43 protein-coding genes (2 of these 43 cut by a window edge) are annotated in these 57,671 nt (G+C 73.5%); 22 read left to right on the plus strand and 21 right to left on the minus strand.

What is annotated here, in order from left to right; all coding sequences use genetic code 11:
* The 3 genes from ACGFZF_RS33345 to ACGFZF_RS33355 form a co-directional block, all read right to left on the minus strand.
* Positions 1 to 2,882, minus strand: the start of a protein-coding gene (locus ACGFZF_RS33345) for an amino acid adenylation domain-containing protein (RefSeq protein ID WP_393560382.1). The gene continues 11,479 nt to the left of window position 1, outside the view; only the first 2,882 of its 14,361 coding nucleotides appear in the window; the start codon lies at positions 2,880 to 2,882; its stop codon lies off the left edge, out of view.
* A gap of 213 nt (positions 2,883 to 3,095) precedes the next feature.
* A complete protein-coding gene (locus tag ACGFZF_RS33350; RefSeq protein WP_393560384.1) occupies positions 3,096 to 4,139 on the minus strand; it encodes an iron-siderophore ABC transporter substrate-binding protein in 1,044 nt (347 codons plus the stop codon).
* Positions 4,140 to 4,397: 258 nt separating this feature from the next.
* A complete protein-coding gene (locus tag ACGFZF_RS33355) occupies positions 4,398 to 5,750 on the minus strand; it encodes a lysine N(6)-hydroxylase/L-ornithine N(5)-oxygenase family protein (protein WP_393560386.1) in 1,353 nt (450 codons plus the stop codon).
* Between the two features lie 250 nt (positions 5,751 to 6,000).
* On the opposite strand from ACGFZF_RS33355, the gene ACGFZF_RS33360 reads away from it, so the two are divergent.
* The 7 genes from ACGFZF_RS33360 to ACGFZF_RS33390 all read left to right on the plus strand — a co-directional run bounded on the left by ACGFZF_RS33360 (position 6,001) and on the right by ACGFZF_RS33390 (position 14,402).
* Positions 6,001 to 6,948 carry a methionyl-tRNA formyltransferase gene (locus ACGFZF_RS33360; RefSeq protein WP_393560388.1) on the plus strand — a complete coding sequence of 316 codons (948 nt, stop codon included), beginning with the start codon at positions 6,001 to 6,003 and terminating at the stop codon, positions 6,946 to 6,948.
* A 223-nt stretch (positions 6,949 to 7,171) separates the two neighbouring features.
* The gene (locus ACGFZF_RS33365) at positions 7,172 to 7,423 is read left to right on the plus strand and encodes a ferredoxin (protein WP_393560390.1); all 252 of its coding nucleotides are present in this window, start codon (positions 7,172 to 7,174) and stop codon (positions 7,421 to 7,423) included.
* A complete protein-coding gene (locus ACGFZF_RS33370) occupies positions 7,410 to 8,804 on the plus strand; it encodes an NAD(P)/FAD-dependent oxidoreductase (protein ID WP_393560392.1) in 1,395 nt (464 codons plus the stop codon). Before ACGFZF_RS33365 ends, ACGFZF_RS33370 begins: the two co-directional genes overlap by 14 nt.
* A 132-nt stretch (positions 8,805 to 8,936) precedes the next feature.
* Positions 8,937 to 10,172 (plus strand): cytochrome P450, encoded by a 1,236-nt coding sequence (locus tag ACGFZF_RS33375; RefSeq protein ID WP_393560394.1) that lies wholly within the window; start codon positions 8,937 to 8,939, stop codon positions 10,170 to 10,172.
* A gap of 174 nt (positions 10,173 to 10,346) precedes the next feature.
* On the plus strand, positions 10,347 to 12,419 hold the full coding sequence (locus ACGFZF_RS33380) for a DUF4139 domain-containing protein (protein ID WP_393560396.1): 2,073 nt from the start codon (positions 10,347 to 10,349) through the stop codon (positions 12,417 to 12,419).
* Positions 12,420 to 12,427: 8 nt separating this feature from the next.
* Complete coding sequence (locus ACGFZF_RS33385; protein ID WP_393560398.1) at positions 12,428 to 13,990, plus strand: DUF4139 domain-containing protein; 1,563 nt, start codon at positions 12,428 to 12,430, stop codon at positions 13,988 to 13,990.
* A 115-nt stretch (positions 13,991 to 14,105) separates the two neighbouring features.
* Positions 14,106 to 14,402 (plus strand): hypothetical protein, encoded by a 297-nt coding sequence (locus ACGFZF_RS33390; RefSeq protein ID WP_393560400.1) that lies wholly within the window; start codon positions 14,106 to 14,108, stop codon positions 14,400 to 14,402.
* A gap of 31 nt (positions 14,403 to 14,433) precedes the next feature.
* Here ACGFZF_RS33390 and ACGFZF_RS33395 read toward each other — a convergent pair whose 3' ends face one another.
* The 3 genes from ACGFZF_RS33395 to ACGFZF_RS33405 all read right to left on the minus strand — a co-directional run bounded on the left by ACGFZF_RS33395 (position 14,434) and on the right by ACGFZF_RS33405 (position 17,008).
* Positions 14,434 to 14,892, minus strand: coding sequence for a hypothetical protein (locus ACGFZF_RS33395; RefSeq protein WP_393560402.1), 459 nt, complete (start codon positions 14,890 to 14,892; stop codon positions 14,434 to 14,436).
* A 128-nt stretch (positions 14,893 to 15,020) separates the two neighbouring features.
* A complete protein-coding gene (locus ACGFZF_RS33400) occupies positions 15,021 to 15,722 on the minus strand; it encodes a response regulator (protein WP_393560404.1) in 702 nt (233 codons plus the stop codon).
* Entirely contained in the window at positions 15,719 to 17,008 is a 1,290-nt protein-coding gene (locus ACGFZF_RS33405) for a sensor histidine kinase (RefSeq protein WP_393560528.1), read from the minus strand. The genes ACGFZF_RS33400 and ACGFZF_RS33405 overlap by 4 nt, the downstream gene beginning before the upstream one ends.
* A gap of 229 nt (positions 17,009 to 17,237) precedes the next feature.
* Between ACGFZF_RS33405 and ACGFZF_RS33410 the strand changes: the two genes are divergently transcribed.
* The 7 genes from ACGFZF_RS33410 to ACGFZF_RS33440 all read left to right on the plus strand — a co-directional run bounded on the left by ACGFZF_RS33410 (position 17,238) and on the right by ACGFZF_RS33440 (position 28,685).
* Positions 17,238 to 17,945, plus strand: a complete 708-nt coding sequence (locus ACGFZF_RS33410) for an ABC transporter ATP-binding protein (protein ID WP_393560406.1) — start codon at positions 17,238 to 17,240, stop codon at positions 17,943 to 17,945.
* On the plus strand, positions 17,942 to 20,308 hold the full coding sequence (locus ACGFZF_RS33415; protein ID WP_393560409.1) for an ABC transporter permease: 2,367 nt from the start codon (positions 17,942 to 17,944) through the stop codon (positions 20,306 to 20,308). The genes ACGFZF_RS33410 and ACGFZF_RS33415 overlap by 4 nt, the downstream gene beginning before the upstream one ends.
* Before the next feature lie 243 nt (positions 20,309 to 20,551).
* Positions 20,552 to 21,565 carry a YihY/virulence factor BrkB family protein gene (locus ACGFZF_RS33420; protein WP_393560411.1) on the plus strand — a complete coding sequence of 338 codons (1,014 nt, stop codon included), beginning with the start codon at positions 20,552 to 20,554 and terminating at the stop codon, positions 21,563 to 21,565.
* 327 nt (positions 21,566 to 21,892) lie between these two features.
* The gene (locus ACGFZF_RS33425) at positions 21,893 to 24,253 is read left to right on the plus strand and encodes an AbfB domain-containing protein (RefSeq protein WP_393560413.1); all 2,361 of its coding nucleotides are present in this window, start codon (positions 21,893 to 21,895) and stop codon (positions 24,251 to 24,253) included.
* Positions 24,254 to 24,488: 235 nt separating this feature from the next.
* Entirely contained in the window at positions 24,489 to 24,782 is a 294-nt protein-coding gene (locus ACGFZF_RS33430; RefSeq protein ID WP_356602000.1) for a WhiB family transcriptional regulator, read from the plus strand.
* 83 nt (positions 24,783 to 24,865) lie between these two features.
* On the plus strand, positions 24,866 to 25,738 hold the full coding sequence (locus tag ACGFZF_RS33435; RefSeq protein WP_393560416.1) for a leishmanolysin-related zinc metalloendopeptidase: 873 nt from the start codon (positions 24,866 to 24,868) through the stop codon (positions 25,736 to 25,738).
* Positions 25,739 to 26,144: 406 nt separating this feature from the next.
* Positions 26,145 to 28,685, plus strand: a complete 2,541-nt coding sequence (locus tag ACGFZF_RS33440; protein WP_393560418.1) for a discoidin domain-containing protein — start codon at positions 26,145 to 26,147, stop codon at positions 28,683 to 28,685.
* A gap of 63 nt (positions 28,686 to 28,748) precedes the next feature.
* Here ACGFZF_RS33440 and ACGFZF_RS33445 read toward each other — a convergent pair whose 3' ends face one another.
* Both ACGFZF_RS33445 and ACGFZF_RS33450 read right to left on the minus strand, forming a co-directional pair.
* Positions 28,749 to 29,438, minus strand: a complete 690-nt coding sequence (locus ACGFZF_RS33445) for a DUF4230 domain-containing protein (protein WP_393560420.1) — start codon at positions 29,436 to 29,438, stop codon at positions 28,749 to 28,751.
* 137 nt (positions 29,439 to 29,575) lie between these two features.
* On the minus strand, positions 29,576 to 29,929 hold the full coding sequence (locus ACGFZF_RS33450) for a PRC-barrel domain containing protein (RefSeq protein ID WP_147975893.1): 354 nt from the start codon (positions 29,927 to 29,929) through the stop codon (positions 29,576 to 29,578).
* A 224-nt stretch (positions 29,930 to 30,153) separates the two neighbouring features.
* On the opposite strand from ACGFZF_RS33450, the gene ACGFZF_RS33455 reads away from it, so the two are divergent.
* The 4 genes from ACGFZF_RS33455 to ACGFZF_RS33470 all read left to right on the plus strand — a co-directional run bounded on the left by ACGFZF_RS33455 (position 30,154) and on the right by ACGFZF_RS33470 (position 35,333).
* The gene (locus ACGFZF_RS33455) at positions 30,154 to 30,843 is read left to right on the plus strand and encodes a response regulator transcription factor (protein WP_393560423.1); all 690 of its coding nucleotides are present in this window, start codon (positions 30,154 to 30,156) and stop codon (positions 30,841 to 30,843) included.
* Positions 30,840 to 32,225, plus strand: coding sequence for an ATP-binding protein (locus ACGFZF_RS33460; RefSeq protein ID WP_393560425.1), 1,386 nt, complete (start codon positions 30,840 to 30,842; stop codon positions 32,223 to 32,225). The genes ACGFZF_RS33455 and ACGFZF_RS33460 overlap by 4 nt, the downstream gene beginning before the upstream one ends.
* A gap of 145 nt (positions 32,226 to 32,370) precedes the next feature.
* Positions 32,371 to 34,602 (plus strand): MMPL family transporter, encoded by a 2,232-nt coding sequence (locus ACGFZF_RS33465; RefSeq protein WP_393560427.1) that lies wholly within the window; start codon positions 32,371 to 32,373, stop codon positions 34,600 to 34,602.
* The gene (locus ACGFZF_RS33470; RefSeq protein WP_393560429.1) at positions 34,599 to 35,333 is read left to right on the plus strand and encodes an LmeA family phospholipid-binding protein; all 735 of its coding nucleotides are present in this window, start codon (positions 34,599 to 34,601) and stop codon (positions 35,331 to 35,333) included. Before ACGFZF_RS33465 ends, ACGFZF_RS33470 begins: the two co-directional genes overlap by 4 nt.
* A gap of 53 nt (positions 35,334 to 35,386) precedes the next feature.
* Here ACGFZF_RS33470 and ACGFZF_RS33475 read toward each other — a convergent pair whose 3' ends face one another.
* Positions 35,387 to 36,241 (minus strand): RNA polymerase sigma factor SigF, encoded by an 855-nt coding sequence (locus tag ACGFZF_RS33475; protein WP_386545534.1) that lies wholly within the window; start codon positions 36,239 to 36,241, stop codon positions 35,387 to 35,389.
* A gap of 166 nt (positions 36,242 to 36,407) precedes the next feature.
* Positions 36,408 to 36,839, minus strand: coding sequence for an ATP-binding protein (locus tag ACGFZF_RS33480; RefSeq protein ID WP_393560432.1), 432 nt, complete (start codon positions 36,837 to 36,839; stop codon positions 36,408 to 36,410).
* Between the two features lie 207 nt (positions 36,840 to 37,046).
* Between ACGFZF_RS33480 and ACGFZF_RS33485 the strand changes: the two genes are divergently transcribed.
* The gene (locus tag ACGFZF_RS33485) at positions 37,047 to 37,553 is read left to right on the plus strand and encodes a MarR family transcriptional regulator (protein WP_356601980.1); all 507 of its coding nucleotides are present in this window, start codon (positions 37,047 to 37,049) and stop codon (positions 37,551 to 37,553) included.
* Here the strand turns inward: ACGFZF_RS33485 and ACGFZF_RS33490 are convergent.
* The 4 genes from ACGFZF_RS33490 to ACGFZF_RS33505 all read right to left on the minus strand — a co-directional run bounded on the left by ACGFZF_RS33490 (position 37,531) and on the right by ACGFZF_RS33505 (position 45,857).
* On the minus strand, positions 37,531 to 38,718 hold the full coding sequence (locus tag ACGFZF_RS33490) for a PP2C family protein-serine/threonine phosphatase (RefSeq protein ID WP_393560434.1): 1,188 nt from the start codon (positions 38,716 to 38,718) through the stop codon (positions 37,531 to 37,533). The two genes, ACGFZF_RS33485 and ACGFZF_RS33490, sit on opposite strands and share 23 nt — an antisense overlap.
* Before the next feature lie 78 nt (positions 38,719 to 38,796).
* Positions 38,797 to 39,165, minus strand: coding sequence for an STAS domain-containing protein (locus tag ACGFZF_RS33495; RefSeq protein WP_393560436.1), 369 nt, complete (start codon positions 39,163 to 39,165; stop codon positions 38,797 to 38,799).
* A gap of 46 nt (positions 39,166 to 39,211) precedes the next feature.
* Complete coding sequence (locus tag ACGFZF_RS33500) at positions 39,212 to 41,761, minus strand: SpoIIE family protein phosphatase (RefSeq protein ID WP_393560438.1); 2,550 nt, start codon at positions 41,759 to 41,761, stop codon at positions 39,212 to 39,214.
* Between the two features lie 79 nt (positions 41,762 to 41,840).
* Positions 41,841 to 45,857 carry a HAMP domain-containing protein gene (locus tag ACGFZF_RS33505; RefSeq protein ID WP_393560440.1) on the minus strand — a complete coding sequence of 1,339 codons (4,017 nt, stop codon included), beginning with the start codon at positions 45,855 to 45,857 and terminating at the stop codon, positions 41,841 to 41,843.
* A 330-nt stretch (positions 45,858 to 46,187) separates the two neighbouring features.
* Here ACGFZF_RS33505 and ACGFZF_RS33510 point away from each other — a divergent pair, with 330 nt between their 5' ends.
* The gene (locus ACGFZF_RS33510) at positions 46,188 to 46,415 is read left to right on the plus strand and encodes a DUF5133 domain-containing protein (protein ID WP_393560442.1); all 228 of its coding nucleotides are present in this window, start codon (positions 46,188 to 46,190) and stop codon (positions 46,413 to 46,415) included.
* Between the two features lie 102 nt (positions 46,416 to 46,517).
* Here the strand turns inward: ACGFZF_RS33510 and ACGFZF_RS33515 are convergent, their stop codons facing one another.
* The 5 genes from ACGFZF_RS33515 to ACGFZF_RS33535 form a co-directional block, all read right to left on the minus strand.
* Positions 46,518 to 47,951, minus strand: coding sequence for a cellulose binding domain-containing protein (locus ACGFZF_RS33515; RefSeq protein WP_393560444.1), 1,434 nt, complete (start codon positions 47,949 to 47,951; stop codon positions 46,518 to 46,520).
* A gap of 122 nt (positions 47,952 to 48,073) precedes the next feature.
* Positions 48,074 to 49,636: a beta-N-acetylhexosaminidase gene (locus ACGFZF_RS33520; RefSeq protein ID WP_393560446.1), complete on the minus strand. Its 1,563-nt coding sequence runs from the start codon at positions 49,634 to 49,636 to the stop codon at positions 48,074 to 48,076.
* Between the two features lie 52 nt (positions 49,637 to 49,688).
* Positions 49,689 to 50,573: a carbohydrate ABC transporter permease gene (locus ACGFZF_RS33525; RefSeq protein WP_393560530.1), complete on the minus strand. Its 885-nt coding sequence runs from the start codon at positions 50,571 to 50,573 to the stop codon at positions 49,689 to 49,691.
* A gap of 26 nt (positions 50,574 to 50,599) precedes the next feature.
* Positions 50,600 to 51,580, minus strand: coding sequence for a carbohydrate ABC transporter permease (locus ACGFZF_RS33530; RefSeq protein ID WP_393560448.1), 981 nt, complete (start codon positions 51,578 to 51,580; stop codon positions 50,600 to 50,602).
* 44 nt (positions 51,581 to 51,624) lie between these two features.
* The gene (locus ACGFZF_RS33535; RefSeq protein ID WP_393560450.1) at positions 51,625 to 52,893 is read right to left on the minus strand and encodes an extracellular solute-binding protein; all 1,269 of its coding nucleotides are present in this window, start codon (positions 52,891 to 52,893) and stop codon (positions 51,625 to 51,627) included.
* A gap of 276 nt (positions 52,894 to 53,169) precedes the next feature.
* Here ACGFZF_RS33535 and ACGFZF_RS33540 point away from each other — a divergent pair, with 276 nt between their 5' ends.
* Complete coding sequence (locus ACGFZF_RS33540; protein ID WP_393560453.1) at positions 53,170 to 54,015, plus strand: GntR family transcriptional regulator; 846 nt, start codon at positions 53,170 to 53,172, stop codon at positions 54,013 to 54,015.
* Positions 54,016 to 54,158: 143 nt separating this feature from the next.
* On the opposite strand, the gene ACGFZF_RS33545 is transcribed toward ACGFZF_RS33540, so the two are convergent.
* Together ACGFZF_RS33545 and ACGFZF_RS33550 are read right to left on the minus strand one after the other, a co-directional pair.
* Positions 54,159 to 55,877 (minus strand): acyl-CoA dehydrogenase family protein, encoded by a 1,719-nt coding sequence (locus ACGFZF_RS33545; protein ID WP_393560455.1) that lies wholly within the window; start codon positions 55,875 to 55,877, stop codon positions 54,159 to 54,161.
* 63 nt (positions 55,878 to 55,940) lie between these two features.
* Complete coding sequence (locus ACGFZF_RS33550) at positions 55,941 to 56,555, minus strand: PadR family transcriptional regulator (RefSeq protein WP_393560457.1); 615 nt, start codon at positions 56,553 to 56,555, stop codon at positions 55,941 to 55,943.
* Positions 56,556 to 56,950: 395 nt separating this feature from the next.
* On the opposite strand from ACGFZF_RS33550, the gene ACGFZF_RS33555 reads away from it, so the two are divergent.
* Positions 56,951 to 57,671, plus strand: the 5' end (the start) of a protein-coding gene (locus tag ACGFZF_RS33555) for a polysaccharide lyase family 1 protein (protein WP_393560460.1). 851 nt of this gene lie beyond the right edge of the window; only the first 721 of its 1,572 coding nucleotides appear in the window; its start codon is at positions 56,951 to 56,953; its stop codon lies beyond the right edge, outside the window.

The following is a 57,671-nucleotide window of genomic DNA, read 5'->3' on the forward strand; positions in this document are numbered from 1 at the left end:
AGGACGACGACGGCGGAGGGCGCCATGTGGTCCGGCAGCGTGGCGGCCACTCGGGCGCGTGCGGCCGCCACCGCCGCGTCGGCGGGCGGGGCGCTTCCGGCGTCGGCGCTCGCCTCGGCGGCCGGGGCACTTCCGGGATCGGCGACGGCGACGGCGGTCGTCACGAGGTAGGCGACGAGCCGCCTGACGCCCCGGTGGTCCTCCCGCACGCGTACGGCGGCCTGGGCGATACCGGGGCAGGCCATGAAGGCGCTCTCGACCTCGCCCGGTTCGATGCGGTGGCCGCGGATCTTGATCTGTCCGTCGGAGCGGCCCAGGAACTCCAGGTTCCCGTCGGCACCCCAGCGCACCCGGTCGCCGGTGCGGTACATACGGGTTCCGGGTTCGCCGAACGGGTCGGCGACGAAGCGCTCCGCCGACAGGCCCGGGCGGCCCAGGTAGCCGCGGGCCAGGCCGCGGCCCGCGACGTACAGTTCGCCCTCGGCGCCGACGGGCACCGGGCGGAGCGCCGCGTCGAGGACGTAGGCCCGGGTGTTGGGGTCGGGCCTGCCGATGGGGGCGGGTCCGGGCCGGTCGGGATCGGCCGTCCACAGCGTGGAGTTGACGCTCGCCTCGGTGAGGCCGTACGCGACGACGACCCGGACGCGTCCGGCCCAGCGGGCGATCAGCTCGGCGGGCACGGCCTCGGTGCCGACGACGAGGACGGCGCCGTCGGGCAGTTCGCACTCCCGGGGCAGCGCGGAGACGAGCGACGGCGGCAAGATCATGTGCGTGGCCCGGTGCCGCGCGATGTACTCGGTCAGGGCGGGACCCGCGACGCGGCGCTCGGCGGGGACGAGGATGATCCGGCCGCCCACGCACAGGGACATGATCAGGTCCCAGACCGCCACGTCGAACCCCACCGAGGCGAACTGGACGACCCGGCTCGCGGCGGTGACGCCGATGCGGTCGACGGCGGTGGCGACCAGACTGCCGACGCCGTCGTGCGGGACGACGACGCCCTTGGGGCGCCCGGTGGAGCCGGAGGTGTAGATGACGTAGGCGGCCTGGTCCAGGGCGACCGGCACTCCGGGGGCGCGGGCGTCGAGCGCGGCGACGGCGTCGGAGGTGGCCGGGTCGTCGAGCAGGACCGGGGTGACGCCCGGGGCCGGCGGCAGCGCCTCCGCGAGCTCCCGCACGGTGATCACGGTCCGGGCCCCCGCGTCGGCCAGCATGTACGCGATCCGGTCCGCCGGGTGGTCGGCGTCCAGGGGCAGGTAGGCGGCACCGGCCTTCATCACCGCGAGCAACGCGACGACCAGGTCCGGGGAGCGCGGCAGGGCCACCGCGACGACGTCCTCGGTACGCACGCCCCGCGTGCCGAGATGGCGCGCGAGCCGGTTGGCGGCGGCGTCGAGTTCCGCGTACGTCAGCGCGTCGTCCTCGTACACGAGCGCCACGGCGTCGGGCGAGCGCAGGACCGTGGCCTCGAAGGCGGCGGGCCAGGAGAGTTCCGCGACCTCGCGGGGTGCCACGCCGAACTCGCCGAGCAGGCGATCGCGTTCGGCGTCCGAGGTGAGGTCGATCCGGCCGACGGGCCGGCCGGGGTGCTCGGTGAGGGCCCGCAGGAGAGCGAGGAACCGGGCCTCGTGGGCGCGGAGTCGCTCCTCGTCGCACACCTCGGCGTCCACGTCGAGGTGCAGCACGAGGCCGCTGCCGCCCGCGGTCCCGGTCCCGGTCCCGGTCTCGGTCTCGGCGAAGGTGAAGGCCAGGTCGCCGACCGGGCCCAGCCAGAAGGGGACGAGGTCGGCGCGGAGGTCGGCGAAGCGCAGGTCGGGCCGGGGCAGCACGTTGACGGTGGGGCCGACCAGTTCCTGGACGCCGTCGACGAGCCCGAGGTCCCGGGCCAGGTCCTCGGCGCGGTGGCGTCCGTGCGCGACCGCGCCGTCGACCGCGCCGCGCACCTCGGTCACGAGGTCGGCGCCGGTCGTGCCGGGGCCGACGGTCAGGCGCAGCGGGACGATGTTGGAGACCATGCCGGGCACGTCCGCCGCGGCGCCTCGCCGGGCGGTGACCGGGAGGCCGAGGACGACGTCCTGCTCTCCGGAGGTGCGGTGCAGGTAGGCCGCGACCGCGGCGACGAGGACCCGGGACGGCCGGACCCCCGCCTCCCGGGACATCGCGTCCAGCCGTGCGACGTCCGGTGCGGGGAGTTCGACGGAGCGCCGCAGGCGCCGCGTCGTCAGGGACGGTGCGCGCTCGGCCAGGCGCGGGGGTTCGGACCGGCCCGCCAGGTTCCGCCGCCACCAGGCGCGGTCGGCCGCGTGTTCCGTGGAGGCGCGGTAGGCCGCGTCGTCGGCGACGAGCCGGTCGAGGGCCCAGTCGGGGGGCGCGGGTGCGTCGTCACGGTGGGTGTAGAGGTCGCCGGCCCGCCGGGTGAGGAGGACGACGCCCATGCCGTCGAGGACGAGGTGGTGGTAGCGCTGGTACCACCGGACACGGTCGTCGGCGAGCCGCAGGAGCGCCTGGCCGAAGTGTGGTCCGCGGGCGAGGTCGAAGGGCCGTTCACGGTCCGCGGCCGCCCAGTCGGCGGCCTCCCGCTCGGGGTCCGCGGCGCCGCGGAGATCGACGACGGGCACGTCGACGGTGGCCGGCCGGGGCGTCTGGAACGGTCCGCCGGGACCGGAGCCGAAGCCCACGTGCAGGCACGCGGCCTCCTCGACGGCCTGCCGGACGGCGCGGGCCAGTCGGTCGACGTCGACGGCACCGCGCAGGTCGAGGACGTAGACGATGTTGTAGGCGGTGCTGTCCGGCTCGATCTGCTGGGCACGCCAGATGCCGGACTGCCCGCCGGTCAGGGGTGCTCCGGACGGGGATGCCGGGTCCGACTCGACGTCAAACATCGTACGCAGTGACCTTTCCCTGGCTGATGCGTCGGTGAGGTGCGGTGCTGGGGGCGCGAGGCCTGGCGCGGCGCGCGGAGGGGTTCCGCCGCGCGTGCGCGGGCGGCCCGGGGCGTGATCGCGAGGACGCGGGCGCCTCCGCCGCGCACGTCGACGGCACACCTGCCCGGCATGCCGTCGCACGCGTCCCCCGGGGCGCCCCGGGCGTGGCGGCTACTTGAGGGCCGCCACCAGCGGCTCGATCTCGTCGATCGCGTAGGGGATCGACAGCACCGTGTTGAAGGAGAACGCGGCGCCGATGTCCGGGTCCTGGTAGGGCACGAACAGGTCCCGCTTCTCCTGGTGGACCTTCAGCTTCTTGTAGAGCGGCTCCGCCTTGATGCGCTTGTCGGACTCGGTGCTCGACGTCACCCAGACCAGGCGGTCCACGTCCAGCACGTTCAGCTTCTCGGCGCTGAGCTCGGCCACGTTCCAGCCCGGCTTGGCCAGTGTGTCGATCTCGGGCTTCAGCGTGAAGCCGAGCTCGGAGAAGAAGATCGCCTTGGGGTCCGTCTTGGTGAACGCCGAGTACTTGCCCGCCTCGAAGCTGTCGGCGACGGCGAGGGTCTTCCCGGCGAACTCGGGGTGCTTCTCGCGGACGGCCTTGAACCGCGCGTCGATGCCGGAGATCAGCTTCTCGGTCTCCGTGTCTTTGCCGAGGGACCTGCCGATCTGACGGGTCATCACCTGCCACGAGGCGCCGTAGTCGGGCAGGCCCTTGGGCTGGGCGACCACCTTGGTGAACTTGGAGAGCGTGTCGTACTGCTCCTTCTTCATCCCCGAGTACTGGGCGATGACCAGGTCCGGCTTCAGCGCCGCGATCTTCTCGATGTTGTACTCGTCGCGCTCACCGACGATCTGCGGGGCGGTGCCGCCCCACTTGTCCTTGGCCCAGGGCCACTTGCCGTAGGGCTGCTCCTTGAACCAGTCCACCGCCCCCACGGGCTTGACGCCGAGCGCGAGGACCGCGTCCTGGTCGGACAGGCCGAGCGTCACCACCCGCTTCGGCTCCGCCTCGATCGTGGTGCTGCCGTACTTGTGCTCGACCGTCACCGGGAAGGCGGCCGAGGTGCCGCCCGCCGGGGCGGACGGCTTCGACTCGGTCTTCTCCGTACCGCCCCCACAGGCGGTCAGCGCGAGCGCGGCGACGGCGGCGACCGCCACGCGGGGGACGTGTCTGACGATCCTCGTCAGCACGGGACGTGTACCTGTGGACACGGGTGTTCCTTTCACGGGGTTTCACGGTGCGTACCGGGCGCTCCGCACGCGGCGGCGGGCCCGGCGGGGTGGTGCGTGCGGGGGGGGTGGCTCGCGTGGGGGGATCGGGGTGCCGGGCGGGCACGGACAGGGTGTCCGGCGGGCCGGGAGGGTACGCCGGGAGGGGTCCGCGGGGCCGGGCGGCCGCGGCCCGCGGCGGCGCGCGGCCGGTGCGGTCCGCGCGGCCGGCCGGGGCGGGCGCCGGCACCGGGGCGGGTGCTACCGGACCGAGCCGATCCCGTCGGCGACCGGCGCGGGCTCGCCCCGGGCGGCTTCCGGCCTGCGGTCGAGGACCGAGTCCAGGATCTCGCCGACCCGGATCGCGGTGTTGGAGAGCAGCGACGAGGTGATGCCGTGCGTGTGCTCGGTGCCGCCCTGGAGGTAGATGCCGCAGCGCAGTTCGGGGTCGGCCGTGACGCGGTAGTCGCGCTCGACCCGCACGCGGCCCTGGTCGTCACGGTGGCAGAGGTCGGCGACCCTGCCGAGGAGGCCGAGCGAGTCGGCCTGGCTGTAGCCGGTGGCGAGGACGACGACGTCCGCGTCCAGTACGGTCTCGTCGCCGGTGACCAGGGACGTCACGGTGGCGCGCACCCGGTCGTCGGCCTCGGCGACGGCGGTCAGCCGGGAGACGTTGAGGAAGCGCAGCCGCTCGGCGCCGAGCACCTTCTCCTGGTACGCCTGCCGGTACAGGTCGTCGATCAGGTCGATGTCGACCACGGAGTAGTTGGTGTTCCCGTGGTAGTCCATCAGTTTGCGCTTGACGCCGTCGGGGGCCGTGAAGTACTCGTCGACCGCGGCGGGGTCGAAGATGCGGTTGGCGAAGCTGCTGTCGTCCGCCGGGCTGTAGCCGTAGCGGGAGAAGACGGCGCAGACCTCCGCCCGCGGGAAGCGGCGGTGCAGGTAGGCGACGTTCTCCGCGGCGCTCTGGCCGGCGCCGACGACGACGAAGCGGGAGGGGTCGGCGCCCTCCAGCGCGTCCACCTTGGCGAGCAGGTCGGAGTTGTGCCACACGCGGTCGGTCCGTTCGACACCCTCCGGCATCAGGGGGCGCAGACCCGTGCCGACGACGAGGTTGCGGGCCCGGTGCACCACGGTGTCGGTCCCCGAACGGGCCGTCACGTCCAGGAACTCCACGATCCCGTCGCGCACCACCGGCTCCACGGCCACGACCTCGTGGCCGTACGAGACCATGTCGTCGACCTTGGCCGCCGCCCACTCGAAGTAGTCGTGGAACTCCACCCGCAGCGGGAAGAGGTTCTTGTGGTTCACGAAGTCGATCAGGCGGCCCCTGCTCTGGAGATAGCAGAGGAAGCTGTAGTCGCTGCTCGGGTTCCGTAACGTCACCAGGTCCTTGAGGAAGGACACCTGCATCGTCGCGTCGTCGATCAGCATGCCGCGGTGCCAGCCGAAACCGGCCTGTCGCTCGAAGAAGTGGGCGGTGACCGTCTCCTGCCTGCCGACCCGCGCGTTGTGCTCGCTCAGCGCGATCGCCATGGCCACGTTGGACGGCCCGAAACCGATGCCGATGAGGTCGTGGACCAGAGGTGTGTCGCCAGGAAGAACCCGTGACATGTCGCTCCCCTCGTGCGGGACAGCAGCCCGTCGGACATGGATGAACAGGGCAGGACGCCGGGCCCACCGGCGATTCCGCCCAGCCGAACTTAGGTAAAGCTAACCTGAGTTAAAGCGGGCTGTCGACAGGACAAAACGGGCATGCCGCGCGAGCAGAATCCGAACTCCCTTCAAAACAGGGCCCGTTGCACGCTTAGGTAAGCCTTGCTTTACTTGACGCCGTTCACTCGCTCTCCCGAGGAGGAAACCCATGCGGGTCGTCATGTTCGGTTACCAGACCTGGGGCCATCGCACGCTGCAAGCGCTCCTGGACTCCGAGCACGACGTGGTGCTGGTCGTGACGCACCCCAAGAGCGAACACGCCTACGAGAAGATCTGGAGCGACTCGGTCGCCGAACTGGCCGAGGACCACGGCGTCCCCGTCGTCATCCGGAACCGGCCGGACGACGACGAGCTGTTCCGGCTGCTCAAGGAGGCGGATCCGGACATCATCGTGGCGAACAACTGGCGCACCTGGATCCCGCCGCGCATCTACGGGCTGCCGCGCCACGGCACCCTGAACGTCCACGACTCGCTCCTGCCGAAGTACGCCGGCTTCTCCCCGCTGATCTGGGCGCTCGTCAACGGGGAGTCGGAGGTCGGCGTCACCGCGCACATGATGGACGAGGTGCTGGACGCCGGGGACATCGTCGACCAGCGCGCGGTGCCGGTGGGCCCCACCGACACGGCCACGGACCTGTTCCACAAGACCGTCGACCTCATCGCCCCGGTGACCGTCGGCGCGCTCGCGCGGATCGCCTCCGGGCAGACGGAGTTCACCCCGCAGGACCGCTCCCGGGCCAGCTTCTTCCACAAGCGGGCCGAGGAGGACATCCGCATCGACTGGGGCTGGCCGGCGGAGGTCCTGGAGCGCCTGGTCCGCGCCCAGTCCGCCCCCTACCCCAGCGCCTTCACCTTCCACCGGGGCAGGCGTCTGGAGATCCTGGCCGCGGTCGTGTCCGAGGGACGCTACGGCGGGACGCCGGGCCGCATCTTCTACCGCGAGGGCGAGGGCGTCGTGATCGTCGCCGGCGCCGACGCCCGCACCGGCCGGAACCACGGGCTGGCCGTCACCCGGGTACGGACCGAGGACGGCCGCGAGCTGGCGGCGACCGACTACTTCACCTCCATGGGCGGGTACCTCACCGGCCGCCCCTGACGGCCGGCGGGCTGAGCGGGCGCTGCGCCCCGCGCGGCGGCGCGAGCGCGCGTCCCCCGGCTCCCGGCTCCTGGCCCCGGGCGCACACGTCACCCCTTCGGCGGCCCCCGGGGAGCGGCGCCCCCGCCACTGCTTCGATGCTGGTCCGGGGGACGACCGCCGTCCCGGGACCGCCGCCGGGCGGAGCCACCCCGGGACCTCGCCGCCGAGGACCGGAGCACGGATGAGGCTTGTCGTCGATCTCAACAGGTGCCAGGGATACGCGCAGTGCGCCTTCCTCGCGCCCGCGGTGTTCTTCCTGCACGGCGAGGAGGCGCTGGTCTACGACCCGCACGCCGACGAGGAGCAGCGCGAGAAGGTCGCGCGCGCCGTGGCGGCCTGCCCGGTCCGGGCGATCACCGTCGACGGGCCGGACCTCGCCGGCCGGTCCGCCACGACCGCCCCTGCGCCGGGGAGTCCCCATGCCGGCCGATGAGTACCACGCGTGGCTCAGGCGCGAGGGCCGGATCGTCATCGTGGGAGCGTCGCTGGCCGGACTGCGGGCGGCGGAGACCCTGCGCGCCGAGGGCTTCACAGGCTCGCTCACCCTCGTCGGGGACGAGCCGTACGAGCCGTACGACCGGCCGCCGTTCTCCAAGGCGGTGCTGCTCGGCAAGGCGTCCCCGGACCGCACGGAGCTGCCGCGACGCCGGGAGCTCGACGCCACCTGGCGGCTCGGCGTCGCGGCCACGGGTCTGGACATGACCGCCAGACGGGTGCGGCTGGCCGACGGGGACACCGTCCCGTACGACCGGCTGCTCATCGCGACCGGCGTACGCGCCCGGCCCTGGCCGAACGAGGCGGAGGCGGCGCTGGACGGGGTCTTCGCGCTCCGGACGCGCGACGACGCCGTGGGGCTGCACCGGCGGCTGGCGGCGTCCCCGCGCCGGGTGCTGGTCATCGGCGCCGGGTTCACCGGATCGGAGATCGCCTCCGCCTGCCGGGAGCGGGGCATCGAGGTCACCGTCGCCGAGCGCGCCGGCGCTCCCCTGGTGGGCGCGCTCGGCGGGGTGATCGGCGCGGTCGCGGCGGACCTCCAGCGCGAGAACGGCGTGGACCTGCGCACCGGCGTCACGGTCACCGCACTGGAGGGCGACGCGGCGGGCCGGGTGCGGGCCGCCCGGCTCTCCGACGGCGACGTCGTCGAGGCGGACGTCGTGGTCGTCTCCCTCGGCGCGATCCGCAACACCGACTGGCTGGCCGGTTCCGGGCTCGGCGCGGGCCCGCGCGGCATCGCCTGCGACGCGGGCTGCCGGGCCTTCGACTTCCGCGGCATCGTCACCGACGACGTCTACGCGGCCGGTGACGTCGCGCGCTCCCCGAACGCGCTGTTCAACTACCAGTTCCTGGCCCTGGAGCACTGGGGCAACGCCGTGGCGCAGGCCGAGACGGCCGCGCACAACATGATCAGCGCGAGCGCGGACCGCCGCCCCCACATGGACGTTCCCGCCTTCTGGTCCTCCCAGTTCGGCGTGAACGTCAAGTCGGTCGGAGTGCCCTCCCTCGGCGACCAGGTCATGATCACCCAGGGTTCGCTCGCCGAACGGCGCTTCACCGCGGTGTACGGCCACGAGGGCCGCGTCATCGCGGCCGTCAGCTTCGACCACGCCCGGTGGCTGGAGTTCTACCAGCGGCTCATCGAGACGGGCGCGCCGTTCCCGGTGGACTTCCCGACGGTGGACCGCCGGCCGGAAGGAGCCACCCCCGTCCCGGCCGACTTCCCCGACCCGTCGCTGCCCACGCACGGCCCGACCGTCACCCTCAGCGGCTACTCGCCGTCCGACCGGCAGCTGGTCTTCACCCCCGCCCACTCCTGACCCGTCCGGGACCGCAAACGGCCGGTCGCCACCGCGCCCGGCCGGCGGCCCATCCCCCACCCAGCCCACGCGCGACCGGCCCGACCACGCTCCGGGCCGCCGCCCACGGACTTCCGCCCCGAGGACACCCCCATGTCGCGAGCCTCGCTCCTGAGCCGGATCACCGACTACGCCCACCGCGCCGACCCCTACCCGCTCTACGAGGAGCTGCGCAGGACCCCCGTCCTGCACGAGGAGGAGGGCGGCCCCTACGTCATCGGTTCGTACTGGGACATCCTCCACCTGCTCCACGACCCCCGGCTCAGCTCGGACGCCGCCAACCTCACCGCCGGCGCCGCCGCGGGCGAGCCGGGTGGCGCGGAGGAGTCGAACCTGCCGCCGAGCTTCATCCGGCTCGACCCGCCGGAGCACGACCGCCTGCGGCGGCTGGCCAACCGCTCCTTCGGCCCCCCGCACAGCCCGCATCGGATCGACTCGCTGCGCGGCGAACTGGCCGACATCGTCTCCGGGCTGCTCGACGGCCTCGGGAACGCCGAGCGGATCGACCTGGTGGACCAGTTCGCGTACCCGTTCCCCGTGACCGTGATCTGCCGGCTGCTCGGGGTGCCCCGCGAGGACGAGCCGCGCTTCCGGTCCTGGGTCGACCCCATCGTGGCCGCCCTCGACCCCGACCCGGACGGCGACGAGACGGAGCGGCGCCGGGTCGCCGCGGACGCACGGATCCAGCTCGGCACGTACCTGGCGGGGCTGGTCGAGGAGCGCGGCCGCGAGCCCCGGGACGACATGCTGTCCCAGCTGGTGGCGGGTGACGGCGACGACCGCATGACGACGATGGAGGTGCTCACGACGAGCGTCCTGCTGCTCATCGCGGGCCACGAGACGACCGTCAACCTCATCACCAACGGCATGCTCACCCTGCTGCGGCACCCGGAGGTCCTCGACCGGCTGCGGCACGATCCCGGACTGGCCGTCAACATCGTCGAGGAGCTGCTGCGTTACGAGCCGCCCGTGCATCTGGTGCCGCAGCGCACCTGCGTCGCGGACATCGAGGTGCGCGGGGTCACGATCCCCAAGGGGTCGCGGATCTGGCTCGTGCTGGCCTCGGGCAACAGGGACCCGGAGCGCTTCCCGGACCCCGACCGCTTCGACCCCGACCGCGAGGACGTGGAGCACCTCGGCCTCGGCAGCGGCATCCACAGTTGCTTCGGGGCGCCGTTGGCCCGGCTGGAGGCCCAGATCGCACTGTCCGAGCTGGCCCGCCGCCTGGAGAACCCCCGCCTGCTGGAGGACCCGCCGCCGTACCGGCACAACGCGGTGCTGCGCGGCCCGCGCCACCTGCACATCGCGGTCGACGGCGTGCGCCCCTGAACCGGGCTCCCGGAACGGGTGAGTGCCGCGCGTCCGCCCACGGCCCCGCCCCCGGACGCGGGCCCCGTGGCCCGCCGCGGGGAGGTCCCGCCGACTTCGGGACTCCCCACCGGTACGCGGGCCTCCCCCAAGTAGGCTTCGCCCAGCACGGACACGGCACGGGGGGCGGAGCACATGACGGCCGAGACGGAACACAGGTGGGGGTCGACCCTCGACTCCGTCGTGGTGTACGCGCGGGGCGCGGTCTGCCGCCGCCTGGCACGAGGCGGAGTGGGGCCTGACGGCCGGGTACGGGTGACGGGCCTGCCCCGTTCGCTCGACCCGGGATCGCTGCGGGCCCGCGTGCTCGGCGCCGCCGGGGTACGCGTCACCGAGGCCCGGGTGGAGGTCGAGGCCGAACCGCTCGGCACCGAGGCACCCGACGCGTTGCGGCGCGAGGTCGAGCGGCTGCGCGCCGCGTACGAGGCGGCCGCGGGACGCCGGGACCGCCTGCTGCGCCGGATCGAGGAGGTCGCCGCACTGCGCCCGGCCCCTCCGGCCCGCAAGCGGGAGGATCCGCACCGCCGGACGCCGGTGGAGGCGTGGCTCGGACTCGCCGAGTTCGTCGACGGGCGGCTGACGGGTCTTCACGAGCGCCTCGCCGAGGGGGAGGAGGCGCTGCGCCGCGCGGAGCACGCGTTCGAGGTGGCCGCGGACCGTCTCGCCCGCGCCTCCACGGCGGCCCCGGCCGCCCACGTCGAGACCACGGTCTCGGCTCTCCTGACCCTCGTCGGCGCCGGCGACGCGGAGGTGGCGCTGGAGCTGGAGTACGGGGTTCCGGGCGCTGTCTGGGTGCCGGGCTACCGGCTCACCCACCGTCAGGGCGACGACAGCGGGCGGCTGGTGCTGCGTGCCTCGGTCGCCCAGCGCACCGGCGAGGACTGGACCGGCGTGCGCATCGCCCTGGCCACCGCCGACCTGGGGCGGGGCACCGGCCTGCCGAAGCTCCGCTCGGTCCGGGTCGGACGCCGCCAGTCCGCCCCGGCCCCGTCCGGCTGGCGCGAGCCGCCCGCCGGCCTCGCCGACCTGTTCACGGCGTACGACGCCGCCGGGCCCCGCCCCGCCCCGGTCACGGTGGGCGCCCCCGCCGCAGTGGGCGCGGCAGGCGGGTCGGCCCCGCTGCCCAGGGCCGCGGCGCCCGTGCCCGTCGCACCACCGCCTCCCCCGCCGGCGACGCTGGGCTACGGCGCCCCTCCCCCGGCCCCGGGCAGTGCCCCCGAGGCCTTCGGCGGGCCCGTGTCCGCCCTCCCGCAGCCGTCCGGAGCGCGGCCGGGCGGCCGGCCGCGTGCCGGCGGCGCCGCGCCCATGGCTCCCGCGGCCCCGGCGCCTCCCGGCGGCATGCCGGCACCGCCCCCCGCCCCGCCGGCCGGTCCCCCGCGGCCCAAGGACACCGAACTGGACTACGCGGGCCTCGTCCTGTCCGGCCCCGAGGAGCAGGGCGGTCGCCGCGGCCGGCTGTTCCCGGGCGCTCCCCTCGACCTGGTGGCCGAGGAGTACCGCCGCCGCGCGGAGTCGGTGGCCACGCTGCCGCTGCCCGGCCACTGCGTGCGGCCCCGCGAGTCCGCGGGGTCCTTCGACCACCGCTTCGACGCCGCCGCCCGTGCCGACATCCCGTCGGACGGCGTCTGGCACACCGTCACCGTCGGCGAGATCCCGGTCGGTCTGCGCACCGAGTACCTCTGCGTGCCGTCCGTGGAGGAGACCGTGTACGCGACCCTGGTCCTCTCCAACGCCACCGACCAGGCGCTGCTGGCCGGTCCGGTGGAGGTCACCGTCGACGGCGACTTCCTGCTGACGGCCGCCCTGCCCACACTGGCACCCGGCTCGGTCCGCCGGGTCGGGCTCGGTCCGGCCGAGGGCGTCCGGGTCACCCGCCGCACCGACCTGCGGGAGTCGACCTCGGGCCTGCGCAACAACACCACCGTGCTCGACCACGGCATCCGGGTGGAGCTCGCCAACCGGCTCGCCTCGCCGGTCACCGTCGAGGTCCGCGAACGGGTGCCCGTCACCTCGGAACCGGAGGTCCGCATCGAGGAGCGGGCCGACTGGACGACACCCGAGGACGGCGCGGGACCCGACCGCCACGCCCCGGGCACCCGCCTCTGGCGCGTGGACCTGCCGGCCGGCGGCACCACCGCCCTCGACGGCGGCTACGAGATCCGCATCCCGGCCGCCAAGGCCCTGGTCGACGGCAACCGCAGGAGCTGACACACCCGATGTCCACCACCACGAAGCCGATCGCGCTCCCCGTCACCGCCGTCACCTGCCTGGAGGACCGCGCCCACGTCGAGCGCGCCACCGTCCTCGACCTGGAGGCCGGGGTGCAGCGGCTGCGCCTCGGGCCGGTCAGCGCGCTGGCCGTCGACCGCACCCTGCACGCCGAGCTGACCGCCGATCACCCGGCGACCGTGCTCGACGTGCGGATCGTCCGCGACTGGACACCGCGCGCACCACTGCCGTCCGGCGAGGACGACTCGGCCCTGCGCGGGCGCGTGCGCGCCCTCGAACAGGAGGCGCTCACCCTGGAGCGGGAGGCCGACCGGCTGCGCACCCGGCTCGACCTCCTCGGCCGGCTCGCCGCCGACCTGCTGCGGGAGATCGCCGAAGGCGCCGGCTCCGGGGAGACCGACGGTCCGCGCTGGACCGGCGAACTGGACCGGGTGGACGAGGAACGCGACACGTACGGGGAGCGCCTGCGGACCGTGGAGGCCCGGCGGGCGGCCGTCGCCGCCGAACTCCGCGAGGCCGAACGGGTCCTGGACTTCTCGGAGGAGGAGCCGGCCGACCTGGTGGGCCACGTCGAGCTGACGGTGGAGTCCGCCGTCGCCGGTCCCGTCGGCCTGCGCCTCGGCCACCTCACCTCGTGCGCGCTGTGGCGTCCCGCCTACCGGGCCGTGCTGGACGGGGACTCCGTGACGCTGGAGACGGACGCGATGGTCTGGCAGCGCACCGGCGAGGACTGGTCCGGCGTGCCGCTGACGCTGTCGACGGCCCGCTCGGCGCTCGCCTCCGAGCCGCCGCGGCTGGGTGAGGACCGGCTGACGCTCAAGGACCGCTCGGCCGCGGAACGCCGCACGGTCGACGTCGAGGTGCGCGAGGAGGAGATCGGGACGCTGGGACCGGCTCCGGTGCTCGGCCTGCCGGGCGTCGACGACGGCGGTGAGGCCCGGGTGCTGCGGTCCCCCGCGCCGGTCTCGGTGCGGAGCGACGGCCGCGCCCACCGCGTGCCGCTGTCGTCGTTCACGACGAGCGCGCGCCGCGAGTACGGCTGCTCGCCGGAGCTGTCCCCGCTGGTGACCCAGGTGGCCCGGTTCGACAACCGTGCCGGCCACGCGCTGCTCGCCGGGCCCGTGGACCTCGTGCGCGGCAGCGGGTCCGTCGGCCGCGGCACCCTGGAGTTCACCGCGCCCGGCGCCGCCGTCGAACTGGCCTTCGGCAGCTGCGACGACCACCGGGTGGTGCGGCACACCGAGGAGTCCCGTGACTCCACCGGATTCACCCAGCGGACCGTGGTCACGCGCACCGTCAGGCTGCATCTGTCGCGGTTCTCCGCCCCCGGGGAGCAGGGCGACCGGGTGGTGGCCCTGCGGGAGCGGATCCCGGTCTCCGAGGTCTCCGCGGTGGAGGTCCGGCTGCGGCAGGAGGCGTGTTCCCCGGTGCCCGACACGGTCGACGCCGAGGGCATCGTCCGCTGGGACGTCGCCCTGCCGCCCGGCGGCCGGCGGACGGTCACGCTGGTGTACGAGCTGTCGGCGAGCGCGAAGGTCACCGGCCTGTAGGCGGCGTCCTGTCGGCCGGGCGGTCGTCGCAGGTCAGCGGCGTTGTCAGACCCCCGTCGTAGCGTCGTGGACAAGGGTCGGGCGACTGCCGGCCACCGACGCACGGGAGCGGGCCATGGGTGAGATCAGTGTGGACCAGCGGCATCTCGACCACCTCCTCGCGGACAGCGCGAGCGCGTACGGCGCGCCGTACCAGAAGGCGTTCGCCGAGCTGGCCGTCTCGCACCGGGGCCGTCCGGTCGCCGAGATCCTGCCCTTGCTGCGCCGGGCCGCCGACGCCGCGCTGCTCGGCTTCACCGGCGCGGACCTGCGCGAGCAGGCCGAGGCGATCAGCAGCGGCCGGCCGTACGTCCTGCGGGTCCGGGTCACCGGCGACCGCCCGCCTGCCCACGGCGGGCCGCGGCGGGCGTGAGGCCGACAGGCGTGCGGCGGCCGCCGCACGTTCAGGCGGCGGACGCGTCGCCGCCGTCGGTGCCGCGGGGGCCGGAGCGCAGCGCCAGGGCGCACCAGACGGCGGCCGCCGCCAGCGCGGCCGCGCCGAGGGCGGCCAGCACGGGGGCCTCCGGCCGCCAGCCGAGGGAGAGGCGGGTGCCCAGAAGCGTGAGGACACACCCGATCCGCCCCGGGGCGTAGACCGGCACGCGCGCGGCGGTGGCCCGCAGGACGGCCGCCGTCAGGAAGCCGATCACGGTCCAGGCTGCCAGGTACGGCCAGAGCGGCCCCGGAGCGGCGGACGGCAGTCCGTAGTCCTCGGGGCCGACGCGGAACAGGCCGGTGACCCGGCCCAGGCCCACCCCGAGGACGGCGATGCCCGCCGCCCACAGCGCGTGGCGCCACAACGGGCCCGGGCGCACGGTCTCTTCGTCCTCGTCGGTCGTGGCGGCGTCGAAAAACTCGATCATGCCCTTCAGGACGCGCCGTACGGCATCGGCGTTGCCCGCGCGTCCACGCTCGTGCGACCGCCGCGGAGTTCGGCGGCCCGGACGGGGGATCCGGGTCCGGGTGACGGCGCCCGTTCCCAGGTCTCGGCCTACGTCCGCTGTTCGGTGGCTCCCGGGGCGGCCTCGCGGGCGCCGGCGCTGACCAGCCCGGTCTCGTAGGCGGTGATGACGGCCTGGACGCGGTCGCGGAGTCCGAGCTTGGCGAGGATGCGGGCGACGTGCGTCTTGACGGTCGCCTCGGCCAGGTGGAGGCGGGTGGCGAGTTCGGCGTTGCTCAGTCCCCGCGCCAGCAGGCCCAGCACCTCCAGTTCGCGCGGGGTGAGCGAGGCGAGGTCGCGGTGCAGGGCGGCGGTGTCGCCGCCGTGCCGGGTGAAGCGCTGCACGAGGCGGCGGGTGATGGCGGGCGCGAGGAGGGCGTCGCCGGCGAGGACCGTGCGGACGGCGGCGGTCAGGTGCTCGGGGGTGACGTCCTTGAGGAGGAAGCCGCTGGCTCCGGCGGACAGGGCCGCGTAGACGTACCGGTCGAGGTCGAACGTGGTCAGGATGATGACGCGGGGGTTGTCCGGGGCGCCGGTGAGGATGCGGCGGGTGGCCTCCAGGCCGTCCATCTCGGGCATCCGGACGTCCATGAGGACCACGTCGGGACGGGTGCGGCGGACCGCTTCGACCGCTTCGGCCCCGTTGGTCGCCTCGGCGACGACGTCGATGCCGTCGGCGCCGAGGATCAACCGGAATCCGGTGCGGACGAGCGTCTGGTCGTCGGCGAGGAGCACCCGCAGCGGCTCGGTCACGGTGCCTCCAAGGGGATCAGGGCCTCCACACGGTAGCCGCCGGTGAGCCGGCGGCCGGTGGTCAGGGTTCCGTCGTGGACGGCGAGGCGCTCGCGCAGGCCGATCAGGCCCCGGCCGCTTCCGGCGCCCGCGCCCGGGGTACCGCCGGTGTCGGTGACCTCCACCCGGAGCCGTTCCGGGCCGTACTCGACGGTGACGGCGGCGGTGGCGCCGGACGCGTGCTTCACGGTGTTGGTGAGTGCTTCCTGAACCACGCGGTAGGCGGCGAGTTCGAGGCCGGGCGGGAGGGGCCGGGCGGGGCCGGTCACCGTCAGGTCGACGGGCAGGCCGGTGTCCCGGACCCGGCCGACCAGCGTCTCCAGCTGGTCCAGGCCGGGTTGCGGAGCCGGCGCCGCCGCCGGGTCGGCGGGGTCGGCACCAGGGTCCGCGGCCTCGTCCTCGTCGGTCGTGGTGAGCAGTCCCATGACGTGGCGGAGTTCGGTCATGGCGGCCCGGCCGCCCGCCTCGACGGCGAGCAGCGCCTCGCCGGCCAGCTCGGGGGACTTCTTCATGATCGTGCGGGCGGCGCCCGCCTGGATGATCATCACACTGACGTTGTGCGTGACGACGTCGTGCAGTTCGCGGGCGATCCTGGCCCGTTCGTGCTCCACGGCCCGGCGCAGCGCGTCGGCCTGCTCGCGTTCCAGGGCGGAGAGCCGGGTGCGGCCCTCGTCGGTCCGGAGTTTCCAGGTGCGCAGGCCGACGGCGGCCACGGCCATCGGCACCAGGATCAGCAGCGCGATGTACTCGTCGGGGACGATCGGTGTCACCGAGTTCCCCGAGGTGCCGACCAGGACGACCGACACCGGCAGGGCCGCCAGCGTCGCCACCCGGTACGGGCTGTACACGGCGGCGCTGTAGACGGCGATGACGAACGCGTAGAAGGTCAGCCGCATGACGCTCTGCGGTGTCGCCAGTGTCGCGGCCGTCACGACGCACAGCACGGCGAGCGGGTGGCGGCGGCGCAGCGCCAGGGCGCCCGAGGCGACGGCCGCGAGGGTGACCATCAGGGCGAGGCCGCCGGGGCCGGTCGGGCGCGGCACCGCGCGCAGCACGCCGGGCGCGATCTCACGGACCACCACGTTGTCGACGTTGTCGACGCCGTAGTAGACGGTGGCGATTCCGAGCACCAGCGCCACCAGCACGTCGAACTGCCGGGCGCGCCGGGTGGGACGCGGCGGCGGGCCGCTCGGCACCCCGGCGTCGCGGACCGTCCGGCGGGCGGCTTCCCGGAGCCGCGCCGGCATCGTACGTACGTTCCTCACCGGTCCATTGTCGCCGTCGCGCCGGCCCTGGGAGTCCCTCCCGGTGGTCATTCCCGCCGCGTCGTGTACATCGCCCGCCTACATCGCAGGGATGACGTCCCCGGCGCTCATCCGGACGCGGTAGTGGAAGGGGGCCGGGCGGCCGACGCGGGCGGGCCGGACCCGCTCCTAGCGTGCACGCATCCCGTCGCCGAGGCCCGAGGAGCCCTTCATGACCCTGCCGGTGATCGAACTGCGCGAGGTGAGCCGCCGATACGACGACGGCCCGCCCGCCCTGCACGAGGTGTCGCTGACCGTGCGGCCGGGCGAGGCCGTCGCGATCCTGGGCCCGTCCGGGAGCGGCAAGTCCACGCTGCTCAACCTGATCGCGGGCCTGGACCGGCCCGACTCGGGGACGGTCACCGTGGACGGGGTGCGGGTGGACCGGCTGGGCGAAGCCGGATCGGCGCTCTACCGGCGGTCGAGGATCGGCATGGTCTTCCAGTTCTTCAACCTGCTCGACGACCTGACCGTCACCGAGAACATCACGCTGCCCGCGCGTCTCACGGGTACGGCACGGGGCGAGGCGGACCGCCGGACGGCGGAACTCCTCGAACTCCTGGACATCGGCCGGCACGCCCGCGCCTACCCGGGGCGGCTGTCGGGCGGCGAGCGGCAGCGCGTCGCGGTGGCCCGGGCGTTGATGAACCGGCCGGCGCTGCTGCTGGCCGACGAGCCGACCGGGGCCCTGGACACGGCCGCCGGGCAGGACGTCAGCAGGCTGCTCTCCGAGCTCAACGCCGAGGGCCAGACCGTCGTCGTGGTGACCCACGACCTGGCGTTGGCCCGGTCCTGCACGAACCGCACGGTCCGGATCGCCGACGGCCGGATCACCGAGGACGTCCGGACGCGGGCCGTCGCGCCGGAGGCCGTCCGATGAGCGCGCTCGGCGGAGTGGTGCGCTCGGGGGTGGGGCGACGGCGGGTGCAGACGCTGGTGATCGGGCTCGCCGTGCTGATGGCGGTGGCCGCGTCCGTCCTCGGCGGATCGCTGGTCGTGGTCTCCGGTGCTCCGTTCGACGACGCCTTCGCGGAGCGGCACGGCGCGCACCTGTCCGTGCAGTTCGACGCGGGCACGGTGGGCGCCGGACAGTTGGCGCGGTCCGCGGACACCGAGGGGGTGAGCGCCGCGGCCGGGCCGTTCCGCACGACGACGGTCAGCCCGCGGTCGGACGGGGCGGGCCCGGGGTGGCCGATGACCGTGGTCGGCCGGGGCGGTCCCGGCCGGGACGTGGACGAAGTGGCCCTGCTCGACGGCCGGTGGCCCGCCCGGGCCGGCGAGATCGTGCTGTCCGCGGACTCCGCGCTGTTCCCGGCCCTGGGCATGGAGCTCGCCTTCTCCGGTCTGCCCGGCGATCCGACGCTGACGGTGGTCGGTGTGGCCCGCTCGGTCACGAGGACCGCCGACGCCTGGGTGGTTCCGTCCCAGATGCCGGCGCTGACCGCGCCCGGCGGCGGCGGGTACCAGATGCTCTACCGCTTCACCGACGCGGGCACCGACGCGCAGGTCGCCGCGGGCGGCAGGGCCGTGACGGAGTCCCTGCCGCCGGGAGCGGCCGTCGGCGAGCAGTCGTGGCTCACCGTCAGGAGCGCCGCCGAGCGCGACACCGCCCTCTACGTCCCGTTCCTCATCGCGTTCGGCGCCCTGGGCCTGGTCATGTCGGTGCTCGTCGTGGGCAACGTCGTCGCGTCGGCCGTCGGCACGGGAACGCGCCGTATCGGCATCCTCAAGGCCGTCGGCTTCACCCCGGCCCAGGTCGTGCGGGCCCACGTCGGTCAGGCGCTGGTCCCGGCCGCCGTCGGCACGGCCCTCGGCGTCCTCGCCGGCCACCTGCTCGCCGTCCCCGTACTGGCCGAGGCCGAGGAGGTCTACGGCACCTCGTTCCTGGCCGTCGCCCCCTGGGTCGATGTGGCGGTGGTCGCCGGCGTGCTCGGCCTGGTGACGGCGACCGCGTGGGCGAGTGCCTGGCGGGCCGGGCGGCTGCGTACGGTCGACGCGCTCGCCGTCGGGCGCACCGCTTCGGCAGGGCGCGGCCGGTGGGCCGCGCGGGCGGCCGGGCGGCTGCCGTTGCCGCGCCCGGTCTCGCTGGGCCTGGCCCGGCCGTTCGCCCGGCCGGCCCGCGCGCTGGCCATGGGCGCGGCGGTCCTGTTCGGCACCGTCGCCGTCACGTTCACCGTGGGGTTGAGCGCCTCGCTCGGCGAGGTGATGAAGGCCAAGGCCCACGACGCCGCCGACGTCACGGTGCCCGCGCCGCTGCCGGACCTCGGGCCTCAGGGCCCCGGTCCCGGGCGGGGCCCCGGCATGGCGAAGCGGCCCGAGGTCGATACCGCCGCGGTGACCGCGGCCATCGAGGCCGGCGCCGGCACCGGGCGGTACTACAGCGCCGCGACGGTACGGGCGACCGTGTCCGGGGTGACCGGCACCGTCGACGTGATCGCCTTCACCGGCGACGCCTCCTGGGGCGGCTACACGATGGTGTCGGGGCGCTGGATCGGCCGTCCCGGCGAGGCCGTGGTCCCGACCCCGTTCCTGACCACCACCGGCACACGCGTCGGCGACACGGTCACGCTGAACGGCCTGGCCGAGCCGGTCACGGTCCGCATCGTCGGCGAGGTCCTCGACCCCCGCAACGACGGCATGCAGGTCTTCACCGACGCCTCGACCCTCGCGGGCGCGGATCCCGACCTGGCGGAGACGAGCCATCACATCGCCGTCGCCTCGGGCACCGACGTCTCCGCCTACGTCGACGCGCTGAACGAGGACCTGGCACCGCTGGGGGTCACCGCCCGAGCCGGTGGGCTCGAGGCCGGCGGCGACATGGTCGCCACGCTCGACGCGCTGTCCGTGACCCTCACGCTGATGCTCGTCGCCGTCGCCGCGCTCGGCGTGCTCAACAGCGTGCTGCTGGACACCCGTGAGCGCGTCCGTGAGATCGGTGTGCACAAGGCACTCGGCATGACGCCCCGGCAGACGGTCACGATGGTCGTCACCTCGGTCGTCGTGACCGGCCTCGTCGCGGGCGCGCTGGGCGTGCCGCTCGGCGTGGCCCTGCACGGCCGGGTGGTCCCCGCGATGGGCGACAGCGTGGGGCTCCGCCTCCCCGGTTCCGTCATCGCCGTCCATCACGGTGCCGACGTGCTCCCGCTCGCGCTCGGCGGCCTGCTCATCGCCGTCCTGGGCGCGCTGCTGCCCGCCGGCTGGGCGGCCCGGACCCGTACCGCCACGGCTCTGCGCACCGAGTAGGAGCCGGGTCTCGGGGCCCACTCCCCGCCGCGCACCGGCGACGGCCGTGGGCGCCGCGGGGCGCCCTCCCGGCGGGCCGGGCGGCGTACACGGGGCGGCGACGGCGCATACGCGGCCCGGCGCGTGCCACCGATGGGGCGCGTGGGCGGCAGGATGTGCGGAGTGGCATACGCCGCGCCGTCTGACCTGCGGATCCGCGGGTAGACGGCCCCGGAGGACTCCCGCGACACCTGGAAGCGAACGATGACGACTCCCCGCCCCCGCCCGGTCCACCGCGCGGCCCGCCGTGCCCGCGGCGCGCGGTCGGCCGCGGCCCGTTCGGCTCGACGCTGGTGGCCGGCCCTGCGGGCCACCCCCGTGGCCCTGTGGCGCGACGACGTGGCCGACTGGGCGGCGGCCCTGACCTACTACGCGATCCTCGCCCTCGTTCCCGCGCTCCTCGTCGCGGTGACGCTGACCGGCCTGGTGAGTCCGGAGGGGACGGACCGGCTGATCGTGCTGGTGTCGTCCTGGGCGCCCGCCGAGTCCGGCGCCACCCTCCGGGACGCGCTGCGCGGACTGGCCGAGGAACGCTCGGCGGCCTGGGTGCTGATCGGCGCCGGCAGTGTCAGCTCGCTCTGGTCGGCTTCCAGCCATCTCGCCGTCTTCCGGCGCGCGCTGCACGCCATGCACCGGGTCGAGGACCGCCGCCCGGCGCTCCACACCGCGCCGCTGATCGTGCTCAACGCGCTGCTCCTGCTGGCCCTTCTGGTGGCCAGTGCCGGCGTCCTCGTCTTCACCCAGCCGGTCGCGACCACGGTCGAGGGCTGGCTGGGCATCGACATCGTGTCCGCGACGACGTGGACCCTGCTGCGCTGGCTCGGCCTGCTCACCCTGGTCACGCTGCTGGTCGTGGTGCTCTTCCGGACCGGTCCGGCCGCGGCGAAGGGCCGTTCCCACGCCGCGCCGGGCGCGGCGCTGGCGGTGCTCCTCTGGCTCGCCGGTTCGGCGGGATTCTCGTTGTACGCGACGGGATTCGGCACGTACAGCAGGGTCTACGGCTCGCTCGCCGGGGTGGTGGTGTTCCTCGTGTGGCTGTGGAGTTCCCATCTGTCGCTGCTGGCGGGCGCGCAGTTCACCGCCGAGCTGGCCCGGGCCTCCGCCCCGGTGCCGCCCTCCCCCGCCGACGGGACGCCGCGGTCGTCGGTGCCCGAGCCGGCCCGGTCGTGCGCCGCCGACGGCCGTACGGACGGTGTGGATCCGGCGCGTAGGTCCTGAGCCCCCTGAGGGGCGGCCGCACCTGCGGAGATCACCCCCCGCACGCCGATCGCGGCGGACAGGGCGGATCGGCACATCGTCCGGCCGCGTGCGGGGAGGGTTTACAGCATCCTTTCAACGATGTAAAAACCTGCGTGCAGTCGCTCCGCCGCGCTGTCGACCGGTCCGTGGGACCGGTCCCCGGCGTCGCTGCGCGCTGCCCTGCGCACCTCTCTCCGCCCCGCACGGCACCTCCTCGCTCCGCCCCGCTCCGACCGGCCCCCGCACCGCCCCGGCCGGCGCGGCCCCTCGCACGACCTCGCGCACGTTCCCCTCCAAGGAGCTCCGATGCGTACCTCCCCACCCCGGCGAACCGGCCGTACCCGGCAGGCGCTCACCGCGCTGCTCACCCTCTACGCCCTGGTGTGCGCCGGCCTGCTGGCGACCGGCGGCCCCGCGTCCGCCGGCCCCCGCGCTCTCGCGGCCGCCTGGAACCCCCAGCCCTCCCCCATGACCACCCCGTGGACCCAGCAGGTACCGGTGGACCAGCCGCTGCCGGAGTACCCCCGTCCGCAGCTCACCCGGCCCGACTGGGCCAACCTCAACGGCATCTGGGACTTCGCGGTCACCGGCGCGAACGCCGGCCAGCCGGCGTCCTTCCCGGAGCAGATCCGGGTGCCGTTCGCCGCCGAGTCGGCGCTCTCCGGCATCCACCGCAAGATCACTCAGAACGACAGGCTCTGGTACAAGCGGACCTTCACCGTCCCCGCCGGGTGGAACGGACGACGCGTCCAGCTCAACTTCGGTGCCAGCGACTGGCGCACGACGGTGTGGGTCAACGGACAGCAGGCCGGCGCGGTGCACAGCGGCGGCTTCGACGCCTTCCGGTACGACATCACGCCGCTGCTCAACGGCGGCGTCAACACCGTCGTCGTGTCGGTGTGGGACCCGACCGAGACCGGTGGCCAGGCCATCGGCAAGCAGCGCATCCGTGACGTCGCCCCGCACGACGGCGGGGGCATCTTCTACACCGCCGCCTCCGGCATCTGGCAGACGGTGTGGCTGGAGCCCACCTCCGCCGCACACGTCGAGCGGCTCGACATGGTGCCGGACCTGACGAACAACACGCTCCGCGTCACCGTCCGGGGCGCGGGCACCGACGGTCACACGGCACGCGTCACGGTCTCCTCCGGCGGGACCGTGGTGGGGTCCGCGACCGGGCCGGTCGGCAGCGCCTTCTCCGTCGCGGTCCCCGGCCCCCGCCTGTGGACGCCCGAGGACCCGTTCCTGTACGACGTGAAGGCGGAGATCCTGTCCGGCGGCACGGTCACCGACACCGTCGGCAGCTACACCGGCATGCGGTCGGTGTCGCTGGGCCGTGTGGGCGGCGTGATGCGGCCCCTGCTGAACGGCCGGTTCGTCTTCCAGACCGGCACCCTCGACCAGGGGTACTGGCCGGACGGCATCTTCACGGCGCCGACCGACGCCGCGCTCCGGTTCGACCTCCAGAAGCACAAGGATCTCGGCTTCAACATGGTGCGCAAGCACATCAAGGTGGAACCGCAGCGCTGGTTCTACTGGGCCGACCGGCTCGGTCTGCTGGTGTGGCAGGACATGCCGGCCATGGACCTGCGGACGCCCGACGCGGCCGCCCGGACCCAGTGGGAGGCCGAGTACGACCGGATCATCGACCAGCACCGCTCCTCACCGTCCGTCGTGATGTGGGTCGACGAGAACGAGGGCTGGGGCCAGTACGACCAGGCCCGGATCGCCGACAAGGTGAAGGCGTACGACCCGTCGCGCCTGGTCGACAACATGAGCGGCATCAACTGCTGCGGCTCGGTGGACGGCGGCAACGGCGACGTGATCGACCACCACGTCTACGTCGGTCCGGGCGTGACCCGGCCGTCCGCGACCAGGGCCGCCGTCCTCGGCGAGTTCGGCGGCCTCGGGCTGCGGGTGGCGGGGCACGAGTGGTTCCCCGGCGGCGGCTTCTCCTACGAGAACCAGCCGACCACCGCGCACCTGAACAACCGCTTCGCCGGACTCCTCGACGCCATCCGGGAGACCCAGATGCCGGCCGGCCTCTCGGCCTCCGTGTACACCGAGATCACGGACGTCGAGAACGAGGTGAACGGGCTGCTCACGTACGACCGTCAGGTCGTCAAGGTCGACGAGGCCCGGGTGCGCGGCGCCAACCTGGCGCTGATCCAGGCGTCGCGGAACCCCGCCGGGCCGGTCACGCTGCCCGTCGGCCAGTACCGGTCCCTGCGGGCGACCACGCCCGGCTACACCGACCGCTACATGCGCCACCGGAACGGCGCCGTCGTCACCGAGGTCGTCGACGCGGGCAGCAGCGCTCTGCTCAAGAACGACGCGACGTGGAAGGTCGTCTCCGGCCTGGCCGATTCCCGGTGCCACTCCTTCGAGTCGCGCAACTACCCGGGCCAGTACCTGCGGCACCGCGACTTCCGGGTCTACAAGGAGGCCGGGGACGGATCGGCGCTCTTCCGGGCCGACGCCACCTTCTGCCCCGTCCCCGGCGCCGGCGGGGTCCGGCTCTCGGCCTACAACTTCCCCGAGCAGTACCTGCGGCACTACGAGGCGCAGTTGTGGCTCGCCACCCCCGGCGGCGCACACACCTGGGACAACCCGGCCCTCTTCGCCGAGGACACCACCTGGGCCGTCGACGCGCCCTGGGCGCCCTGACACGATCGCACCCCGGCGCGGCCCCGCCCGCACGGCGGTCCACCGGCCGCGTCCGCCCCGGGGGTCCTGTCGATCACGCCGTGAGCCCGGCGGGATCGGCACGGCACCCCCCGGGGGCGGGCGCGGCCCCGTCGCGAGAAAGGGCGATGCGGACGGGCCGCGAGGTGTTTCAAGTGCCGGTGTGCGGTCAGCCGAAGAGGAGCGAACCCGTCCGCACACACCCCAGGAGGCACTGATGGAAGGCTGGCGCGCATCCGCCGCATGCCGGAACGTCGATCCCGACCTCTTCTTCCCGGTGGGCAACGGAGCGCCCGCCCTGATCCAGGCCGAGGAGGCGAAGGAGATCTGCCGCCGCTGCCCGGTGCGGGAGGCGTGTCTGGACTGGGCCATGGACGACTCCCGCCAGGTGACCGGGGTCTGGGGCGGCCTGCGGGAGGACGAACGGCGCGCGCTCAAGCGGCGGTTGCGACGCCGGGCGGTCGGCTCCGACCGGCCGGGCGGCGCGGCCGCGGGCGACCGTTCCCCCTGATTTTGGTTGCATGGTCTACCGCAGCGAACGTGTCTAGAGTGGTGCACAGGGGATGTCCCGGCTACACGATGGGAGCAGTAGCCATGGGCAGGCTCACCCACCATGCCTACGAGACGTACAAGACGGTCGCCGACGGTGCCCGCGCCGCGGAGCTCGCCGCGACCACCTCTCCTTTCCAGATCGAAGTGCGCTTCATCGGCGGACTGACGAGCAGCCAGAGGGACGTGTTCGCCGAGGCCGCGGACCGCTGGGCACGCGTGATCGTGGGAGACCTGGAGACCGCCGTCGTCCAGGACTTCACCGGGACGGTCGTGATCGACGACCTGCTGATCGACGCGGAGGGCGTGCCGATCGACGGTGTCGACAACGTCCCCAACATCCTCGGCCAGGCCGGCCCGACGCGGTTCCGTCGGAGTGACGCGGCCACCGGGGCGGGGCTCCCCGCCACGGGCCGCATGCGCTTCGACAGCGCCGACCTGGCACAGATGGAGGAGGAGGGCACGCTCCTCGACGTGATCACCCACGAGATGGGGCACGTGCTGGGCATCGGCACCGTCTGGGACACCTTCGGCGTCCTGAAGGACTTCCCCGGCCCCGACCCGACCTTCGTCGGCCCCGGCGCGATGGAGGAGTTCGGCAGGCTCCGGGACACCGGCCCCCTGCCGGTTCCGGTCGCCAACGTCGGCGGTGTCGGCAGCGCGGGCGGCCACTGGCGGGAGTCCGTCTTCGACAACGAGCTGATGTCACCGAACATCGACGGCGCGCACAACCCGCTGAGCAGACTGACGGTGGCGAGCCTGGGGGACCTCGGCTACCAGGTCGATCTCGACGCCGCTCAGGACTACGCGCTGCCGGACCTCTTCGAGATCGCCCGCTCGGGCCGCGTACCGCCGCCGACCCCGCAGTACGTCGTCCTCCCGACGATCCCGACCCGCGTCCCCGCCGACCGGGCCTGACGCGGAGCGCGGCGCCCCGGCCGGCGCACTCCCCGCCGCGGCCGCCACCCCGCCACCGCCACCTCTCCTGCCACTTCCGACGACGACCATCGACCGACGACCGAGGAGACACCCCTTTCCGGGGTGTCTCTTCGGTCGTGAGCGGCCCGGCCCGGGCGGACGGCGTGACGGCCTCCGAGCGGCTCGACCCGTTCTCGCGCCACGGCGTCTCCGTCCGGCACATCTCCTCAGCATGCGCCCCTATGGCATGACTTGACCGCAATCATCCGTTTCGCGCTCCTCCCGCGCCGCCGACCCGAGACGTACCGGCGGCGCGCATTCGCGCCAATATGACCGTCGGACAAGTGATTTAATCGCTCGCCGTCTAAGTTCAAGGGCGCGCCGGTTGATCCCAGGAGGTCGGATTTTGAAGTTCGGACGTACCCATGCCCGTCGCCGTGGGCTTCGCCGTTCGCACCTGCTGGTCGCCGCCGGCCTCGCCGCGGTCGGAGCCGGCCTGACCCCCTGGCTCGGAATCGCGGGGCAGGCGCCCGCCGCTTCCACGCCGAAGCCGACTCCCTTCCTCCAGCAGGCCGGGACGACGCCGCCGCACCACGGCGTCGCGCCCGCCAACGCCATGCGCCGCTCGGCTCCCGTCCTCGACCGGACCGGCTGGACCGTCACCGCGAGCGACCAGGAGACCGCCGGCCAGGACGGCCGCGCGGCCAACGTGCTGGACGGCGACGGGAACACCCTCTGGCACAGCAAGTGGAGCGGGACGGCCACCCCGTTCCCGCACAGCATCACCATCGACATGCACCGCACGGCGGTCGTGTCCGCGATCCTCTACCGTCCCCGGTCCGACAGCGCCAACGGTCGGATCGGCGAGTACAGCATCAGCCTCAGCACGGACGGCCAGAACTGGGGCACTCCGGTCGCCGGAGGCACCCTCGCCGACGACGGCGGCGCCAAGTCGCTCGGATTCGCCCCGCAGGGAACCCGGTTCGTCCGGCTGACGGCGCTGTCCGAGGCCGGCGGGCGCGGCCCCTGGACGGCCGCCGCGGAGCTCAACCTGCTGGGCGACCCCGGCACACCGGCCGCCACCGTCAACCTGTCCCGGTCCGGCTGGACCGCGACCGCGAGCGACGAGGAGACGGCCTCCGAGGACGGCCGCGCCGCCAACGTGCTGGACGGCGACGACGCCACCATCTGGCACAGCAGGTGGAGCGGCACCCCGGCTCCGCTGCCGCACAGCATCACCATCGACATGCACCGCACCCAGGCCGTCTCGGCCCTCACCTTCCAGCCGCGCCAAGGGAAGGCGAACGGGCGGCCGGGCGCGTTCTCCATCACCACCAGCACCGACGGCGCCAACTTCGGCACCCCGGTGGCCATGGGCACCTGGCGGGACGACGACACCGTCAAGACCGCCACCTTCACCCGGACCCGGAGCGCCCGCTACATACGTCTGACGGTGACCACCGAGGCCGGCGGGCGCGGCCCCTGGACCTCGGCCTCCGAGATAGGCCTGAGCGGACCCGCCACCGCCGGCGTCCACGGTTCCTGGGGCCGGATCACCGGCTTCCCGCTGGTGCCGGTCGCCACCGCGGTGCTCCCCGGGGACAAGCTGCTCGCCTGGTCCGCGTACGCGACCGACCGCTTCGGCGGGAGCAACGGCTACACCCAGACCGCGATCCTGGACCTGAAGACCAACAAGGTCACCCAGCGCCGCATCGACCACACCGGCCACGACATGTTCTGTCCCGGCATAGCGATGCTCGCCGACGGCCGGGTGCTGGTCACCGGCGGCAGCAACGCCGAGAAGGCCAGCATCTACGATCCGGTCCTGGACGACTGGATCACCACGACCGACATGAACATCCCCCGCGGCTACCAGTCGATGACGCTGCTCTCCACCGGCGAGGCGTTCGTTCTGGGCGGCTCGTGGAGCGGAGGCGCGGGCGACAAGGCGGGCGAGGTCTGGTCGCCGGAGACCCGCACCTGGCGCAAGCTCACCGGTGTACCGGCCTCCTCCGCGCAGACGGCCGACCCGGCGGGCCCCTACCGCTCCGACAACCACATGTGGCTGCACGCCACCTCCGGCGGCAAGGTGCTCCAGCTCGGCCCGAGCAAGCAGATGAACTGGATCACGACCACCGGCACCGGCAGCATCACCTCCGCCGGCACCCGGGCCGACAGCGGCGACGCGATGACGGGCAACGCCGTCGCGTACGACATCGGCAAGCTGCTCACGCTGGGCGGTTCCCCGGCGTACGAGAAGACCCCCGCCACCAGCCGCGCGTACACCGTGGACATCTCGGGCGGCCAGGTCCGGGCCGCGCGCACCGGCGACATGGCGCACGCCCGCGCCTTCAGCAACAGCGTCGTACTGCCCGACGGCAAGGTGGCCGTCTTCGGCGGCCAGGGGTACCCGGTGCCGTTCAGCGACGCCACCTCCGTCCTGGCCCCCGAACTGTGGGACCCGGCGACCGGATCCTTCACCCCGCTCTCCACGATGGCCGTGCCGCGCAACTACCACAGCGTCGCGAACCTCCTGCCGGACGGACGGATCTTCTCCGGCGGCGGAGGGCTGTGCGGCGACTGCGCGACCAACCACGCCGACGGCGCGGTGTTCACCCCGCCGTACCTGCTCAACTCCGACGGTTCCCCCAAGCCGCGTCCCGTCATCGCCGGCGGCGTCCCCTCCCGTGCCGCACCCGGCGCCTCGCTGACGGTGGACACCGAGGGTTCGGTCGCGTCGTTCGTCCTGATGCGGGCCGCCGCGGCGACGCACTCGACGGACAACGACCAGCGGCGGGTCCCGCTGGTGTCGACGGCCGCGGGCAGCGGCAAGCACACGGTGCGGATCCCGTCCGACACGGGCGTGGTCCTGCCGGGGAACTACATGCTCTTCGCGCTCGACGCGCAGGGGGTGCCGAGCATCGCCACGTTCCTGACGATCTCCTGACGCCCGCCCGACGTACGACGGTGCCCGGCCTGGTGGAGGCCGGGCACCGTCGTACGTGCGGGGTCAGACGTAGGTCACGGTGACCCGTTCGAAGCCCAGGGCGCGGAGCAGCCCCTGGAGCATGGACGTGGTGTTCTTCTCGGCCCGCAGCGGCAGGTCGCTCTCCTTGGCGGCGTCGCCGATGCGCTGGGCCGCGAGCACGTGCACGGCCCGCTCGTCGTTCGGGTTGTCGGAGAAGAGGTCGCCCAGCCGGTCCAGCAGTCCCCGCTGCTTGGAGACCGCGTACGACCTCTCGGGGTCGAGGGCGGGGTCGGCCAGGCGCGCGTGCGGCAGGCGCAGGGTGGCCGTGGTGCGCTCGGCGTCGACGGTCACGCTGTCCTGACCGATGCCGCCGAGGTCCACGTACGCGCCCACGGTGCCGCTCGCCACGTAGAGCGTGCGGGTGCCACGGATCGAGTCCGGCAGGAAACGGGCGTCCTTCTCCAGGTCGACAACGACCTGGAAGTTGCCCGCGGCTCCTTCGTAGCGGTGCATGTCCTGGATCGACTTGAGCAGCGCGGGGCCGGAGCGGTCCTTCGTGTCCACGCCGAACACGTCGCCGAGGCCGGGCAGCAGGCTGAACCGCCCGAGGAGGACCACCGCCAGGGCCAGCGCGAGGAGAGCGACGGCGACGGCGACGGCGGGACGGCGGCGGGCCGCCCGACCACGGGCCGAGGCCTTGCGCGGTGATGTGTCATCATCTTCTGCTCGCATGTACTCCGGGTGCCCGCCCCGTGAAGGTCCATGCCTCAACCAAGCCCCGTCGCAAGCGAGTTGATACGCGAGAGGCGGGGGAGGCCGCCGTGGCCTCCCCCGCCCCCGCGCCCCTCGCCGGGGCCGCGGTCCGCCCGTCAGGCCTGCGGCCCGCCGTAGTGCCCGCTCAGCATCCGCCGGTACTCCAGGTCCTCCAGGTGCCGCTCGCGCACGAACTCGGGAGCGCTGCGGATCTCCTCCTTCGTGCGGTTCAGGCGCACCACCCGCTCGTCGGGGTCGATCCGGGTCACGGTCCCGGCCGGCAGCAGAACCTCCTTGCCGAAGATCCACACGCCCGTGTCGACGACGATCCAGGCCGAGCCGAGCTCGTCGGAGTGCTTGTCGACCTTGCCGATGGAGCCGTCCAGTGCCTCGACCTTGTATCCGCTCAGCATCGCGCCGGCGGCGTGGCCGGAGGTGTCGCCGTAGGCCCACAGACTCTTGTCGGTCATCCGTTCGTTTCCTTCCACGTCATGGTGCGGTCGATTCGCCCGCCGCCTTCCCCTCGGCGGAGGAGGCGGCACGGACGTTCGCGTTCCCCCGCTCGGCGATCCCATGCCCGCGGAGCCGCGCCGTCGCCGGATGTTCGGGAAACGTACGGGGAGGGCGGCGGCCCGTCGGAGGGCGGAGACGTGCGGTTAGCATCGACGAGGCTTACCGCACCTGAGAGGCAGAGATGACGGAGTCCAGGGGCCTCGTGCTGATCGTCGAGGACGAGCGCCACATCTCCGATGTGCAGCGGCTCTATCTGGTCCGCGAGGGCTTCGGCGTCCACGTGGAGGCGGACGGGACGGCCGGGCTCGCGGCCGCGCGGCGGATGCGTCCGGTGGCGATCGTGCTGGACATCGGCCTGCCCGGCGTCGACGGCATCACCTTCTGCCGGGCACTGCGGGAGGCCGGCGACTGGACGCCCGTCCTCCTCGTCACCGCGCGGGACGAGGAGGCCGACCGGATCCTCGGCCTCGAACTGGGCGCGGACGACTACCTGACGAAGCCGTTCTCGCCACGCGAGCTGGTCGCCCGTGTCAAGACCGTGCTGCGCCGGGCCGCGGGGCCGCCGGGCGGGGCGGCGCCGCAGCGCGTCGGCCGCCTCAGCCTGGATCCGGCGGCCCGCACGGTCCACTGCGACGGCGAGCCGGTCGACCTCACCGCCACCGAGTTCAACCTGCTCGCGCATCTGCTCCGGCACCTGGGCCAGGTCCTCACCCGCGACCGGCTCCTGGCGGAGGTGTGGGGGTACGCGGGCTACCGCGACACCCGGATGGTCGACGTCTTCGTCTCGCAGCTGCGTGCCAAGCTCGGCGACGCCAGCCCCATCCGCACGGTCCGCGGGGTCGGGTACCGCGCGACGGCGCCCGGCGCGTGAAGGGGGCCGGCACCGGCGCCCGCCGGGGCTCGCTCGCCCGCCGGCTCGTGCTGCTCACCACCGTGGTGGCCGCGCTCGCGGTGACGCTGACCGGGCTGGTCGCCTGGCAGACGGCCGCGCGGGGCGCCGAGGAGCGGGAGCGCGACCGGCTGGCGCGTCAGGCGACCGTGCTCAGCCGGCTGCCCGTCCTGTCGGAGGCGCTGTTCCACGGCGCCCAGGTACTGGGGGGCCCGGACGGGGTGCAGCTGGCGGTCATCGCCCCCGACGGCACGGTGAGCGGCACCGCCACACCGGCCGTCGACACCGCGTCCAAGGCGTCCCTGCTGGCCGGCGAGCCGGTCGCCGGCCACGGGATCCTCGGCGGCCAGGACGTGCTGCTGGTGGGACGGCCGGGTGTCCGCGGCGGGGCGGTCGTGCTGACCGAGCCGTACGCGATCGTCACCGAGAACACGAACCGGGTCCGCCGCAACGTGATCGTGCCCCTGGTCGTCGGCATGCTCGGCGCCGGGCTGGCCGGGGCGCTGCTGGCGCGCCGGATCGGCCGGCCGCTCGTCCGGGCCGCGGGGATCGCGCACCGGCTCGCCGCCGGCGAACGCGGCGTGCCGGCGCCGGTCGACGGCCCCCGCGAGACCGCGGAGATCGGGCGGGCCCTGAACGTCCTGGACGAGGCGCTCGCGCACAGCGAGAACCGGCAGCGGGAGTTCCTCCTCTCCGTCTCCCACGACCTGCGCACCCCGCTGACCGCGTTGCAGGGGTACGCGGAGGCGCTCGCGGACGGGCTGATCGAGCCGGAGCGGGTGCCGGAGGTCGGTGCCGTCCTCGCGGACGAGACACGGCGGCTGGACCGCTTCCTGGCGGACCTGCTGGACCTGGCCCGGCTGGAGGCGGACGACTTCCGCCTCGACATGGCGCCGTCCGACCTGGGCGCGGTCGTCGGCGAGGCCGCCGTGTTCTGGGCCGGGCCCTGCGCCCGGCGGAACGTGGACCTGCGATGCGAGCGGCCGGAGCCGCCCGTCGTCGTCGAGACGGACGCCTTCCGGATCCGGCAGCTGATCGACGGGCTGGTGCAGAACGCGCTGCGGGTGACGCCCGAGGGGGCACCCGTGGTGCTCGCCGTCCGGGCGGCGGCGGACGGCGGGGCCCTGGTCCAGGTCCGCGACGGCGGTCCCGGACTCTCCGGGGACGACGTGCGCGTCGCCTTCGAGCCCGGCGTCCTGCACGCCCGCTACCGCGACACCCGGCCGGTCGGCAGCGGCTTGGGGCTGGCCGTCGCCCACCGCCTGACCGGCCGCCTCGGCGGCTCCCTCCGGGTCGAGGGGCACGGGCCGGAGGGCGGCGCCTGCTTCACCGTCACCCTGCCGCCGACGCCCGGCGCGTCCTGAGCGCCCGGCACGGAGCGGGCCGGCCCCGTGCGCCCCGCCCGTCACGCACCGGTGCGCCGACCGCCCCGACCGCCCCGACCGCCCGTACCTTCCCCGAACAATCCGCCGACGGACGCCTTACCCGCGCCGGGCACCGTGAGGCGCCATGAACAGTTCATCGACCGAGGCGCCCGGACTCCTGTACCGGAGCGGGCGCTGGTGCGCGCGCCGCGCCTGGCACGTGGTGACCCTCTGGGTCCTCCTCCTGCTCGCCCTCGGGGCGGCCGACCGCGCCTGGGGCGGGGCCTTCGCGGACAGCTTCTCCCTGCCGGGCACCCGTACCCAGACCGGCGCCGACCTGCTCCAGGCACACACCGGTACGGCCGGCGGCACGGCCTCGTCCGTCGTGCTGCGCTCCGAGCGGGGCGCCGTCACCGGACACCGGGCGGCGATCGAGGCGACCGTCCGGGACCTGGAACGCCTGCCGGACGTCCTGTCGGTGGCCGACCCGCTCACCACCCCGGGAGCGGTCTCCGCCGACGGAGCCGTCGCCGAGATCACGGTCCGCTTCCGCGACAACCCGGCGAGCTTCGACCCCTCCTACCTCGCCGGGGTCGACAGCGCCGTCCGGCCGCTGCGCGCCGACCACGTCACCGTCGAGTACGGCGCCCCGCTCGGGCAGCTCGCGACACCGCGTTCCGCCGACCGGGCGTCGGAGGCGATCGGTCTGGGCGTCGCCGTGCTCGTGCTGCTGATCGGTTTCGGCAGCGTCCTGGCCACCGCCCTGCCGCTCCTCACTGCCGTGCTCGGTCTCGCCGTCGCCCTGGCCGGACTCGGGCTGCTCGCCGGACCCGTCGACTTCGCCCAGGCGGCCCCCACCCTGGCGGCGATGATGGGCCTGGGCGTCGGCATCGACTACGCGCTCTTCCTCGCCACCCGGTACCGGGCCATGCTCCAGGCGGGCACGGAACCCGACGAGGCCGTCGGACGCGCGGTCGCCACCAGCGGCCGGGCCGTGCTCGTCGCCGCCGCCACCGTCGCCCTGGCCCTGGGCGGGCTCGGGGTGTCCGGGGTCGGCTTCATCGGCACCCTCGGCCTGGCGGCCGGGCTCGGCGTCGTGGTCGCCGCGGCCGCTTCCGTGACCCTGACCCCCGCGCTGCTGGGTCTGATCGGCGACCGCATCGACCGCCTCCACGTGCGGCGGCCGGTCGCCGAGCCCACCGGCGCGTCGGACGTGTGGCACCGCTGGGCGCTCCGGGTGAGCCGGCGCCCCTGGCTCTGGCTGACCGCCGGGGCGCTGCTGCTCGGCCTCCTGTCGGTGCCGGTCGCCTCCCTGCGCCTGGGCCACGTCGACGCCGGGGCACAGCCCACCGACCGGACCGACCGCCGTGCCTACGACCTGATCACGGAGGGCTTCGGCCCCGGCGCCAACGGCCCGCTCACCGTCGTCGTCCAGCTCGACAGCCGGCTGATCGCCGACGGTGCCGGACGCCGCGCGCTCGGGGCCTCGGTCCAGCGGGAGCTGGGCGACGTGCCCGGCGTCGCCTCCGTCACGCCGCCGGCCCCCAGCGGCGACGGGGTGCTGCTCGTCACCGAGGTGACCCCCACCACGGGACCGCAGGAAGCGGCCACCACCGAACTGATCCACACCCTTCAGGACACGACGGTCCCCCGGATGCTGGCGGGCACCGGGGCGACGGGCTATGTCACGGGCGTGACCGCCTCGGCACAGACCTTCACCGACACGCTCGTCACGCAACTGCCCCTGATCATCGGTGTGGTGGTCGCCGGCGCGTTCCTGCTCCTGCTCGTCGTGTTCCGCAGTCCGCTGATCGCGCTGAAGGCCGCCCTGCTCAACCTGCTGTCCCTGTGCGCCGCCTACGGCGTGGTCGTCGCGGTGTTCTCCTGGGGCTGGGGCGGGGCGCTGTTCGGCGTCACCGAGAAGGTGCCCGTCGAGTCGTACGTGCCGATGATGATGTTCGCGATCGTCTTCGGGCTCTCGATGGACTACGAGGTCTTCCTGCTCTCCCGCATCCGCGAGTCGTGGCTGCGGGAGCGGGACGACCACCTGGCCGTCGTCACCGGACTCGCCGCCACGGCCCGGGTCATCACCTGCGCCGCGCTGATCATGACGAGCGTCTTCCTGGCGTTCCTGCTCTCGTCGAACGTCGCCGTGAAGATGCTGGCGCTCGGGCTCGGCGTCAGCGTCGTCCTCGACGCCACGGTGGTCCGCCTGCTGCTGGTGCCGGCGTCCATGTACCTGCTGGGCCGCGCCAACTGGTGGATCCCGGGGCCGCTCGACCGCCTCCTGCCGCGGCTCGAACCCGAGGGGCCCGCCGCAGGGCACCCGCCGACGGCCGCACCGGTCCTCACGACCGCCCCGGGCGGTGACCGGTGAGGCTCCTCCCGGCGCGGCTCCGCGCGCTCCCGCGCCGCCGTCTGGTCCCGGCGCTCACGGCCGTCGTGGCGGTGCTCGCCGTCGTGGCCGCGGGCGCGGCCGAGTACACGGCCCGCGCCGTGATCCGGGACCGGATCACCCGCGCCGCGCCCGCGCTCGGCGACGACGTGACGGTGTCCACCGCCGGCGACTGGGCCCTGTGGGACCTGGCCCGGCGGACCATCCCGAGCCTCCGGGTCAGCAGCGACGACGCGGCGTTCGGGCCGCTCCCCCGGGTCGGCGTCCGGGTACGGCTGGACGGGGTGCGCCTGGCGGGTGAGCCCGCCGTGAGCGGCAGCCGCGCCCAGGTGACGGTGCCGACGGAGTCGCTCGCCGCCGCCCTGCGCGCCGCCGCGCCGTCGGTCCAGGTGTCCGGGGTCGCCACCGATCCGGCGCGGGGCACCGTCCTCGCCGCCGTGGGGCCCGGCGGTGCGGGACTCCTGACGCTGCGTCCCGTGCTCGCGGACGGGAAGGTCACGTTCACCGTCGAGAGCCTCACCGTGTTCGGGCGCTCCGTCCCCACCGGCCGGCTCGGGGCGGGCGGCGGGTTCGGGGTGGACGGCCCCGGATCACGGGCGGGCACGCCGAAGGAGTACCCGCTGGGACTCCGGGCCACCTCGCTGCGGGTCCGGCCGGACGGCCTGCACGTCGACCTCGCGGGCGGGCCGAGCCGACTGCCCGCCGCAGCATGACGGTACGGCGGCACCGGGAACGCTCCCCGGTGCCGCCGTACCGTGCCGGACGATCAGGCGCCGATCGGTCCCAGCATGCCTTCGCGCAGGCGCTGCAGGTTGCGCGAGAGGAGCCGGGAGACGTGCATCTGGGAGATGCCCAGCTCCTTGCCGATCTCGGACTGCGTCATCTCCTCGACGAACCGCAGGTGCAGGATGCGGCGGGCCCGCTCGTCGAGCTGGACGAGCAGCGGGGCCAGGGTGTGGAAGTCCTCGAAAAGTTCGAGCGCCGGGTCCTCGACGCCGATGAAGTCGGCGAGCGCGGCGTCGCCGTCCTCGGCGTCGCCGCCGCCCACGACGGCGTCCAGCGAGGAGGAGTTGTAGCCGTTGGAGGCGAGCCGGGCCTCGATCACCTCGTCCTCGGAGAGGTTCATCAGGGCCGCCAGCTCCGCCACACGGGGCGCGCGGCCGAGCCGGGAGCTCAGCTCCTCGGTCGCCTTGGCCAGCTCCACCCGGGCCTCCTGCAGCCGGCGCGGCACGTGGACCGCCCAGGAGGTGTCGCGGAAGAAGCGCTTGATCTCGCCCACGATGTACGGGACGGCGAAGCTGGTGAACTCCACCTCACGGGAGAGGTCGAAGCGGTCGATCGCCTTGATGAGGCCGATGGTGCCGACCTGGACGATGTCCTCCATGTCGTCACCGCGGCCGCGGAAGCGACCCGCCGCGTAGCGCACGAGCGACATGTTCATCTCGATCAGGGTGTTGCGGGCGTACTGGTACTCGTGGGTCCCCTCCTCCAGTACCGCCAGTTCGTCGAAGAACACCTTCGACAGCTCGCGTGCGTCCGTAGGGGCGACCTTGCGGGGAGCCTCGACCAGCGGCAGGTTGCCCACCCGCGCCTCCGCACCGGCCCTCGTCTGCGTCGTCACCGTAGTCGGCACTTCGATGCCCTCCCTTGCCCCTCGACAACTGTTCCTGCCCCGTGGAGGCGTCGCCTACCCCCACTTCCGCGACCCATGCCGACGAATCCCGAACAATTTTTCTCCGGGTCCGCCCCGCCTCGCGAGACGCGGTCGGAATCCGTGGGCGTGCGGTTCACACCAGCGCCAGGCGCGCCCTGACGCGCTTGCCCGACGGCAGCGGCTCCACGCTCACGCTCTCGCACACGGCCACGACGATCTCGACACCGTGCTGACCGACGCGCGCCGGGTCGTGGCCGCGGGGCACCGGTGACGCCTCACGCCCGTCGAACACCGAGATCTCCACGGCCTCCGCGAAGAGCTCCAGCAGGACCCGGCAGGGACCCGGGGCGTGCCGCACCACGTTCGTGACCAGCTCACTGACCACCAGGCGGGCCAGATCGATGCGCTCGCCGGTCACCGCGTGACCGGCGGCCGACGCGGCGGACAGGAATCCGGCGGCGAAGTCGCGTGCCGACGCGATCATGTCGTCGGTTCCGTCGTACGTGACGCTCGCCGACCGGGCCGGTCGTCGGGTCCTGTTCTCCGCGGCGATCGCGTCCGTCATCGACGCCTCTCCTCCTCACACGGCATTCTGTGTGTCGTCTCGTCCTGCGCATTTTCCCCCAGGCACGCGTTCCACACCGCCTGTATCCGAAGACGCGGACATCGGGGAAGGTACGCGGTCGGTTCTCTCCTCCGCCGCGAAGATAGGGTGGATGGGCGGGAAAGGCGACCCGTGGGCCCGGATCGACACGGAGGGAGTCCATCGGCCATGGACGAGAACCCCGACCCGTCCCGGCGGACGCCGGAGGAGACGACGCGGTCCGCCCGGGAGCTCATCGAGCTGCTCGAGGTGCTGTGGGAGCGCGGCAGGGACACCGTGTCGCCCACGCCCGTCTCGGCCTCCCAGCTGCGGGTCCTGTACAGCCTGGACCGCGAGGAAGGGATCAACCTCCGCGCCCTGGGCGAACTGCTCGGCTCCGCGCCTCCGTCGGTGAGCCGGATGTGCGACCGGCTGGAGGCGCTCGGGTTCGTGCAGCGGCTGCCGAGCCCGGTGAGCCGGCGGCAGCTCGAACTGCATCTGACCGGTCCGGGCAAGGCGTATCTGCGCGATCTGCGGGTCCAGCGGGAGGAGTCCCTCCTGGGCGTCATCACCGCCATGTCGCCGACGACCCGCAAGGCGCTGCTGCGGGGGCTGACGGGATTCCAGGAGGCGTGGGAGAAGGCCGGGCACTCGCCACGGCCGGGCCGGCCGCTCAAGGACGCCCGATCGGCCTGACCGCGGCCGGTCGCCCGTGCCAGTCGAGGCAGACCACGAGGGCGTCGTCGTCCAGGGGTGTGTCGCCGTGGTGGGCGGCGAGTTCGCGCAGCAGGGCCGCGGGCACCTGGGTGGGCGGCAGGAGCGTCGTCGCCGTGAGCGCGCGGGCCAGCGCCCGCCGGCCGTAGCTCTCGCCGACCGGCGAGTGCGCGTCGTACACACCGTCGCTGCCGAAGAGCAGCCGGTCCCCCGGCAGGACCGAGAAGCGCTCGACGACGTAGTCCGTCTCCTCGAACATGCCCAGCGGGAGCTGGGCCTCGAAGAGGACGGACTCGACGGACCGGTCCCGCAGGCGCCACAGGCGGGGCGACCCGGCGTCGACGACCTCGACCTCACCCGTGTCGAGGTCGAAGCGCAGCAGCAGGACGGCGACATGGGCGGCGCCCCGGTACCGCCCGTACACGGCCTGGTCCGCGAGGGCCGCCTGGTCGGCGAGGCCGAGGCCGGCGCGGCGGGCGTTGCGCAGGGCGTGGACGGCGAGGTTGCTCAGGAGGGCGGCCTCGATGCCCTCCCCCATGCCGTTGGTGACGGTCAGCGTCAGGTGGTCGGCGGAGACCGACCAGTCGTAGTTGTCGCCGAAGATCGCGTAGGCGGGTTCCAGGTGCGCGCCGAGCTCGAACTCGGGCCGGGCGCAGGCCCGCCCGGGCAGCAGCTGCCACTGCATCTCGGCGGCGAGGGTCAGCCGGGTGGCCCGCCGGGCCAGCGCGTACAGGTCGGTGTCCCGCTCGGCGACGAGGATCTCGTGACCGAGCGCCTCGGCGATGCGCAGCAGTTCCGGCAGCAGGGGCCGGGGGTCCCGCTCGGGCGGCAGGGTCACCGTCAGGACGCCCATCCGGTCCCCGCGGACGGTGACCGGGAGGTGTACCAAGACGGCGTCGGCGTGCCGGGTGACGTGCGGCTCCTGCGAGCCGAAGGCACGTCCCTGCGGGCTGTCGTGGACGGCCACGGGGGCGTCGGCGTCCGGCGTGGGGGGCACCAGCTGCAGGGACCGCAGGCCGTAGTCGACCAGTCGCAGTTCCGCGAGCCGCGCTCCGTAGTGCTTCCGCAGGGCGTCCTGCACGACCGTCGGCAGGAGGTGCGGTGCGGCCTCGCGCAGGGCCAGTTCGACGGCGGCGATCTCGTCCACGTGCTGGTCTCTTCCTCTTCTCGGCTGACGGACCCCTGCCGCGCGGCCCCGGATGCCGGGCCGCGCGGCGGAGGTCGGCTATCTCGCGCCGCCGGCCGCGGTGAGCGCCTGCTCCACGTCGGCGTGGAGCGGGGTCGTCGTGGTCAGTCCGGTGATCTCCAGGATGCGCCGTACGGCGGGAGTCGGCGCGACGAGGTGGATGTCGCCCCGCGCGTCCCTCGCCGACCGCCCCGCCCTGATCAGGACGTTCAGTCCGGAGGAGTCCATGAACTCGAGCGAGGACAGGTCGAGGACGACGTGGTGACGGCCGTGCAGGATCTGGTCGGCCAGATGCTGGTGGAGGAGGTCGGCCGTCTCGATGTCGAGCTCGCCGCCTACGGACAGCACCGCCGTGTCCGCGCCGCGAATGGCCACCTCGACGTCCAGGTTCACTGCTCGCTCGGGCATACTCCCTGCTTTCTGTGGATGGAGATCTACCGACGCGCCTACCCCGTCAGGAGACACGCACGCCGATCAGGCAGGTGTCGTCGTCGGTGTCGGACCTGCTGTGGGTCAGCAGCGCGTCCAGACGGGCTTCGAGGCCGTCCGCCGGCGCCTTCGCGGCGGCCAGGAGGTGGGCCAGGGACTCGTGCACGGAGGTGTCCCGGCGCTCGACGAGGCCGTCGGTGTACATGAGGATCGTGTCCTCGGCCTCCAGCCGGCACTCCGCCTCCTCGTACTCCGCCTCGGCGAGTGCGCCCAGGAGGAGCCCGCGGAGCATCGGGAGCGTGCTCGCCTCCTCGCCGCGCACCAGCACCGGCGGGAGGTGCCCGGCCCGGGCCCAGCGCAGGACGCGGGTCTCGGGATCGAACACGCCGCAGACGGCGGTGGCCGTCACCTGCTCGGTGAGGTGGTGCGCGACGATGTTGAGCCAGGAGAGCAGCTGTCCCGGGCCCGCCCCGGTCACCGCGAGGCCGCGCAGGGCGTTGCGCAGGACGACCATGCCGGTGGCGGCCTCGATGCCGTGGCCGGCGATGTCGCCGACGCACAGCAGGATCTTCTTGGAGGGGAGCACGACGGCGTCGTACCAGTCGCCTCCGACGAGGGACTCCGTCTCGGCCGGCCGGTAGCGCACCGCGACGTCCAGTCCGGGGGCGTCGAGCGGGGCCCGGGTGGGCGGCATGATGGCGTGCTGCAGCTGGAGGGCCAGGCGGTTGCGCTCGGCCGACTCCTGCTCCGTGACGGCGAGCTGGTCGCGGGTGGCCGCCAGGGCGACCTCGGTCCAGTGCTGTGCGGAGATGTCCTGGTAGGCGCCCCGTACGGCGAGGAGCGCGTCGTCGGGGTCGAGGACGGGTTCGGCGATCACCCGGATGTGCCGGGTCACGCCGTCCGGGCGGAGCAGCCGGAAGGCCGTCGAGGTCGCCCGTCTGTGGTGCAGGACGGCCTGCAGGAAGCGGCCGATGGCGACGGAGTCGTCCGGATGGGCGTGGGCGGCGAGGTCCCGCAGCGAGACCGGGGTCTCCCGGGGGTCCCTGCCGTACAGGTCGAAGAGCTGGCTGTTCCAGGTGATCTCGCCGGTCAGCACGTGCTCCTCGAAGCCGCCGATGCGGCCGAGGCGCTGGGCGTGCTGGAGCAGGCTCGCGAGGCGTGCGGTCTCGTCCTCGATGCGCCAGATGAGGAGGACGCTGTCGCCGTGCCGGCTGATGCTCAGGTCGGCGACGGACGCCAGCGGCACCTGGTCCACGAGGGCCGTCACCCGGGCCCGCCGGGCGCGGAACGGCTCGCCGGTGGCGTAGACGCGCTCGACCCGTTCGAACAGCTCGCCCTCGCCGGCCGCCGCGGGGTACGCCTCCAGGAGCAGCGCGCCGTCGACGGCGCTCCTGGGGCGGCCGGCGGGGTCCTGGAAGTGCTCGTTGGCGTGCCGGATCCGGAAGTCCTTGAGGCGGCCCTCCGGATCCAGGTACGGCGTGAGGACGAGTGCGGGGTCGTAGAGCCCGCCGGCGAGGTCCACGAGCTCGGACACGCCGGTCGCGGGGCGCGGGACGACGGCGACCGGCGGGGCGGAGACGCTCTCCAGCGTGTGTCCGCACAGTTCGGCCAGAGCCTCGATCTGGCGCTCCACCGCCTGCGGCTGGGGCGGGAGCGGCCGGGGCCAGCAGATCTCCAGGACGCCGTGTATCCGGCCGCCGGTGCCGGCGGGTACGGCCACCCGGGCGCCGTCGGGGTGACGCGTGTGCCCGATCGAGGGGATGCCGGCGGCTTCGAGCGAGGAGAACCATTCGGTGCGGCGCCCGGTGAGCGCCTGGCGGGCGACCGTGGCCACGCCCGGCGGGACGTAGCGCCAGCGCTCGGACTCCTCGGCTCCGAAGCCGGCGTGGCCGCAGAGCGTCAGCGAGGCGTCGGGGCCGACGGTCCAGACGGCGACGGCGGTGGCTCCCAGAGGTGCGAGGGCGTGTTCCAGGAGGGATTCGGCGACGGACTGGGTGTCCCCGGCGTTGAGCGCGGCGCTCTCTGCCGTGCGCAGGCGCACGGCGACCGACGCGTCGGGGGCGTCGTCCGTGCCGGACTCGCCGACGGCCCGCCGGACGAAGTCGTCGGCGACCTCCGCGACCTGGTCGCGGGCGGCCTGGTTGACGATGTCGGCGGCCAGTTCCAGCTGCGACAGCCCGGCCTGGGCGGCGAGTTCGGCGAGCTGGCGCGCCGCCTGCGCCGGGCCGCACCGCAGGCGTTCGACGAGGACGCCCTTGGCCAGTTCGATCAGGGCGCGCCCGTCGGCCGCGGCGTGCGCCGCCTTCACCTCTCCGCGCAGCCGTTCCACCGTCGCGGCCAGCCGCCCGACGGTGTCGCCGTACGGGGCGTCGGCGGACTCCCGGCCGGGCGCCGGGCCGTCGGGCCGGCCGGTGGCCGGAGCGGGAACGGCGCGGTCCGGTACGGGGACGTCGACGGCCCGCCCCGCGGACGGCTCGATGCCCAGGGGGCCGGCGCCGCCTGCCGGGCCGGTCGGGGCCGAGGCCCCGTCGGGGCCGGCGGCGGTGGCGCCGCCGTGCTGGTGGGGTGCGCTCATGGCGCGGGACTCCTCGGATGCGACGGCCTGGGGCCGCGGACGGACGGGACGGGATACGGGGCGGGCGGCGCCCCGCGGGCTATCCGTCGCGCAGCCACCGCCGGATGCAGTCGATGAGGTCGTCGGCGTCGACCGGCTTGGTGACGTAGTCGCTGGCCCCGGACGCCAGGCTCTTCTCCCGGTCGCCGGGCATGGCCTTGGCGGTGACCGCGATGATCGGCAGGCCGGCGTGGGCGGGCATCTGGCGGATCGTCGCGGTCGCCGTGTACCCGTCCATCTCGGGCATCATCACGTCCATCAGGATCAGGTCGATGTCCGGGTGGGCGGCGAGCGCGTCGATCCCCTTGCGGCCGTTCTCCGCGTGCAGGACCTCGATGCCGTGCAGCTCCAGGATGCCGCTCAGGGCGTACAGGTTGCGGGCGTCGTCGTCGACGACGAGGACGGTGCGGCCGTGCAGGCCGGGGTCGACGGTCCGCGGGGCGGGGACGCGCTGCTCCGCGCCGAGGAGCGGCACGACGTCGCCCGGCTGGTCGGCGGACAGGTGCAGGGCGATCCGTTCACGCAGTTCGTCGAGGCTGGAGATGAGTTCCAGCGGGCGCTGCTCGGCCCGCTTCTGGAGGGCTCGTTCGTGGGCGGCGGCGAGCCGCCGGTTGTTGTGGGCGAGGACCGGGACGCCGCGCAGTGCCGGGTCCCCGTCGACGGCGTCCAGGAAGTTCAGGGCCTCGCCCTCGGCCATGTCGACCTCGAGGACGACGCAGTGGAAGGTCCGGGTGGCCAGGGCGGTCGCGGCCTCCTGCGGACCGACGGCCGCGACGACCTCGATGTCCTCGCGGTCCTGCGGGCCGCGGCCGGAGCCGAGTTCGGCGACGGCGTTCTCGGCGACGAGGGACAGCAGGCCGCGCGGACGCTCCTCGATCACGAGGAGGCGCCGCGGCTGACGCTCCGGCGCCGGTACGGGCGCGGTGGCGCGGGCCGGGGTGTCCGCCTGGTCCGCCGGCGCTCCGGCGGCGTCGCGGTCGGGGTGCTCGTGGGCCGACTCCTCCTGGAAGTCGGCACGGGCCACGGGCAGGTAGAGCGTGAAGGTGCTGCCCTCGCCGGGCTCGCTCTCGGCGGTCAGGGCGCCGCCGAGCAGGTGGACGATCTCGCGGCTGATGGACAGGCCGAGTCCGGTGCCGCCGTACTTGCGGTTGGTCGTGCCGTCCGCCTGCTGGAAGGCGCCGAAGATGGCCTCCAGGTGCTGTGCGGCGATGCCGATGCCGGTGTCCTTGACCCGGAAGGCCACCACCGCGCCGCCGCGGTGGACCGTGCCGGGCAGCTCGTCGTCGGCGGCCGGCTCGATGCGCAGCTCGACGCCGCCGCGTTCGGTGAACTTGACGGCGTTGGACAGCAGGTTGCGCAGGACCTGCTTCAGCCGCGAGTCGTCGGTGAACAGGTCGACGGGCACGCCGGGCGCGGTGGAGATCGTGAAGGCGAGGCTCTGCTGGGTGGTGAGCGGCCGGAACGTCGCCTCGACGTAGTCGAGGAGCTGGCGCAGGGAGACCCGCTCCGGGTTGAGGTCCATCTTGCCGGCCTCGACCTTCGACAGGTCGAGGATGTCGTTGATCAGCTGCAGGAGGTCGGATCCGGCCGAGTGGATGATGCCGGCGTACTCGACCTGCTTGGCCGTGAGGTTGCGGGTCGGGTTCTGGGCGAGCAACTGGGCCAGGATGAGCAGGCTGTTGAGCGGGGTGCGCAGCTCGTGGCTCATGTTCGCCAGGAACTCGGACTTGTACTTCGAGGCCAGCGAGAGCTGCTGGGCACGCTCCTCCAGCTCCTGGCGGGCCTGCTCGATCTCCAGGTTCTTGGCCTCGATGTCGCGGTTCTGGGTGGCCAGCAGGGCGGCCTTGTCCTCCAGTTCGGCGTTCGAGCGCTGCAACTCCTCCTGCTGCACCTGGAGTTCCTCGGAGCGCGCCCGCAGCTCGTCGGCCAGCCGCTGGGACTCGCCGAGGAGTTCGTCGGTACGCGCGTTGGCGACGATCGTGCTGACGTTGACGCCGACGGTCTCCATCAGCTGGGCGAGGAAGTCCCGGTGCACGGAGGTGAACGGGGTGAAGGAGATCAGCTCGATGACGCCGAGGACCTGGTCCTCGACGACGATCGGCAGCACGACCAGGCTGCCGCGGGTGGTCCGCCCGAGGCCGGAGGAGATGGAGACGTAGTCGCCGGGCACGTTCTCGGCGGCGATGACCCGGCGGCTGCGGGCTGCCTGTCCGACGAGCGACTCCCCCAGCCGGAACCGGCTGTGGCCGGCGCTGTCGGCGGGGCGGCCGTAGGAGCCGACGAGGACGAGCTCGGTGCCGTCCTCTCCCTCCTGCGCGAGGTAGAAGGCGCCGTACTGGGCGGAGACGAGCGGGGTCAGCTCGTCCATGACGAGCTCGGCGACGACGGCCAGGTCGCGGTGGCCCTGCATCAGTTCGGAGATCCGGGTCAGGCTGGACTTGAGCCAGTCCTGCTCCTGGTTGGCCCGGGTCGTCTCGCGGAGCGAGCCGACCATCGAGTTGATGTTGTCCTTGAGCTCGGCGACCTCGCCCGAGGCGTCGACGGTGATGGAGCGGGTCAGGTCGCCCTCGGCGACGGCGCTGGCGACCTCGGCGATGGCCCGGACCTGCCGGGTGAGGTTGCCGGCGAGCTCGTTCACGTTCTCGGTGAGCCGCTTCCACGTGCCGGAGACGCCCTCGACCTCGGCCTGGCCGCCGAGGCGGCCCTCGCTGCCGACCTCGCGGGCGACCCGGGTGACCTCGGCGGCGAACGAGGACAGCTGGTCGACCATGGTGTTGATCGTGGTCTTCAGCTCCAGGATCTCGCCCTGGGCGTCCACGTCGATCTTCTTCGACAGGTCGCCGTTGGCGACGGCGGTGGTGACCTGGGCGATGTTGCGGACCTGGCCGGTGAGGTTGTTCGCCATGGAGTTGACGTTGTCGGTCAGGTCCTTCCAGGTGCCGGCGACGTTCGGCACCCGGGCCTGGCCGCCGAGACGGCCCTCGGTGCCGACCTCGCGCGCGACGCGGGTCACCTCGTCGGCGAACGCCGACAGGGTGTCCACCATCGTGTTGATGGTGTCGGCGAGCGCGGCGACCTCGCCCTTCGCCTCCACGGTGATCCGGCGCGACAGGTCGCCCCGGGCGACGGCGGTGGCGACCTGGGCGATCGAGCGGACCTGGCCGGTGAGGTTGGACGCCATCACGTTGACGTTGTCGGTCAGGTCCTTCCAGGTGCCCGAGGCGCCACGGACGGTGGCCTGGCCGCCCAGGTTGCCCTCGGTGCCGACCTCGCGGGCCACGCGGGTCACCTCGTCGGCGAACGCCGACAGCTGGTCGACCATCGTGTTGATGGTGTTCTTCAGCTCGCGGATCTCCCCGCGGGCGTCCACGTCGACCTTCTGCGAGAGGTCGCCCTTGGCCACCGCGGTGGCGACGTGCGCGATGGAGCGGACCTGGGCGGTGAGGTTGCCGGCCATGGAGTTGACCGAGTCGGTCAGGTCGCGCCAGGTGCCGGACACGCCCTTCACGTCCGCCTGACCACCGAGGATGCCCTCCGTGCCGACGTCCCGGGCCATGCGGGTGACCTCGTCGGCGAACGCCGACAGCTGGTCGACCATCGTGTTGATGGTGTTCTTGAGTTCCAGGATCTCGCCGCGGGCGTCCACGTCGATCTTCTGGGACAGGTCGCCCTTGGCGACGGCCGTGGCGACCTGGGCGATGTCACGCACCTGCGTCGTGAGGTTGCCGGCCATCGCGTTCACCGAGTCGGTGAGGTCCGCCCAGGTGCCCGAGACCCCGGGCACCTCGGCCTGGCCGCCGAGCGTGCCCTCGGTGCCGACCTCGCGGGCCACCCGGGTCACCTCGGAGGTGAAGAGCGACAACTGGTCGACCATGCCGTTGAAGACGCTGGAGATCTCGCCCATGAGGCCGCTCGCCTCGTCGGGCAGCCGGGTGCCGAAGTCCCCGTCCCGGACGGCGGTGAGGCCGGCCAGGAGCTGTCGCAGCTCCGGCTCGCTCACGGCTGCGGCTCTCCGCCGGCGTGGCGCGGCGGAACTCTCGATCGTCGTCTCGGACATGGCTCATCCTCGCTGGTTAGCCGGGCACCTGCCAAGGGGCTCGGCTGCCGACGGCCCCAGGTCCGGCCGTCACCCCTCGCGTACGTCTCCGGCCTCGCGACCGTTGCCGTACGACAATCGACAGGAGCCTACTCCCCCGTGATCGCCGGAGGGGAACGGCGGCGGATCAAGCGGCCGGAAACCTCCGGTCAGCACGCTGTTTCCCGGGCATCCGGCCGTGACGACGTGGCGGGAGTCACGTCCCCGCGCGACGGCATGCGTCCGGGAAACCGGGGTAGGCGGCGCACCGAGCCGGGCGGTCGGCGCCCTGGCGGCGAGGAGAGATCCACTGTGCTGATGGCCCATCCCGTGGTGCTGAGCAAGCTGGTCGAGGAGTACGAGGCGCTGAGCGTGCTGCACGCGGAGAACGGCAGCGCCCAGGTGCGTCGGCGCGTGGAGGACCTCGCTTACACGCTGTGTGTCTCCACCGGTACCAGGGACGTCGACACGGCGCTGATCGCCGCCCGCCACCGGCTGCCGGGAGCGCGTCCCGAGGACGACTCGGTCCTGATGGCCTGAAGTGGTCCGACCCGCGCCGGGGAGGGGCGCGGGCCGCTCCCCGGGACGCCCCGAAGGCGCCTGCCGGCACGTGGCCGGCAGGCGCCTTCGTCGTGCCAGGGGTCAGGAGGCCGGGACCTCGTCGACGAAGGCCGTGCCGGCACTTCGCAGGCCGGCGACCTTCGCGGCCACCTGGGCCGGCGTGAGGACCTGGTCCTTGACGTGCAGGACGTAGTCGACCTGCTGGTCGTAGGCGCGCGGGGTGGTCGAGGTCTGGCCGTTCAGGTCGATCAGCCACTGGTTGAAGTTGATCGACATGGGCCGCTCGGGCAGGTACTGGGCGCCGTGGGTGCCGAACTGCTGCCCGTCGATGTAGTAGGTGATCGCGTCGTTGTCGATGGTCACGACGAGGTCGTGCCAGCCGGCGAAGCTCGTCCGGCTCTCGCTGTGCTGGTTGACGGCCTGCCAGGGGTCGGGGTTGTAGGTCTCCCACGAGGTCGTGTAGAGGATGTTGGCGGGCTCGCCCCAGCCGCCGTTGGGCAGGTACTCGAAGTCGTACTCGGCGTAGTCGTCGGCCATCGGCGCCTTGAGGTCGTTGATGGTGAAGAAGGTCTGGACGAGGTGGTCGCCGTCCGGTCCGGACACCGGCGCGTCCGAGAACCTGACCCGGGCCGCGTAGGTGCCGTTGCGGAACTTCGTCGCCCGGGTGAGGACCTCGGTGTGCCGGGTGGACTCGCCCGTGCCGGCGGTGGACGTCCGCAGGTTCATCACCTTGTTGCCGCCCTGGTCCACGAAGGTGACCTTCGAGGGGTCCCAGACGGCGCCGGGCACGCCCGGGCCGCCGGAGTTGGAGCGGACGCTCCAGCCGTGCGCCGCGATGGCGGGGTCCGTGTGCGCGGTGTAGCTGAAGTCGTCGAACAGGGTCTGCCCGCCGCCCGGCGGGTCGGTCGGGTCCGTGGGGTCGGTCGGATCCGTCGGGTCGTTGCCCTCGGGGGCGACGCCCCAGACCGTCGTGCCGTTCACCTGTGCGGTGACCTTGGCCCAGTCGGCGTACGCGGTCTGGCCGCCGCCGAAGGAGTAGTCGTCGCTCTGCTTCAGCGGCTGCCAGGTGGACTGGTGGAAGCGCAGCTGCATGTCGCCGGTGTCGGCGCCGGGCGCGAGCGTTCCCGCCCCCGGGGTGAACCCGATCTCCAGGTAGCGGTCGGCGGTGGCGGTGGGGTGGTCGAGGGTGCCGAAGGTGCCGGTGACGGAGGAGCAGCCGCGGACGGCCCACGAGCAGGCGAAGCGGTAGGCGGCGCCCGGGGAGTCCGCCTTGAAGTAGTAGCGGACCTTGACCTGGCTCAACTGGACGGTGGCGGAGCCCGTGTTGCGGACCTTGAACCACGGTTCGCTCTGGTCGGCGGTGGCCCCGCCGGCGCTGGTGCGGTACTGGACGGCCAGGCCGTCGGCGGCGGCCGAGGCGGTGGTGACGGGCAGGGTGGCCAGCGCGGCGCTGCCCACGAGGGCGGTCAGGGCGAGGGCCGCGCGGGTGCGGCGGCCGAGGGGGCGAGTGCTCATCCGTGTCCTTTCGTTGGCTCCCGCTCGGTGCGGGAGGACGGCAGTGGGTGGTGCACGGCGGATCGCCGGGGGGGGTGGGGCCGGAGGCGACGGGCGCACGGGCGCGCGGAGGCCGGCCGGGGTCACACGGGCGTGGGCACGGCGGCGTCCGGTGGCACGGCGTGCGGGACGCCGAGCGCGTCCAGCCGGGCGCGGTGCCCGGTGAGCCGGGCGGCGAAGTCCGGCCAGTCGGCCGTGGTCCCCCAGGCCCGCTCGGCGAGCGCGCACAGACGGGGGAAGCTCAGGTACTCGATGTGCGCGGGCGTGGTGACGAACTCGGTCCACAACTGGCCCTGCGCGCCGAGGATCCGCTCGGCCAGGTGCGGTTCGGCGGCCGGGGGCGTGAGGTCCATGTCGTGCACGGTGCGCAGGCCGACGATCACACCCGGCTGGGCGGCGGGTTCGCGGGGGTCGTCGCTGCGCGCGTAGTCGAGGTAGGTGGCGCGGTGGTCGGCGTAGACGACCTGGTGCCCGCGGCGGGCGGCCGCCCAGGCGTGCGCGGGTTCGCGCCAGCTCATCACCGTGCACTCCAGGGGCAGCGTGGTCCCGGTCTCGGCCCAGGCGACGGGTCGCCGGCCGGCCCGGACCACGTGCTCGGCGATGCGCGCCAGGAACCAGCCGTGCAGGGCGCGGGGGCCGGACAGCCCCTCGCGCGCGGCGCGGGCCAGGGCGGCCGGGCTCCGCTCCCACTCGGTGGTGGGGCACTCGTCGCCGCCGATGTGGACGTGGGCGGAGGGGAAGAGGTCCATCACCTCGTCCAGGACCGTGCGGAAGAAGTCGAGGACGTGGTCGCCGACGCCGAGCACGTCGGTGCACACGCCCCACCGCGTCCAGACGTCGAGCCGCCGTTCGGGGCGGTTGCCCAGGGCGGGGTACGCGGCGAGGGCGGCGCGGGCGTGGCCGGGTACCCCGACCTCCGGCAGCACGGTCACGCCGCGGGCGGCGGCGTACCCGACGAGGCCGGCGAGTTCGGCCCGGGTGTACGAGCCGCCGTGCGGCCGGCCGTCGAAGCGCTCGCTGCCCGCCGGCCCGACCATCGACTCGGCCCGCCGGCCGCCGACCTCGGTGAGCCGCGGGTGGGCGGCCACCGGCATCCGCCAGCCCTGGTCGTCGGTGAGGTGGAGGTGGAGCACGTTCAGCTTGTGCAGGGCCAGGAGGTCGACGTAGCGGCGGAGGTAGGAGACCGGCTGGAAGTGGCGGGCGACGTCGAGCATGGCGCCGCGCCAGGGCCGGTGCGGAACGTCCGTGATCTCCACACCGGGCAGCTCCCAGTGGTCCGCGCCGCGGAGCTCGCCGGACAGGGCCTCGTAGGGCAGCAGTTGGCGGAGGGTCTGGACGCCGCGCAGCATGCCCGTCGGCCGGGCCGCGCGGAGCAGGACCCCGTGCGGCCCGACGGTCAGTCCGTACCCCTCCTCACCGAGGCCGGCCAGGGTGGGGTCGACGGCGAGGACGAACGTGCCGTCCTCGGCGTGTTCGGGGCGGAGCCCGGTGAGCGGTTCGAGGTAGTCGCGCAGCAGGGCGGCGGCGGGTTCGGCACCGGGGGTGACGCGGAGCCGGGTGCCGGCGTCGATGCGGAACCGGCCGGGGCGCGGGGAGAGTTTGCCGGGGCGGGGTACCAGGGCGAGTTCGGGGCGTGGCAGGTCCACGGGACGGGTCTCCGGTGATCGGCGGGGCGCGGGACGGACGGCGGGGCGCGGCTCAGCCCTTGACTCCTCCGGACGCGAGGCCCGAGGTCACGTGGCGCTGCAGGGCGAGGAAGACGATCAGCGCGGGCAGGGCGAAGAGCGTGGAGGCGGCCATGGTGGCGCCCCAGTCGGTGCCGAAGGTCGACTGGAAGGAGGAGAGCCAGACCGGCAGGGTGCGGCTGTCCTGCTGTTTGATGATCAGGAAGTTGGCGTAGGTGAACTCGTTCCAGGCGGTGATGAACCCGAACAGGGAGGTGGCCATGAGGCCGGGCGCGAGGAGCGGGAAGGCGATCCTGCGGAACGCGCCCACCCGGGTGCAGCCGTCGACCTGCGCCGCCTCCTCGAGTTCGGGCGGGATGCCGGCGATGAAGCCGCGGAGCACCACCACGGTGAACGGCAGGGTGATCATGAAGTAGACGAGGGTCAGCGTGGGCAGCCGGTCGAGCATGCCGGTGTCGCGGGAGATGATGTAGACGGGGATGATCAGCGACTCCCACGGCGCCATCTGGGCGATGAAGACCGCCAGCATGAACTGCCGCCGGCCGCGCCACCGCAGCCGGGCCACGGCGTAGGCGGCGCCCACGGCGACGAGGAGCGCGAGGAGGACGGCGCTCAGCGTGACCAGGATGCTGTTGCGCCAGAAGAGGCCGAAGCCGTCCGCGTCGACGGCCCGCCGGAAGTGGTCGAGCGTCCACTCCCGGGGCAGCAGCCGGGGTTCGTAGGACTGGATGTCGCGGGAGGGCCGGAGCGCGGTGGCGACCATCCAGTACACGGGGAAGAGGCAGAGCACCACGGTCGCGGTGGCGGCGGTCCACAGCGGGAGCCGTCGGACCGCGCGCCGGACGGCGGCCCGGCGGGAGGAGGGGTGGTGGGCGGGGTGCGGGGTCCCGGAGGCCACGGGGGCACCGGTGGTGGAAGCGGCGCTCACAGGTTCTCGCCCTCCTGACGGAACAACTGGCGGAAGTAGAGGACCAGCACGCCGCTCATCAGCAGGACCGTGAGCATCGAGGCGGCGGAGCCGAGGTCGTACCGCTGCTGGGAGAGTGCCGTCTGCACGGCGTACACCGGCAGGATGGTGGTGGCGTCGCCCGGGCCGCCGCGGGTCATCACCCAGATCTGGACGAAGGCCTTGAAGGTCCAGATGACCTCCAGCGACACCACGAGCATGAAGATCGGCCGGAGCAGGGGGAAGGTCACCGAGCGGAAGATCCGGGCGGCGCCGGCGCCGTCCATCCGCGCCGACTCGTACAGCTCGGCCGGGACGGTGGTCAGGGCCGAGTAGAGGGTGATCGCCGCGAACGGGACGGACTGCCACACGACGAGGACGACGACGATGGCGAACGCGGCGCCCTCGTGGGCGAACCAGGCGTAGCCCTCGAAGGAGTCGAGGCCGAGACCGGTGAGAGTCTCGTTGACGATGCCGAACTCGGAGTGGAACAGCCACTGGAAGACGGTGGTGGCGGCCACCACGGGAACCGCCCAGACCAGCACCAGGGAACTGAGGACCGTCGTCCTGCCGATCCGGCCCAGCCGCTCGATCATCAGGGCGACCAGCGTGGCGAGGACCATGATGACGACCACGTTGACCGCCATGAACACGAAGGTGCGCCGTACGACCTCCCAGAAGCGGGGGTCGGCCAGCAGGGTGCGGTAGTTGCGCAGCCCCACGAACTCGGCGTCGCCCAGGATGAGCTGGCGCAGCCGGAAGTCCTGCAGCGAGATGAGGATCGCGCGGGCGAGCGGATAGAGCAGCAGGTAGAGCATGCCCAGGACGGCCGGGGCGATGAGCAGGTAGGGCCAGGGCGATCCGCCGCTCGTACGGTGCGGGGCGGCGGTCCCGGCGGGGCGCCGTGCCGGGCGGCGGGTTGCGGAGCGGGGCGCGATCCGCTCTCGGACGGTCGACACGGCGCCTCCTCGTCTCGGACGGTCGGGGGACGGCGGGGGCGGGGTCAGGAGCCGCTGTTCAGGGTGGTGGTGATGGTCCGCGACGCCGTGGCGGCCGCGGACCCGGCGTCACGGCCGGTGAGCACGGCCGTCATGTAGTCCTTGATCGGGTTCTTGGCCTCGACGGCGGCCCACTGGGGCGTGTTGGGCGTGGCGTGGCCGTTGGCCGCGCCGACCGCCATCGCCGCGGCGCCCGGGTCGGCGGACACGGCGCCGGCCAGGGTGGTCCGGTTGGGCACGTAGCTCATGGTCAGTGCGAGCTTCTTCTGCCAGGTGTCGCCGGTGAGTTCGCGGAGGAAGGTGAGCGCCTCCTTCTGGTGCGCGGCGACGGCGGGCACGACCAGGTCGGAGCCGCCGGTGAAGACGGCGCCCGGGGTGTCCGCGGTCTTCCCGGGGATGGGGAAGAAGCCGAGCTTGCCCTTGAGTTCGGGGTTGTTCTGGGTGACGACGGCGGCGCCTCCCGGGGCGGCGATGATCTGGGCGATCTGCCCCTTGGCCATCACCTCGGCCTGGGGCGGCTGCGACTCGTCGGAGTCCTTGGGGCCCTTGCCGAGCGCCTGGAGCCGCTGGTAGAAGGCCATGGCCCGCAGGGCCTCGGGGCTGTCGAGGCCGCCCTTCCAGCCGCCGCCCTCCCGGACGGCGAGGTCGCCGCCCTCGTCCCAGACGAAGCCGGCCAGGGCGTACCAGTTCTGGCCGGGCAGGTAGATGCCCTGGGTGCCGCCCCGGTTGAGCTTCTCGGTGGCCGCGATCCACTGGTCGCGTGTCTTGATGGTGGTGGCGTCGACCCCGGCCTTCCGGAAGAGGTCGGTGCGGTACACGACCACGCGGTTGGCGGCGTAGTACGGGATGCCGTACTGCTTCCCGTCGTACGCGCCCGGCTCCGCGAGGCCCTTCAGCCAGGTGTCCCCGCCGAGCTCGGCGACCTTGTCGGTGAAGTCGGTCAGACCGCCGCTCTGGGCGTACTGGGCGACCTGGGTGTTGCCCACCTCGATGACGTCGGGCGCGTCGTTGCTGGCCAGTGCGGCGGTGACCTTCTCGCCGATGCCGTCCCACTCCTGGATCTGGATCTTCACGTCGATCTCGGGGTGGGCCTTCTCGAAGCCCGCCTCGAACTCCTTCTGGAAGGCGTCCGAGACGCTGTCCCGCATCAGCCAGACGTCGAGGACGGTCCTGCCGGAGGCGGCGTCGTCGGACGAACCGCCCGACGAGGAGCATGCGATGAGCCCGCTGCTCAGCAGCATGGCGCCGAGCAGAGCCGGGGAGCGGTACTTCACGGTTCACCTCTGGGGCTGGGGACGGACGGCACACGGAGCACGACACGACACACGACCACCCCGCTTGACCAGTTGCCTGCCAGGGGTTTACCAGTCGGTGCGGGATGAAAATGGCATGGACCAATCGCGGCGTCAACCCTCCGGCACAGAAAGGGACTTCACCCTCATAGCTCCCGCGCGACCGCGAGCAGGGACAGGTAAGCGCACACTGGTCGCCTGACCAGCAGACCAGTTATGATGACCAGTGCCCGTGTCGCCGACGAACGAGAGCCCCGCATGGAGATCGACGCCGCCGCCTCCGGTGCGGTACTCAAGCGCGAGCGCGTCCGGGACGCGATCCTCGAACTCGTCGAGGCACGCCGCCCCGGCGACGCCATCCCTTCCGAACGGGTGCTCAGCGCCGAACTGGGCGTCTCCCGGCCCACCTTGCGCGCGGCGGTCGACGAACTCGTCGTCGCGGGGCTGCTGGTGCGCGAGCACGGCCGGGGCATGTTCGTGGCCGCCGAGAAGATCACCCAGGAACTGGTCTCGGACCGGCACGCCTTCAGCCTGCCGCAGGCCGGCGGGGTGTGGACCAGTCGGCTGCTGGAGTTCCGCACGCTGCCCGCGGGCGCCCGGGTGGGCCGCAAGCTGCGGATCTCACCGGCGGCGGAGATCCGGTACGTGGCGCGGCTGCGGCTGGTCGACGGCTCGCCGATGGCCATCGAGTACCTGCACGTGCGCGCCGACCTCGTCCCCGACCTGACCAGTGACGAACTGGAGCAGGGCGACCTGTACGAGCACCTGCGCGACCGGCACGACGTGCAGGTCAGCGAGGCGGTGCAGTCGATCGAGCCGACGGTGGTGACACGCGCCGAGGCCGACCTGCTCGACGTGCCCGAACTCTCCCCCGCGCTGCTCTTCGAGCGCCTCACCACCGACACCCGCAACCGGCCGGTGGAGTACGTGCACTCGCTCTACCGGGGCGACCGCTACCGCATCGTGTCCCGCCTCGCGCTGGGCCCCCGCGCCGAGGCCCCGGCGCCGAGCGAGGGGCATCACCCGGGCATCCCGCCGGGCGACTTCACCGGCGGCGATCCCGTCACGTTCTCGACGCGCGGGGTCGTCCAGCACGGCATGTGAGTCACGGGGCGGCGGACGACCCGACCCGGGGCGGACGGACGTCCGCCCCGCCGGAACGGTCCCCGGCTCCCCCGTGCGCCGAGGACCGGCCGCGGAGCCCCACCCCGCGACCGGCCCCGTCGTCCGGCCTCCGGGTCCGGGTCCTACTGGGCCATCTCGTACGCCCCCGAGAGGGCCTCGACCCGCTGCCAGACCCGCTCGGACCGCGCCTCGTCGACGACCGGGCGCCGGACCGAGCCCAGCGCCCACAGCTGCTGCTGCTCGGTCGCGGAGTCCTTGCCGTGCAGTTCGACGGCGTGCGCGGAGAAGTCGCGGACGAGGACGGCGAACAGTTCGTCGAGGACGTCCTCGTCGAGGCCGGTCAGGTCCGCCTGCTCCAGGACCAGCTGGCCGTGGACGACGAGCGCGAAGAGCTGGCCGACCGCGAGGAGCAGGTCGAGGTCGCGGCTCTGCTTCTCGTCGGGAGCGGCCGTGGTGACGAACTCGCAGAGCGCGTCGGCCTGTTCACGGAACCGGGCGACGTTGGGCAGGTGGGCGAAGGTGTCGTAGGCGGTGCGCCAGTCGTGGAAGCGCACCGATCCCAGGCCGCGGGCCGGACCCTGGCGGAAGAGGAACGTGTCGTCGGCCGCGTCCAGGCGGGTCGGGACCGGCTCGTAGGCGACGGGCTCCAGCAGGTGGTTGCGCATGAACTTCAGGATCAGCGCCAGGTTGACGTGGACCGTGCCCTCCAGCTTCGGCAGCCCGCGGATCTCCACGGCGGCCTGGGCGAAGTAGTTGTCCTTCTCGAACCCCTTGGCCGCGATGACGTCCCACATCAGGTCGATGACCTTCTCGCCCTCCGTGGTCACCTTCATCTTCGTCATCGGGTTGAAGAGGAGGTAGCGACGGTCGTCGGGACCGGCGGAGCGGAAGTAGTCCACGGCCCGGTCGCTGAAGAGCTTCATGCCGACGAGGCGGACGTAGGCGTCGGTCAGCTCCCGGCGCACGTGCGGGAACGCGGTGACGGGACGGCCGTAGAGGATGCGGTTGTGCGCGTGGGTGACGGCCTCGTACATCGCGTGCTCGCAGATGCCGATGGAGGCGGTGCACAGGTTGAACTTGCCGACGTTGACCGTGTTGAGGGCGGCGTCGAAGGCGGCGCGGCCGGTGTGCAGGACGTCCTCGGCGGCCACGGGGTAGTCCTCGAGCCGGAACTCGCTGACGTACTTCGACGAGTCGACGACGTTCTTGACCAGATGGTACGCCGGGTGGCGGCTGTCGGCGGCGAAGAAGACGTAGCCGTCGGGGCCTTCCACGTCGGTGCGGCGGCCGAAGACGGAGACGAGTCCGGCGGCGTTGCCGTTGCCGATGTAGTACTTGGAGCCGGTGGCGCGGAAGCCGCCGTCGGCGCCGGGCTCCAGGAGCATGTCCGTGGAGTAGATGTCGGCGCCGTGGGACTTCTCCGACAGGCCGAAGGCGAACACCTCGCCCTGCGCGAGGAGTTCGGCGGCGCGGCCGCGCGCGGCGGCATTGTCGCTCTGCCAGACCGGGCCGAGGCCGAGGATGGTGACCTGCCAGGCGTACCAGTAGTCGAGTCCGTAGAAGCCGAGGATCTCGTTGAGCGCGGCGATCCGGGCGGTGTCCCAGCGCCCGTCCTGCCCGTCCCCCTCGGACGACGGGGTCAGGAAGGTCGCGAACAGCCCTTCCTTGGCGGCGAAGGCGAGGAAGTCCCCGAGCCAGGCCCGGGTCCGGTAGTCCTCGATCAGCTGTCGCTTGCCGCGCTCCTCGAACCAGTCGACGGTGGCGCGCAGCAGCCGGCGGGTCTCCGGATCGAAGTGCGCGGGGTCGTAGGTGCGCGGGTTGAACAGCAGCGGGTCGGTCATGGTTGCCGCCTTTCGACTGGAGGATGGAAGGAGTGGGAGGTACGGGCTGAGCGGTACGGCCGGTCAGTGTCCGGGACCGAACCGGCCGAGGGTGGCGAGGACGTCGTCGAGCCAGGCGAGCATCATGCGTTCGTACGCGATGCCTCCGCGCAGGACGGCGTGCTGGAGTTCGCGCTCGGGGTCCGGCGCGACGGGTGCGAGGGGCTCGGCGTCCGGCGCGTCGCGGTCGACGGGCCCGGCGTCGAGGGCCCCGGGGGCGGACCCCGGGAAGTCGCGCGCCTCGCCCGCGAGGTAGTGGGCCAGCCGGGCCGCGTGGGCCTGCTTGTGCCGGTCCACCTCGCTCATCAGGGCGGCCGGATCGTCGAAGGCGGCGCCGCGGATCTTGACCGCGAGGTCGTGCCGGACGCTCTCCGGCTCGATCGGTTCGTGCAGCCAGGAGGAGAGGGCGGCCCTGCCGAGGTCGGCGACGGAGTACTCCTTCTTGTCCGGGCGCCCCTGCTGGGGCACGTCCCGGACGTCGACCCAGCCGTCGTTCTCCATGCGCTTGAGCACGCGGTAGATCTGCTGGTGGGTGGCGGTCCAGAAGTACCCGATGGACCGCTCGAACCGGCGGGCCAGCTCGTAGCCGGAACCCGGCTTCTCCAGCAGGGACACGAGGATCGCGTGTTCGAGCGCCATGGCTCCGATCTTGCTATGCAACGAGTTGCATAGACAAGCGTCGGGACTCCGGTGAGACGCGGCTCACCCGGCCGCCCGCACCCCACGACCCCCCGCCGCATCACGCCAGGGCGACCGCGCCCCCGCACGGCGGATCTCGCGCGGAGCCTTGCCACTCCCCTCGGTGCGCCCTATCGTCGCCGCCGGAAAGCGCTTTCTCCGTAAGGGAGTTGGCCGCTCCCCTCTTCGGCGATCCATAGGGAAGAAGAGACAGAAAGCGCTTCCATCGCACGATCGGCATCGAGGTCCTCACAGCTCCTGTTCCCCTGAGGCCCCACCGACCCGGTCGTCGACGAGCGGCACCACCCCTGCCGGACCGACCGGCCCGGCAGGCGACGACCCACCGGGAGACTGTGATGAAACGACGAGGTGTACGACGGCTCCAGGCGGCGCTGGCCACCATGGCCCTCGCCGCCGCCACGGGAGTGCTGCTGACGATGCCGGAGGCGTCCGCGGCGACGGGCAGCGCCACCGGCTACGCGACACAGAACGGCGGCACCACCGGCGGCGCGGGCGGTCAGACCGTGCGGGCCACCACCGGAACGGCCATCCACGCGGCCCTGTGCGGCCGGGCCGGCAGCAGCACCCCGATCACCATCGAGGTCGAGGGGACCATCAACCACGCCAACACCGCCAAGGTGTCGGGCGGCAGCTGCAACACGGCGGACGGCGTGATCGAGCTCAAGCAGATCAGCAACGTCACCATCGTCGGCGTCGGCGGCGGAGCGGTCTTCGACCAGCTCGGCATCCACATCCGCGAGTCCAGCAACATCATCATCCAGAACGTCACCGTACGGAACGTCAAGAAGTCGGGCTCACCCACGTCCAACGGCGGTGACGCCATCGGCATGGAGAGCGACGTACGCAACGTCTGGGTCGACCACGTCACGCTGGAGGCCTCGGGCGGCGAGTCGGAGGGGTACGACGGCCTGTTCGACATGAAGGACAACACGCAGTACGTGACGCTGTCCTACAGCATCCTGCGCAACTCCGGACGCGGCGGGCTCGTCGGATCCAGCGAGACCGAGCTCTCGAACGGCTTCATCACCTACCACCACAACCTGTACGAGAACATCG

Source organism: Streptomyces sp. NPDC048338 (assembly GCF_043201055.1).
Taxonomy (GTDB): Bacteria; Actinomycetota; Actinomycetes; order Streptomycetales; family Streptomycetaceae; genus Streptomyces.

Excerpts from the sequence above, each read along its gene's own strand:
- ACGFZF_RS33360 (WP_393560388.1), top strand. The coding sequence starts at position 6,001 with ATGCGGGTCGTCATGTTCGGTTACCAGACCTGGGGCCATCGCACGCTG.
- ACGFZF_RS33390 (WP_393560400.1), top strand. The coding sequence starts at position 14,106 with ATGGGTGAGATCAGTGTGGACCAGCGGCATCTCGACCACCTCCTCGCG.
- ACGFZF_RS33435 (WP_393560416.1), top strand. The coding sequence starts at position 24,866 with ATGGGCAGGCTCACCCACCATGCCTACGAGACGTACAAGACGGTCGCC.
- ACGFZF_RS33425 (WP_393560413.1), top strand. The coding sequence starts at position 21,893 with ATGCGTACCTCCCCACCCCGGCGAACCGGCCGTACCCGGCAGGCGCTC.
- ACGFZF_RS33480 (WP_393560432.1), bottom strand. The coding sequence starts at position 36,839 with ATGACGGACGCGATCGCCGCGGAGAACAGGACCCGACGACCGGCCCGG.
- ACGFZF_RS33540 (WP_393560453.1), top strand. The coding sequence starts at position 53,170 with ATGGAGATCGACGCCGCCGCCTCCGGTGCGGTACTCAAGCGCGAGCGC.
- ACGFZF_RS33445 (WP_393560420.1), bottom strand. The coding sequence starts at position 29,438 with ATGCGAGCAGAAGATGATGACACATCACCGCGCAAGGCCTCGGCCCGT.
- ACGFZF_RS33405 (WP_393560528.1), bottom strand. The coding sequence starts at position 17,008 with ATGCCGGCGCGGCTCCGGGAAGCCGCCCGCCGGACGGTCCGCGACGCC.
- ACGFZF_RS33410 (WP_393560406.1), top strand. The coding sequence starts at position 17,238 with ATGACCCTGCCGGTGATCGAACTGCGCGAGGTGAGCCGCCGATACGAC.
- ACGFZF_RS33420 (WP_393560411.1), top strand. The coding sequence starts at position 20,552 with ATGACGACTCCCCGCCCCCGCCCGGTCCACCGCGCGGCCCGCCGTGCC.
- ACGFZF_RS33500 (WP_393560438.1), bottom strand. The coding sequence starts at position 41,761 with ATGAGCGCACCCCACCAGCACGGCGGCGCCACCGCCGCCGGCCCCGAC.
- ACGFZF_RS33485 (WP_356601980.1), top strand. The coding sequence starts at position 37,047 with ATGGACGAGAACCCCGACCCGTCCCGGCGGACGCCGGAGGAGACGACG.
- ACGFZF_RS33355 (WP_393560386.1), bottom strand. The coding sequence starts at position 5,750 with ATGTCACGGGTTCTTCCTGGCGACACACCTCTGGTCCACGACCTCATC.
- ACGFZF_RS33505 (WP_393560440.1), bottom strand. The coding sequence starts at position 45,857 with ATGTCCGAGACGACGATCGAGAGTTCCGCCGCGCCACGCCGGCGGAGA.
- ACGFZF_RS33545 (WP_393560455.1), bottom strand. The coding sequence starts at position 55,877 with ATGACCGACCCGCTGCTGTTCAACCCGCGCACCTACGACCCCGCGCAC.
- ACGFZF_RS33415 (WP_393560409.1), top strand. The coding sequence starts at position 17,942 with ATGAGCGCGCTCGGCGGAGTGGTGCGCTCGGGGGTGGGGCGACGGCGG.
- ACGFZF_RS33550 (WP_393560457.1), bottom strand. The coding sequence starts at position 56,555 with ATGGCGCTCGAACACGCGATCCTCGTGTCCCTGCTGGAGAAGCCGGGT.
- ACGFZF_RS33375 (WP_393560394.1), top strand. The coding sequence starts at position 8,937 with ATGTCGCGAGCCTCGCTCCTGAGCCGGATCACCGACTACGCCCACCGC.
- ACGFZF_RS33380 (WP_393560396.1), top strand. The coding sequence starts at position 10,347 with ATGACGGCCGAGACGGAACACAGGTGGGGGTCGACCCTCGACTCCGTC.
- ACGFZF_RS33365 (WP_393560390.1), top strand. The coding sequence starts at position 7,172 with ATGAGGCTTGTCGTCGATCTCAACAGGTGCCAGGGATACGCGCAGTGC.
- ACGFZF_RS33495 (WP_393560436.1), bottom strand. The coding sequence starts at position 39,165 with ATGCCCGAGCGAGCAGTGAACCTGGACGTCGAGGTGGCCATTCGCGGC.
- ACGFZF_RS33370 (WP_393560392.1), top strand. The coding sequence starts at position 7,410 with ATGCCGGCCGATGAGTACCACGCGTGGCTCAGGCGCGAGGGCCGGATC.
- ACGFZF_RS33455 (WP_393560423.1), top strand. The coding sequence starts at position 30,154 with ATGACGGAGTCCAGGGGCCTCGTGCTGATCGTCGAGGACGAGCGCCAC.
- ACGFZF_RS33385 (WP_393560398.1), top strand. The coding sequence starts at position 12,428 with ATGTCCACCACCACGAAGCCGATCGCGCTCCCCGTCACCGCCGTCACC.
- ACGFZF_RS33450 (WP_147975893.1), bottom strand. The coding sequence starts at position 29,929 with ATGACCGACAAGAGTCTGTGGGCCTACGGCGACACCTCCGGCCACGCC.
- ACGFZF_RS33395 (WP_393560402.1), bottom strand. The coding sequence starts at position 14,892 with ATGATCGAGTTTTTCGACGCCGCCACGACCGACGAGGACGAAGAGACC.
- ACGFZF_RS33430 (WP_356602000.1), top strand. The coding sequence starts at position 24,489 with ATGGAAGGCTGGCGCGCATCCGCCGCATGCCGGAACGTCGATCCCGAC.
- ACGFZF_RS33515 (WP_393560444.1), bottom strand. The coding sequence starts at position 47,951 with ATGAGCACTCGCCCCCTCGGCCGCCGCACCCGCGCGGCCCTCGCCCTG.
- ACGFZF_RS33465 (WP_393560427.1), top strand. The coding sequence starts at position 32,371 with ATGAACAGTTCATCGACCGAGGCGCCCGGACTCCTGTACCGGAGCGGG.